49 protein-coding genes (1 of these 49 running past the window's edge) are annotated in these 57671 nt (G+C 63.9%); 24 read left to right on the top strand and 25 right to left on the bottom strand.

Features of this window, described 5'->3' with window-relative positions; genetic code table 11:
- Nucleotides 1-1376: the 3' portion of a polyribonucleotide nucleotidyltransferase gene (pnp, locus tag LMTR21_RS00825; RefSeq protein WP_065752506.1), read on the top strand. 781 nt of this gene lie to the left of the window's left edge; only the last 1376 of its 2157 coding nucleotides appear in the window; its start codon lies off the left edge, out of view; its stop codon occupies nucleotides 1374-1376.
- A 225-nt stretch (nucleotides 1377-1601) separates the two neighbouring features.
- Nucleotides 1602-2345, top strand: coding sequence for a superoxide dismutase (locus tag LMTR21_RS00820; RefSeq protein WP_065752505.1), 744 nt, complete (start codon nucleotides 1602-1604; stop codon nucleotides 2343-2345).
- 265 nt (nucleotides 2346-2610) lie between these two features.
- Here LMTR21_RS00820 and katG read toward each other — a convergent pair whose 3' ends face one another.
- On the bottom strand, nucleotides 2611-4764 hold the full coding sequence (gene katG / locus LMTR21_RS00815) for a catalase/peroxidase HPI (RefSeq protein ID WP_065752504.1): 2154 nt from the start codon (nucleotides 4762-4764) through the stop codon (nucleotides 2611-2613).
- Nucleotides 4765-4868: 104 nt separating this feature from the next.
- On the opposite strand from katG, the gene LMTR21_RS00810 reads away from it, so the two are divergent.
- A complete protein-coding gene (locus LMTR21_RS00810) occupies nucleotides 4869-5825 on the top strand; it encodes a LysR substrate-binding domain-containing protein (RefSeq protein ID WP_065752503.1) in 957 nt (318 codons plus the stop codon).
- Here LMTR21_RS00810 and LMTR21_RS00805 read toward each other — a convergent pair.
- The gene (locus LMTR21_RS00805; protein WP_065752502.1) at nucleotides 5809-7806 is read right to left on the bottom strand and encodes an autotransporter family protein; all 1998 of its coding nucleotides are present in this window, start codon (nucleotides 7804-7806) and stop codon (nucleotides 5809-5811) included. The genes LMTR21_RS00810 and LMTR21_RS00805 overlap by 17 nt on opposite strands.
- Nucleotides 7807-7979: 173 nt before the next feature.
- On the opposite strand from LMTR21_RS00805, the gene LMTR21_RS00800 reads away from it, so the two are divergent.
- From LMTR21_RS00800 to LMTR21_RS00790, 3 genes are all read left to right on the top strand, one after another.
- Entirely contained in the window at nucleotides 7980-8435 is a 456-nt protein-coding gene (locus tag LMTR21_RS00800; protein ID WP_065752501.1) for a GNAT family N-acetyltransferase, read from the top strand.
- A gap of 90 nt (nucleotides 8436-8525) precedes the next feature.
- Entirely contained in the window at nucleotides 8526-9368 is an 843-nt protein-coding gene (locus tag LMTR21_RS00795) for a hypothetical protein (RefSeq protein WP_065752500.1), read from the top strand.
- Between the two features lie 48 nt (nucleotides 9369-9416).
- Nucleotides 9417-10013, top strand: a complete 597-nt coding sequence (locus tag LMTR21_RS00790) for a glutathione S-transferase family protein (protein ID WP_065752499.1) — start codon at nucleotides 9417-9419, stop codon at nucleotides 10011-10013.
- A 168-nt stretch (nucleotides 10014-10181) separates the two neighbouring features.
- Here the strand turns inward: LMTR21_RS00790 and fabV are convergent, their stop codons facing one another.
- From fabV to fabA, 3 genes are all read right to left on the bottom strand, one after another.
- On the bottom strand, nucleotides 10182-11351 hold the full coding sequence (fabV, locus tag LMTR21_RS00785) for an enoyl-ACP reductase FabV (protein WP_065752498.1): 1170 nt from the start codon (nucleotides 11349-11351) through the stop codon (nucleotides 10182-10184).
- An 84-nt stretch (nucleotides 11352-11435) separates the two neighbouring features.
- Entirely contained in the window at nucleotides 11436-12659 is a 1224-nt protein-coding gene (fabB, locus tag LMTR21_RS00780; protein ID WP_065752497.1) for a beta-ketoacyl-ACP synthase I, read from the bottom strand.
- Nucleotides 12660-12721: 62 nt separating this feature from the next.
- Nucleotides 12722-13243 (bottom strand): 3-hydroxyacyl-[acyl-carrier-protein] dehydratase FabA, encoded by a 522-nt coding sequence (gene fabA / locus LMTR21_RS00775; protein ID WP_057837471.1) that lies wholly within the window; start codon nucleotides 13241-13243, stop codon nucleotides 12722-12724.
- Between the two features lie 340 nt (nucleotides 13244-13583).
- Here fabA and irrA point away from each other — a divergent pair, with 340 nt between their 5' ends.
- Nucleotides 13584-14075 (top strand): iron response transcriptional regulator IrrA, encoded by a 492-nt coding sequence (gene irrA, locus LMTR21_RS00770; RefSeq protein ID WP_065752496.1) that lies wholly within the window; start codon nucleotides 13584-13586, stop codon nucleotides 14073-14075.
- 134 nt (nucleotides 14076-14209) lie between these two features.
- Here the strand turns inward: irrA and LMTR21_RS00765 are convergent, their stop codons facing one another.
- A complete protein-coding gene (locus LMTR21_RS00765) occupies nucleotides 14210-14737 on the bottom strand; it encodes an SH3 domain-containing protein (RefSeq protein ID WP_065752495.1) in 528 nt (175 codons plus the stop codon).
- Nucleotides 14738-15075: 338 nt separating this feature from the next.
- Between LMTR21_RS00765 and LMTR21_RS00760 the strand changes: the two genes are divergently transcribed.
- Nucleotides 15076-16077: a 2-hydroxyacid dehydrogenase gene (locus tag LMTR21_RS00760; RefSeq protein ID WP_065752494.1), complete on the top strand. Its 1002-nt coding sequence runs from the start codon at nucleotides 15076-15078 to the stop codon at nucleotides 16075-16077.
- Nucleotides 16078-16218: 141 nt separating this feature from the next.
- On the opposite strand, the gene LMTR21_RS00755 is transcribed toward LMTR21_RS00760, so the two are convergent.
- A complete protein-coding gene (locus tag LMTR21_RS00755; protein WP_065752493.1) occupies nucleotides 16219-17139 on the bottom strand; it encodes a LysR family transcriptional regulator in 921 nt (306 codons plus the stop codon).
- Between the two features lie 120 nt (nucleotides 17140-17259).
- Between LMTR21_RS00755 and LMTR21_RS00750 the strand changes: the two genes are divergently transcribed.
- Complete coding sequence (locus LMTR21_RS00750) at nucleotides 17260-18255, top strand: aldo/keto reductase (RefSeq protein ID WP_065752492.1); 996 nt, start codon at nucleotides 17260-17262, stop codon at nucleotides 18253-18255.
- Nucleotides 18256-18268: 13 nt separating this feature from the next.
- On the opposite strand, the gene LMTR21_RS00745 is transcribed toward LMTR21_RS00750, so the two are convergent.
- A complete protein-coding gene (locus LMTR21_RS00745; RefSeq protein WP_065752491.1) occupies nucleotides 18269-19072 on the bottom strand; it encodes a HesA/MoeB/ThiF family protein in 804 nt (267 codons plus the stop codon).
- A 149-nt stretch (nucleotides 19073-19221) separates the two neighbouring features.
- Here LMTR21_RS00745 and LMTR21_RS00740 point away from each other — a divergent pair, with 149 nt between their 5' ends.
- A complete protein-coding gene (locus tag LMTR21_RS00740) occupies nucleotides 19222-20601 on the top strand; it encodes a serine protease (protein ID WP_065752490.1) in 1380 nt (459 codons plus the stop codon).
- A 129-nt stretch (nucleotides 20602-20730) separates the two neighbouring features.
- Here the strand turns inward: LMTR21_RS00740 and ggt are convergent, their stop codons facing one another.
- Complete coding sequence (ggt, locus tag LMTR21_RS00735) at nucleotides 20731-22410, bottom strand: gamma-glutamyltransferase (RefSeq protein ID WP_065752489.1); 1680 nt, start codon at nucleotides 22408-22410, stop codon at nucleotides 20731-20733.
- A 247-nt stretch (nucleotides 22411-22657) separates the two neighbouring features.
- Between ggt and LMTR21_RS00730 the strand changes: the two genes are divergently transcribed.
- Nucleotides 22658-23428: a ParA family protein gene (locus LMTR21_RS00730; protein WP_065752488.1), complete on the top strand. Its 771-nt coding sequence runs from the start codon at nucleotides 22658-22660 to the stop codon at nucleotides 23426-23428.
- 109 nt (nucleotides 23429-23537) lie between these two features.
- Here LMTR21_RS00730 and LMTR21_RS00725 read toward each other — a convergent pair whose 3' ends face one another.
- Nucleotides 23538-24095, bottom strand: coding sequence for a GNAT family N-acetyltransferase (locus tag LMTR21_RS00725; protein ID WP_065752487.1), 558 nt, complete (start codon nucleotides 24093-24095; stop codon nucleotides 23538-23540).
- Nucleotides 24092-24973, bottom strand: a complete 882-nt coding sequence (mutM, locus tag LMTR21_RS00720; RefSeq protein WP_065752486.1) for a bifunctional DNA-formamidopyrimidine glycosylase/DNA-(apurinic or apyrimidinic site) lyase — start codon at nucleotides 24971-24973, stop codon at nucleotides 24092-24094. The genes LMTR21_RS00725 and mutM overlap by 4 nt, the downstream gene beginning before the upstream one ends.
- 79 nt (nucleotides 24974-25052) lie before the next feature.
- Here mutM and ubiE point away from each other — a divergent pair, with 79 nt between their 5' ends.
- From ubiE to trxA, 11 genes are all read left to right on the top strand, one after another.
- Nucleotides 25053-25814 carry a bifunctional demethylmenaquinone methyltransferase/2-methoxy-6-polyprenyl-1,4-benzoquinol methylase UbiE gene (gene ubiE / locus LMTR21_RS00715; RefSeq protein ID WP_065752485.1) on the top strand — a complete coding sequence of 254 codons (762 nt, stop codon included), beginning with the start codon at nucleotides 25053-25055 and terminating at the stop codon, nucleotides 25812-25814.
- A complete protein-coding gene (gene ubiB / locus LMTR21_RS00710; RefSeq protein ID WP_065752484.1) occupies nucleotides 25811-27385 on the top strand; it encodes a 2-polyprenylphenol 6-hydroxylase in 1575 nt (524 codons plus the stop codon). The genes ubiE and ubiB overlap by 4 nt, the downstream gene beginning before the upstream one ends.
- A gap of 58 nt (nucleotides 27386-27443) precedes the next feature.
- Nucleotides 27444-28880 carry a bifunctional phosphopantothenoylcysteine decarboxylase/phosphopantothenate--cysteine ligase CoaBC gene (gene coaBC, locus LMTR21_RS00705; protein ID WP_065752483.1) on the top strand — a complete coding sequence of 479 codons (1437 nt, stop codon included), beginning with the start codon at nucleotides 27444-27446 and terminating at the stop codon, nucleotides 28878-28880.
- Nucleotides 28877-29335 carry a dUTP diphosphatase gene (gene dut / locus LMTR21_RS00700; protein ID WP_065752482.1) on the top strand — a complete coding sequence of 153 codons (459 nt, stop codon included), beginning with the start codon at nucleotides 28877-28879 and terminating at the stop codon, nucleotides 29333-29335. The genes coaBC and dut overlap by 4 nt, the downstream gene beginning before the upstream one ends.
- A gap of 174 nt (nucleotides 29336-29509) precedes the next feature.
- The gene (locus tag LMTR21_RS00695) at nucleotides 29510-32029 is read left to right on the top strand and encodes a PAS domain-containing sensor histidine kinase (RefSeq protein WP_065752481.1); all 2520 of its coding nucleotides are present in this window, start codon (nucleotides 29510-29512) and stop codon (nucleotides 32027-32029) included.
- Complete coding sequence (tsaE, locus tag LMTR21_RS00690; RefSeq protein ID WP_065752480.1) at nucleotides 32026-33546, top strand: tRNA (adenosine(37)-N6)-threonylcarbamoyltransferase complex ATPase subunit type 1 TsaE; 1521 nt, start codon at nucleotides 32026-32028, stop codon at nucleotides 33544-33546. The genes LMTR21_RS00695 and tsaE overlap by 4 nt, the downstream gene beginning before the upstream one ends.
- A gap of 92 nt (nucleotides 33547-33638) precedes the next feature.
- Entirely contained in the window at nucleotides 33639-33962 is a 324-nt protein-coding gene (locus LMTR21_RS00685; protein WP_065752479.1) for a PilZ domain-containing protein, read from the top strand.
- A 131-nt stretch (nucleotides 33963-34093) separates the two neighbouring features.
- Nucleotides 34094-34816: a nucleotidyltransferase family protein gene (locus LMTR21_RS00680; RefSeq protein WP_065752478.1), complete on the top strand. Its 723-nt coding sequence runs from the start codon at nucleotides 34094-34096 to the stop codon at nucleotides 34814-34816.
- Between the two features lie 269 nt (nucleotides 34817-35085).
- Entirely contained in the window at nucleotides 35086-38232 is a 3147-nt protein-coding gene (gene addB / locus LMTR21_RS00675; RefSeq protein WP_065752477.1) for a double-strand break repair protein AddB, read from the top strand.
- Entirely contained in the window at nucleotides 38226-41726 is a 3501-nt protein-coding gene (addA, locus tag LMTR21_RS00670) for a double-strand break repair helicase AddA (protein ID WP_065752476.1), read from the top strand. Before addB ends, addA begins: the two co-directional genes overlap by 7 nt.
- A gap of 104 nt (nucleotides 41727-41830) precedes the next feature.
- Nucleotides 41831-42151: a thioredoxin gene (gene trxA, locus LMTR21_RS00665; protein WP_065752475.1), complete on the top strand. Its 321-nt coding sequence runs from the start codon at nucleotides 41831-41833 to the stop codon at nucleotides 42149-42151.
- Nucleotides 42152-42317: 166 nt separating this feature from the next.
- Here trxA and LMTR21_RS00660 read toward each other — a convergent pair whose 3' ends face one another.
- The 10 genes from LMTR21_RS00660 to rpsA all read right to left on the bottom strand — a co-directional run bounded on the left by LMTR21_RS00660 (nucleotide 42318) and on the right by rpsA (nucleotide 52458).
- Complete coding sequence (locus LMTR21_RS00660) at nucleotides 42318-43058, bottom strand: metallophosphoesterase family protein (RefSeq protein WP_065752474.1); 741 nt, start codon at nucleotides 43056-43058, stop codon at nucleotides 42318-42320.
- Nucleotides 43059-43300: 242 nt separating this feature from the next.
- Nucleotides 43301-44545, bottom strand: a complete 1245-nt coding sequence (locus LMTR21_RS00655; protein ID WP_430642615.1) for a bifunctional folylpolyglutamate synthase/dihydrofolate synthase — start codon at nucleotides 44543-44545, stop codon at nucleotides 43301-43303.
- A 92-nt stretch (nucleotides 44546-44637) separates the two neighbouring features.
- Nucleotides 44638-45579: an acetyl-CoA carboxylase, carboxyltransferase subunit beta gene (accD, locus tag LMTR21_RS00650; RefSeq protein ID WP_065752472.1), complete on the bottom strand. Its 942-nt coding sequence runs from the start codon at nucleotides 45577-45579 to the stop codon at nucleotides 44638-44640.
- A gap of 155 nt (nucleotides 45580-45734) precedes the next feature.
- Nucleotides 45735-46571 (bottom strand): tryptophan synthase subunit alpha, encoded by an 837-nt coding sequence (gene trpA, locus LMTR21_RS00645; RefSeq protein ID WP_065752471.1) that lies wholly within the window; start codon nucleotides 46569-46571, stop codon nucleotides 45735-45737.
- On the bottom strand, nucleotides 46568-47785 hold the full coding sequence (gene trpB, locus LMTR21_RS00640; RefSeq protein ID WP_065752470.1) for a tryptophan synthase subunit beta: 1218 nt from the start codon (nucleotides 47783-47785) through the stop codon (nucleotides 46568-46570). The genes trpA and trpB overlap by 4 nt, the downstream gene beginning before the upstream one ends.
- Nucleotides 47782-48441, bottom strand: coding sequence for a phosphoribosylanthranilate isomerase (locus LMTR21_RS00635; RefSeq protein ID WP_065752469.1), 660 nt, complete (start codon nucleotides 48439-48441; stop codon nucleotides 47782-47784). The genes trpB and LMTR21_RS00635 overlap by 4 nt, the downstream gene beginning before the upstream one ends.
- A gap of 63 nt (nucleotides 48442-48504) precedes the next feature.
- Complete coding sequence (locus tag LMTR21_RS00630) at nucleotides 48505-48897, bottom strand: LapA family protein (protein WP_065752534.1); 393 nt, start codon at nucleotides 48895-48897, stop codon at nucleotides 48505-48507.
- An 80-nt stretch (nucleotides 48898-48977) separates the two neighbouring features.
- Complete coding sequence (locus LMTR21_RS00625) at nucleotides 48978-49283, bottom strand: integration host factor subunit beta (protein WP_065752468.1); 306 nt, start codon at nucleotides 49281-49283, stop codon at nucleotides 48978-48980.
- Between the two features lie 170 nt (nucleotides 49284-49453).
- On the bottom strand, nucleotides 49454-50434 hold the full coding sequence (sppA, locus tag LMTR21_RS00620; RefSeq protein WP_065752467.1) for a signal peptide peptidase SppA: 981 nt from the start codon (nucleotides 50432-50434) through the stop codon (nucleotides 49454-49456).
- Nucleotides 50435-50754: 320 nt separating this feature from the next.
- The gene (gene rpsA / locus LMTR21_RS00615; RefSeq protein WP_065752466.1) at nucleotides 50755-52458 is read right to left on the bottom strand and encodes a 30S ribosomal protein S1; all 1704 of its coding nucleotides are present in this window, start codon (nucleotides 52456-52458) and stop codon (nucleotides 50755-50757) included.
- 498 nt (nucleotides 52459-52956) lie between these two features.
- On the opposite strand from rpsA, the gene LMTR21_RS00610 reads away from it, so the two are divergent.
- Entirely contained in the window at nucleotides 52957-53139 is a 183-nt protein-coding gene (locus LMTR21_RS00610; protein ID WP_065752465.1) for a hypothetical protein, read from the top strand.
- Nucleotides 53140-53192: 53 nt separating this feature from the next.
- Here LMTR21_RS00610 and cmk read toward each other — a convergent pair whose 3' ends face one another.
- The gene (gene cmk / locus LMTR21_RS00605) at nucleotides 53193-53822 is read right to left on the bottom strand and encodes a (d)CMP kinase (protein WP_065752533.1); all 630 of its coding nucleotides are present in this window, start codon (nucleotides 53820-53822) and stop codon (nucleotides 53193-53195) included.
- A 232-nt stretch (nucleotides 53823-54054) separates the two neighbouring features.
- On the opposite strand from cmk, the gene LMTR21_RS00600 reads away from it, so the two are divergent.
- Complete coding sequence (locus LMTR21_RS00600) at nucleotides 54055-55044, top strand: Bug family tripartite tricarboxylate transporter substrate binding protein (RefSeq protein ID WP_065752464.1); 990 nt, start codon at nucleotides 54055-54057, stop codon at nucleotides 55042-55044.
- A gap of 150 nt (nucleotides 55045-55194) precedes the next feature.
- Here LMTR21_RS00600 and LMTR21_RS00595 read toward each other — a convergent pair whose 3' ends face one another.
- The 3 genes from LMTR21_RS00595 to aroA form a co-directional block, all read right to left on the bottom strand.
- Nucleotides 55195-55602, bottom strand: a complete 408-nt coding sequence (locus LMTR21_RS00595; protein WP_065752463.1) for a hypothetical protein — start codon at nucleotides 55600-55602, stop codon at nucleotides 55195-55197.
- Nucleotides 55580-55810 (bottom strand): hypothetical protein, encoded by a 231-nt coding sequence (locus LMTR21_RS40500; RefSeq protein ID WP_065752462.1) that lies wholly within the window; start codon nucleotides 55808-55810, stop codon nucleotides 55580-55582. The genes LMTR21_RS00595 and LMTR21_RS40500 overlap by 23 nt, the downstream gene beginning before the upstream one ends.
- 384 nt (nucleotides 55811-56194) lie before the next feature.
- Nucleotides 56195-57532, bottom strand: a complete 1338-nt coding sequence (aroA, locus tag LMTR21_RS00585; RefSeq protein ID WP_065752461.1) for a 3-phosphoshikimate 1-carboxyvinyltransferase — start codon at nucleotides 57530-57532, stop codon at nucleotides 56195-56197.
- Nucleotides 57533-57671: the final 139 nt, after the last annotated feature.

Below are 57671 nucleotides of genomic sequence, written 5' to 3'. Positions count from 1 at the left end.
TCAAGCAGGACCGCTACGCGGCGGTCGGCGCCGCCAAGGAAAAGGTGATCGCGCACTACTTCCCGGAAGGGCAGGAGCCGAAATACGACAAGCTGCGCATCGCCGGCGTGTTCAAGGAGCTCGAAGCCAAGATCGTTCGCTGGAACATCCTCGACACCGGCAAGCGTATCGACGGCCGCGACGTCAAGACGGTGCGCAACATCGTCGCTGAAGTCGGCGTCTTGCCCCGCGCCCACGGTTCGGCACTGTTCACCCGCGGTGAGACCCAGGCGATGGTCGTGACCACGCTCGGCACCGGCGAGGACGAGCAGTATATCGACGCGCTGTCGGGAACGTACAAAGAGACGTTCCTGCTGCACTACAACTTCCCGCCCTACTCGGTCGGCGAAACCGGACGCCTCGGCGGCACCAAGCGCCGCGAGGTCGGCCACGGCAAGCTCGCCTGGCGCGCCATCCACCCCGTACTGCCGCCGCACCACGAATTCCCCTACACGGTGCGCGTGGTCTCCGAGATCACCGAATCCAATGGCTCGTCGTCGATGGCCTCGGTGTGCGGCGCCTCGCTGGCGCTGATGGATGCGGGCGTACCGTTGAAGCGGCCGACCGCGGGCATCGCGATGGGCCTCATTCTGGAAGGTTCGCGCTTTGCGGTGCTGTCAGACATTCTCGGCGACGAGGATCATCTCGGCGACATGGACTTCAAGGTGGCCGGCACCGACCAGGGCATCACCTCGCTGCAGATGGACATCAAGATCGAGGGCATCACCGAGGAGATCATGAAGGTCGCCCTCGGCCAGGCCAGGGAAGGACGCATCCACATCCTCGGCGAAATGGCCAAGGCGCTCACCAACGCCCGCGCCGAACTCGGCGAATACGCGCCGCGCATCGAGACCTTCAAGATCGCGACCGACAAGATCCGTGAAGTGATCGGCACCGGCGGCAAGGTGATCCGCGAGATCGTCGAGAAGACCGGCGCCAAGGTCAACATCGAGGACGACGGCACCGTCAAGGTCGCCTCCAACGACGGCGAGGCGATGAAGGCTGCGATCAAGTGGATCAAGTCAATCGCCTCCGATCCGGAGATCGGCCAGATCTACGACGGCACCGTGGTCAAGGTGATGGAGTTCGGCGCGTTCGTGAACTTCTTCGGCGCCAAGGACGGTCTCGTCCACATCAGCCAGCTCGCTTCGGCACGCGTGCAGAAGACCTCCGACGTCGTCAAGGAAGGCGACAAGGTCAAGGTCAAGCTGCTCGGCTTCGACGACCGCGGCAAGACCAGGCTGTCGATGAAGGTGGTCGACCAGACCACCGGCGAGGACCTTGAGGCCAAGCAGAAGGCGGAAGCCCAGGCGCCGCGCGAAGCGGCCGGCGAGTAAGGCATCGCTGGAATGTGACAAAGGGCGGCTGAAAGGCCGCCCTTTTTTGTTGTCTGGCTGCGTTACATTGGGAGTATTGAGGAACCTGTGCGATTCCGCCGCAGGCTCGCGAGGCTAAAAACGAAACCCGATCCCGATGGCCGACCGTAACTTGCCGCGCAGCGGCGTACGGCCTCCCCGTTCAAAGGTACTCATCTCAGTCACCCATAGGTTAAGGAGAATTCGATGTCATTCATGTCCCGGCGCCAACTGATGTTTGCCGCAACCGGTGTTGCCGCCATGGCGGCGGCCCCGCGCATCGTTTTCGCGCAGGCCGCAGCGCCCGCCCCGGCAGCCCCGACCGGTCCCTTCACGCTGCCGCCGCTTACCTATCCGGCCAACGCGTTCGAACCGCACATCGACGCCAAGACGATGGAAATCCATCACGACCGCCACCACGCGGCCTATGTCACCAATATGAACAACGCCGCCAAGACCAATCCGCGGTTGGGAACGGCGAAGATCGAGGACGTACTCGGTAATTTGAATGCGCTGGACGACAGCATCAAGTTCACCGTCCGCAACAATCTCGGTGGCCATGCCAACCACACCATGTTCTGGCAGATCATGGGCCCGAACGGCGGCAAGCCGGAAGGCGAGGTGCTGGCGGCGATCGATCGCGATCTCGGCGGCATGGAAAAATTCCAGAACGATTTTAACGCCGCCGGCGGACGACAATTCGGCTCCGGCTGGGTGTTCGTGACCGTGAGCAAGGACGGCAAGCTCGCGATCGAGACCCGACCGAACCAGGACAGCCCGTTGATGGACGGCAAGCGCGCGCTGATGGGCAACGACGTCTGGGAGCACGCCTATTATCTGAACTACCAGAACCGCCGCGCCGATTATCTCAAGGCGTGGTGGAATACGGTGAACTGGGCCAAGATCGCCGAACGTTATGCCGCGGCGAAGGCAGGTACGCTCGGCGTGTAAGTGCGCATGAGATCGGGAAGCTGATAGTAACCTCGGACGAGATCGCAACCGAACATTCAGTTGTCATCGCCCGGCCTTGTGCGCAATTGCGCACTGGGACCGGGCGACCCAGTATTCCAGCGACAGAAGTGATTAAACCGAGAAGCCGCGGCGTACTGGATCCCGCATGCGCGGGGATGATGGTGGTGTGTTACGCCGCAATGACATATGAAAAGGGCGGCCTCTCGGCCGCCCTTTTGTTTTTTCCGGATCGCTCTCGACAGGATCAGGCGACCTCGAACCGATCGAGGTTCATCACCTTGGTCCACGCCGCCACGAAATCCTTGGCGAACTTCTCCTTCGCGTCAGCGGAGGCGTACACCTCCGCAAAGGCGCGGAGCTGCGCGTGCGAACCGAAGATCAGATCGACGCGGGTGCCGGTCCACTTGACCGCATTGGTCTTGCGATCGCGGCCTTCATAGGTGCCATCAGAGCCGGCAGGCTGCCACTGCGTGCTCATGTCGAGCAGGTTGACGAAGAAGTCGTTCGTCAGCGTGCCCGGCTTTTTGGTGAACACGCCATGCTTGGACCCGGCGGCATTGGCGCCGAGGACGCGCAGGCCACCGACCAGAGCCGTCAGTTCGGGACCCGTCAACTGCAGCAATTGCGCCCGGTCCACCAACGCCCCCTCGGGCGACATGAACTGATGCTTCTTGCTGTTGACATAGTTGCGGAAGCCGTCGGCACGCGGCTCGAGCGGCGCAAAGGACTCGACATCGGTCTGGTCCTGCGACGCATCCGCGCGACCCGGCGTGAAGGGCACCTTCACGTCCAGCCCGGCGTCCTTGGCGGCTTTCTCTACCGCCGCAACACCGCCGAGAACGATCAGGTCGGCAAGCGAGACCTTCTTGCCGAACTCCTTCTGGATCGCTTCGAGCTTCGAGAGCACCGTCTTGAGCTCGGCCGGCTGGTTTACCTCCCAGTCCTTCTGCGGGCTGAGGCGGATACGCGCGCCGTTGGCGCCGCCGCGCTTGTCGGAGCCACGGAACGTCGATGCCGACGCCCATGCGGCCGAGACAAGCTGGGACACCGACAGGCCGGAGCCGAGAATCTTCGTCTTCAGCGCGGCGATGTCCTGCTCGCCGATGACAGGATGATCCACGGCCGGGATCGGGTCCTGCCAGATCAGCGTTTCCTTCGGCACCAGCGGGCCGAGGTAGCGCGCGATCGGGCCCATGTCGCGGTGCGTGAGCTTGAACCAGGCCCGCGCGAACGCATCCGCAAACTGATCCGGATGCTCGTAGAAGCGCCGCGAGATCTTCTCATAGGCCGGGTCGAAGCGCAGCGACAGGTCGGTGGTCAGCATGGTCGGCACATGCTTCTTCGACTTGTCGTAGGCGTCCGGGATCGAGGCTTCGCCGCCTTTCGCCTTCCATTGCTGGGCGCCGGCCGGGCTCTTCGTCAGCTCCCATTCGTTTTCGAACAGGTTCTTGAAGAACAGATTGCTCCACTTCGTCGGCGTCTGCGTCCAGGTGACTTCCGGGCCGCCGGTGATGGCGTCGGCGCCGACGCCGGTGCCATACTTGCTCTTCCAGCCAAGGCCCTGGTCTTCGAGCGCACCGCTTTCCGGGTCCGCTCCCACCAGCGACGGATCGCCGGCGCCGTGGGTCTTGCCGAAGGAATGGCCGCCGGCGATGAGGGCAACGGTTTCTTCGTCGTTCATCGCCATGCGGAAGAAGGTTTCGCGGATGTCCTTGGCCGCCGCGAGCGGGTCCGGCTTGCCGTTCGGCCCTTCCGGATTGACGTAGATCAGGCCCATCTGCACGGCGCCGAGCGGCTCCGCGAGCTGGCGTTCGCCGCTATAGCGTTCGTCGCCGAGCCAGGTGCCCTCAGGACCCCAGAACAGCTCCTCCGGCTCCCAGACGTCGGCGCGGCCACCCGCAAAACCAAACGTCTTGAAGCCCATCGATTCCAGCGCGACGTTGCCGGCAAGAATCATCAAATCGGCCCATGAAATCTTCTGACCGTATTTCTGCTTGATCGGCCAGAGCAGCCGGCGCGCCTTGTCGAGGTTGGCGTTGTCAGGCCAGCTATTCAGCGGCGCAAACCGCTGCTGACCCGCGCCGGCGCCGCCGCGGCCGTCGGTGATGCGGTAGGTGCCCGCGCTGTGCCAGGCCATGCGGATCATCAGGCCGCCATAGTGACCGAAGTCGGCCGGCCACCATTCCTGCGAGTCCGTCATCAACGCGTGCAGGTCCTTGATCACGGCGTTGAGGTCGAGCGTCTTGAATTCCTTGGCGTAGTCGAATGCTTCCCCCATCGGATCGGACAGGGTCGAATTGCGGTGCAGGACCGATACGTCCAGCGCGTCCGGCCACCAGTCGCGGTTCGTGCGCGCGCGATTGCCGCCCGAGAACGGGCATTTGGTTTTGTCGTCCATGATTGTCTCCTGATGGTCCTTCCAGTCTGGAATTGGAAGCAATCTAAGCGCCGGCCTCCATCAGGTGAAGTTGATTTTAATGATCGAACTGATAAGATATTCTGATGATGCAGATGACGCTCAGACAGCTTCGCTATTTCGACGCGCTGGCCCGTCACGGCCATTTCGGGCGCGCGGCCGAGGCGTGTTCAATCTCGCAGCCGGCGCTGTCGATGCAGATCAAGGAAATGGAAGAAGTGCTGGGCGGCGTGCTGCTGGAGCGCAGCGCCCGGCAGGTCACGCTGACGAAATTCGGAGAGGAGATCGTCCAGCGCGTCCGCGATATCCTGCGTTCGGTCGATGAACTCGGTGACTTCGCGCGCGCCTCGCGCGACCGGCTGGCAGGACGGTTGCGCATCGGCATGATCCCGACCATCGCGCCCTATCTCTTGCCCAAGGTGATCGAGAACCTGGCGCGCATGCACCCCGAGCTCGACATTCACGTCCGCGAGACGCTGACCCCAAAGCTGATCAAGGAGGTTGTCGAAGGACGGCTCGACACGGCGATCGTCGCCTTGCCGGTATCCGAACCATCGCTGACCGAGGTCATCTGCTTTTCGGAGAATTTCCTTTTGGTGAGGCCGGGTGAGGATGAGGGAACGCCGGTGCCGAGCCATGAGACGCTGCGCGAGATGCGGCTGTTGCTGCTGGAAGAGGGACACTGCTTCCGCGACCAGGCGCTGTCGTTCTGCAACATGCAATCCTCGCCGCCACGGGAAGTGCTGGACGCAAGCTCGCTGTCGACGCTGGTGCAAATGGTCGGCGCCGGCATCGGCGTCACCCTGATCCCGGAAATGGCGGTCGGCGTGGAAACACGCTCGGCGTCAGTCTCCGTCGCCCGCTTCAGGAATCCGCAGCCGTCGCGGACCATCGGTATGGTCTGGCGCAAGACGAGCCCGCTCGCCGGGCAGCTTCAGCAGATTTCGGAAGTTGTTTGTCTCGCAGCCGACGCGCTGCGCGCACAGCGCGAGGCGAGATCACCATCGCAGAAGACGCCGAACGAGCCTAGAGCTTTATCCTGAGTGCGAACGATCCCGTCTGATTCAGAAACCCGGAAGGGCTGGTCTGCACGCTGTAGCGCACGCTGAGATCCAGTTTCTCGGTCCGCTGCGAGGCTAGCCCGATGCCGGCCGAATAGAGCCATGGCGACTGGCTGAACGCCGTGGCGACGAAGCTGTCGCCGCCGGCCGCGAATGCCGCCGATATCTGCAGCTGGTTGTTGAGCAGATTGTACCCGGCCGCGCCGTCGGCGGTGAGCCAAAGGCGGTCGGCGATCCGGTACGAGCCTTTCACGCTCGCACTCAGCATCAACTCGCGATAGAGCTGCGAACTGACGTTGAGGTTCAGTCCGCCCGCGCCGCTTTCGCTGTAGGCATCGGCACGCACCTGCGCGTAATCAAGCCGCAGCGAGGGCAGCAGCGAAAATCCCTCGTGGACCGGAATGAGCTGCTTGACCGCAAATCCAGCATGACCGGTGGTGCTGAGATAATCTGCTACAGCAGTGCTGCCCACGAAAGAAAGCGACCGGTTGACGCGGTTCTGATTGATGCCGCCATCGAGCAGGAAATCGATTTCGGTGCCGGGCCTCAGCGCGTAGGCGCCATAGAGCCCGAGCTGATAGCTATCCAGCCCAAGCCGGTTGGGCACGGTCGGATCGCTGCCCGCGATGTTCTGATGCCCATACGAAAACAATCCACCAAGCACCGCTCGCGATGACACCGGCGTATCGAGCCCGGCGACGAAGCCACCACCGTTCGCACGATATCCGGGCGCGCCATCGTTGCCTTCCTGGCTGGCGCTGCCGCCGAGCGGCTTGAGCCAGACATTTCGTTCTGCCGCCGTTCCGGCAGTGCGCAGGCCGTAGGCGTCATCAAGCCGGCCGTAGACGCTGTGCTGAAGCGCGCGCTGCGTGGCGTAGGTCGCCTGCGACGCCGCGCCGGCGAGCACGGGCAAGGTCTGGCTGATGGCATTCGAAAGCGCCGGCGCATCGAGGTTGTCGAGAATCGCAAATGTCGGCGCCATCGCGCCGGTCAATCCAAGTGGCGTTGACGCCATCCGGTCGAGCACAACAGCCGCGCCGAGGCCTGCGCGATTGTTCTGCTCCGCCAACACCTCGGCATAGGGCTGCACGAGGGAAATTGTGGCCCATCCTCCGGTCGGATTGCCGGAGAGACCGTAGGTGCTGACGAGCATTTGCGCGCCCGACGCGTCGCCGGAAGCGGAGCCATAGAGGCTGGTGAGGTTGCCGCGCGACAGCGTGTTGAAGAGCACCCGGCCCTCGGGCGTAATCGAGCTGAGCAGGGTGAAATTGCCGGCATTGCTGCCGGTGGGCGCAGCGCCGCTGCCCCAGAAATATCCGTTCTGATAATTGCTCACCACGAAGCGCCCCGGCGTCGTGGTGCCGAACATCGAAGGACTCGTGATGCGCCAGCGCGTACCCGAGGTCCACGCCCATTCCGGCACGGAATTGGCCATCATGGGTTGCGGCGCCGGCGGCACGAAGGTCAGCGGATCGTACGGGACCATATAGGCCCAATGCGTGATTAACAGATTGTCGCCTGTGATCATCTGCATTTCCATCTGCGTCACGCCGTTGACGAGGCGCATCTGGCCGAGGCCGACGGTGACGGCGCCGCCGCCGACCGGCGTAAACACCATGGTGATCTGCCCCGCCGTCGTGACAAAACCCTGGATCGTCGAATTCTCGGTATGCTGCGCCGGCCCGAGCGCGAGTTGCGCGCTGCTGATTCCGGTGAATGCGCCGTTGCTGGCGGTCCCCAGCGCCCACAGCGTCTGATCGCCGATCGGGATGGGGTTGGAGAAGCCGGTTCTTGGCGCGGCATAGGCGAGCAATTGCGGGGCCGGAACATACCAATGCGAATTGGAGAGTGCCGCATCCCAGATCGCGGATTGCGCGAAAGCCGGTCCGCCGATGCCCGCCATGATGAGGCCGGCCGCGCTTGTCAGCAGATGCGAGCGAATCCAGCGCGTCAGCAACGCCACGTTCCTCCGTGAAAGCCGTAGAAGCGGCCGCGCGGATGCCTTGCATGGAGGCATTGCGGACATGGCCGTTACGGCCGAAAGTGCACCGTGCGCAGCGGCATTGTCCTCCCATGTTCATGGGGGACGGGTCGCCTCGAACCCGACCGTCGCAACAAATGCCTGGAAGCATTGCCATGCCTGAGCCCGTGATCCGCCCTGCCCGCTCCGACGAATATGACGAGATCGCCCGGGTCTGGATGGAGAGTTGGGTTTCGACCGGGCTCGAGGACGCCAGTGATCCTCTGCTGGAAAAATTGCGCGCGCGCGTCCCGATGGAAGTAGAGAAGGGCTGGAGCCTTTACGTCGCCGACGACGATGGAAGGTTGGCAGCGATGCTGGCGATACATTTGCCCGACTGCTACCTCGACCAGCTGTTCGTCGCGCCCGAATATCAAAGTGGCGGCCTCGGGCGCCGCTTGCTCGCCTTCACACGAAACCATTTGCCGAATGAAATCTGGCTGCGCTGCGTGCGCGAGAACGAAAAGGCATGGCGCTGGTACGAACGCGAGGGCTTTGTGTTCGAGAAGGAGCAGGTCGAACCGATGATGGGCCGGACGATGAAATATTATCGATGGAAGAGCGCTGGCTGACGTGATGCGCCCGATGCACCTTGCGCGCGCCGTGGACACCCTCTAGTTTCAAAATCGTCCCGACACCTCCTCACCTGTCCAGAGTTCGTTATGGTTCGAGTCGTCTTCGCCGCGATCTTTCTGTCATCCCTCCCGATTTCGTCGTTCGCGCAAGGGCAATCCGCGCCGGGAACAACAACGCAGCCAGTGACGCCTGCTGCCGCCACATCGATCGTCAAGAAAGCCGCGCCAAAAACCAAAACCGGTGCCAAGCAGTCTGCACCGGCGGAGAGCGGGCCTTGCCAGATTGGTATCATCTCGGCGATTGGCGACAAGTTTGCGGTTCAGAAGGTCGGCCTTACCGTGTTCGGGAACGAGTTGACCGAGGTGCCCATCGACAGGTGGGGCCTTGACGATCTCGTCGTCGCTCGCGTTCGCGCGGCTTCTTCCGGGGTTCACGTGCGGAAGATCGCCTATGCCAAGGGCACGTTCGAGCCCTATTACCGTCCCCCGACAAGACTGTTTCGGAACGACGACGAAGAGCTGACGGCGGTCGTCAGGCAAATCACGACGAGTTCGAACTGCGCGCGCTATTTCGTTTTCACAACCTACGCAGCACAATTGCAGGGCACCAATCAATCGCTCCCGGGCATTGGCGTGCTTCACCACGGCTCGGGGCCCTTCAGCAACACGTCCCTGTTCGCCAATTTTGTGCTGAGGGTATTTGACGGCCAGAGTTTCGCCATCGCTAAAAGACCGTCTGCAGATCTGGGCGCCGTCCTTGCGGGGAGCTTTGGACGCCTGGGACAAGACCCGCTCACCAAGCTCGAAGCGGAGGACTTCCCCGCTTCCCCGGCGGACGCGGTCGCGAGTTCGACCCTGCGCGATCATACCCGCGCCTTACTTGCAGCCAGACTGGACAAAGCGGTCGCGGCTTACCTTAAGCAGGAGTGAGATCGCACCGACAGAACTCACCTTCGGTTGATCGAGAGGAGTTACAGAATGATAAAGCTCTATTGGTCGCCCCGCTCGCGCTCGATCTCGGCCATCTGGTTGCTCGAAGAAACCGGGCTGCCTTACGAGCGGGTGCTCACCGACATCACCACGGGCGCGCAGAAGGCGCCGGAATATCTCGCGATCAATCCGATGGGCAAGGTGCCGGGGCTGAAGGACGGCGACGCCGCGCTCGGCGAAGCGGCGGCGATCTGCGCCTACATCGCCGACCGCTATCCGGAAACCAACCTCGCGCCGACGGCAACCGATCCGCTGCGGGCGCGGTATCTGCAATGGTTGTTCTTTTCGCCTGCCTGCATCGAGCCGGCCTTGATCCAGCTTTTCACGAAGCTGGAGGTGCCGGCGAGCACGGCGGCATGGGGAAGCGCGACCCAGACGTTCGACGTGCTCGATGCCGCGCTGCAGAAGGGACCGTGGATTCTCGGCGAGAAGTTTTCGGCCGCCGACATCATGCTGGGCTCTGGCCTGAATTTCGCGGTGCGCCTGTTCAAGATGGTGCCGCCACGGCCCTCGTTCGACGCCTATATCGACCGCTGCGTGGCGCGTCCGGCGTTCCAGCGCGCGGAAAAGATCGCGGCAGGGTGACCAAATCGTAGGGTGGGCAAAGCGAAGCGTGCCCACCATTCCGGACGCAATCTGGCGATAGATGGTGGGCACGGCTGCGCCTTTGCCACCCTACACGACCTCGCCGCAGGCCCGGAGACAAAATCGCGAAAACAACCCCATGCAAAGTAGAGCGGTTTCCCGAATGGCTCACGCGACGACGCGGGGATCCACATCCTGCGTGTAATCGACGCCGTCGATGCCGAATCCGAACAGGCGAAGGAATTCTCTCCTGTACTCCGCAAGGTCTGCCAACTCACCGAGCGATTCCGTCGTGAGCAGAGGCCATCGGCGCGACACCTCCGTCTGAACTTCTGATGAAAGCTCCCAGTCGTCGACCCTGAGGCGCTGCGCCTCGTCAAGTTCAGCACCGGGACCAAGACGGGTCCGGAACAGGCGATCGATCTGCTCGATGCATCCTTCATGATTGCCGAGTTGCTTCATCACCTTGAACAGCACCGTCCCATAGAGCGGCACCACCGGAATGGCTGAGCTTGCCTGAGTGACGACAGCCTTCAGCGCCACCACGCGGGCCGCGTCCTGCCCGAGGCGGCCCCGGATCGCTTCCGCCTTGCGGTCGAGATCGACCTTGGCGCGACCCAGCGTGCCGTTCCAGTAGATAGGCCAGGTCAGTTCGCTGCCGATATAGGTGTAGTTGAGCGTCCGAAAGCCCGGCGCCAACACACCGGCATCCGCGAGCTGGTCGATCCAGCGCTTCCAGTCGTCGCCGCCCATCACCGCTACCGTTGCGGTCGCTTCGTCCTCACTCGCCGGCGCAATGGTCGTCTCATAGACTTCGCCGGTTTCAGTGTTGAGGGTCTTGATTTCGACGGGAGCACCGAGCGGCTTGATCGCCGAGCGCCAGGTCTTGCCGGTGACCGGATCGGTCCGGACCGGAGCCGCCATGCTGTAGACCAGCATGTCGAGCTGTCCGAACTTTTCGCGCACACGCTCGATGAAGGTTTTCTTCAGCTCGTCGGAGAAGGCATCGCCCTCCAGCGTCAGGGGCGACCGTCCGATCCTCTCGGCCTCGATCTCGAAGGCACGGTTGTTGTACCAACCGGCGCTGCCGGTTCTGGTGGCCGTGGGCTCGCGCTCCAGCGACACGCCGATGGTCTCGGCACCGCCTGCGAAGGTCGCAACGATACGGCTCGCGAGGCCGTACCCCGTCGAACACCCCAGCACGGCGACGCGCTTGGGGCATTCCGGAACAGCCCCCTGGCGGAGAACATAGGCGATCTGCTCGCGGACGTTTTTGGCGCAGCCGACAGGATGTGCCGTCGTGCAGATGAAGCCTCGCACGCGCGGTTCAATGATCATGCTTACCCCGTTTCGGATTGTAGCAGCGTCCCCGTCCGCCGCCTGCCGATCTCTCGGCGCAAGCGAGGAGAGGCAAAAACGAAATTACGCATCCATCCGCTTGAACACCAGCGTAGCGTTGGTGCCGCCGAAGCCGAAGGAGTTCGACAGCACGGTGCCGAGCTTGGCATTGTCGATGCGCTTGCGCACGATCGGCATGTCGGCGAAGACAGGATCGAGCTCGGTGATGTGGGCGCTTTCGCAGACGAAGCCGTTGTTCATCATCAGCAGCGAATAAATCGCTTCCTGCACGCCAGTGGCGCCGAGCGAGTGGCCGGTCAGCGCCTTGGTCGCCGAGATCGGCGGGCACTTGTCGCCGGTACCGAACACCTTTCGGATCGCCTCGATTTCCGGCGGATCGCCGGCGGGCGTCGAGGTCGCGTGCGGATTGATGTAGTCGATTGGCGTTTTCACCGTCGACAATGCCATGCGCATGCAGCGCTCGGCGCCTTCGCCGGAGGGAGCCACCATGTCGTAACCATCGGAGGTCGCGCCATAGCCGACCACCTCGGCATAGATTCGCGCGCCGCGCGCCTTGGCATGCTCGAGTTCTTCCAGCACCACGACGCCGGCGCCGCCGGCGATGACGAATCCGTCGCGGCTGATGTCGTAGGGACGCGAGGCGGTGGCGGGCGTGTCGTTGTATTTCGAGGACATCGCGCCCATGGCGTCGAACAAGACCGACAGCGACCAGTCGAGCTCCTCGCAGCCGCCGGCGAAGATCACGTCCTGCTTGCCGATCTGGATCGTCTCATAGGCATTGCCGATGCAATGGTTCGAGGTCGCGCAGGCCGACGAGATCGAATAGTTGACGCCCTTGATCTTGAACCAGGTCGCAAGCGTCGCAGACGCCGTCGATGACATCGCCTTCGGCACTGCAAACGGCCCGACGCGCTTCGGACCCTTGGTGCGGGTGATGTCGGCGGATTCGACGATGGTGCGCGCGGACGGCCCGCCCGAGCCCATGATGATGCCAGTGCGGACGTCGGACACTTCCGCGGGCGTCAGGCCGGAATCCTGGATCGCCTGCTCCATCGCGATGTGATTCCACGCCGCGCCCTCGCCGAGGAAGCGCATCGCGCGCCGGTCGATGACGTCAGCCGGATTGATGGTCGGCGCGCCCTGCACCTGCGAACGAAAACCCATCTCGGCGTATTTCTCCGCGCGCTTGATGCCGGATTTCGCGTCGTGAAGGCTCGCAAGCACTTCCTGGGTGTTGTTTCCGATGGACGAGACAATGCCCATCCCCGTAATGACAACCCGCTTCATGACCGCCTCGCCCTACCGTTTCGTTCGTGTGTGAAAATATGTTCGTTGTGCAATCGCGCCGTTCAGCCTGGCGCAGTGCCCTGCTTGAACAGCCCGACCTTCAGATCCTTGGCGCGATAGATAATCTCGCCATCCATGGAAAGCCAGCCATCGCCGACGCCAAGCACCAGCTTTGAACGCATCACGCGCTTCATGTCGATGTTGTACACAACCTTGCGGGCGTTCGGCAGCACCTGGCCGGAGAACTTCAATTCTCCGAGCCCCAGCGCGCGGCCGCGTCCCTCGCCGCCGATCCAGCCGAGGTAGAATCCGACCATCTGCCACATCGCGTCCAGGCCGAGACAGCCCGGCATGACAGGATCATTCTTGAAATGGCAGCCGAAAAACCAGAGGTCCGGCGTCACATCGAGCTCGGCGCGGATCAGGCCCTTGCCGAATTCGCCGCCCTTGTCGGTAATCTCGGTGATGCGGTCGAACATCAGCATCGGCGGCAGCGGCAATTGGGCATTGCCTGGGCCGAACATCTCGCCGCGGCCACAGGCCAGCAAGTCCTCGTATTCGTAACCGCTGCGGCGATCCAGCATCGTATTCAGCCTTTACCTTAGATGATGTCCCGATGGAGCGCTTTTTGAGCGAACCGGACCCGTTTTCCCGACGGAAACGTTTGTTTCCGCAATTTGGCGCTACTTAGGGTGCTATCGGCATTAGCCTCTGCCGAAATCGCATATGTGGTCCGCGCGCTCTGTAACATAGGCATTAGGGCCCGGGAAAGCACCGGAACGGGCTAAAACGCCGCGTTGGGCGCGCTTGTTCCGCCTCTACATTGGGCCAGTTCTAGTTGCGAAAAACTTGCATCTACCTGATTTCCTTTTATATTGGGCAAGAATATTGCCCAAGTTAGCGCGTGTGGTACCCGAAGTGGACATGAACGACCAAGCCTCGCCCCTGAACGACGATGGTATCGATCCGGCCGCCCGTGCCGCCGGACATCAGCCGGCGTTGACCGGTTGTCCCTGGCACGACGTCAACGAAATGTTGCAAGCCGCGGGTCTCAGACCCACCCGCCAGCGCATGGCTTTGGGCTGGCTGTTGTTCGGCAAGGGCGCACGCCATCTGACGGCGGAAATGCTGTACGAGGAAGCGACGCTGGCCAAGGTCCCGGTCTCGCTCGCCACCGTCTACAACACGCTCAACCAGCTCACCGATGCCGGCCTGCTGCGCCAGGTCTCGGTCGACGGCACCAAGACCTATTTCGACACCAACGTCACCGCGCACCACCACTTCTATCTCGAGAACAACCACGAGCTGGTCGACATTCCCGACCCGCATCTGGTGCTGTCGAAGATGCCCGACGTGCCCGAGGGCTATGAGATTTCCCGCGTCGACATGGTCGTGCGGCTGCGCAAGAAGCGCTAGCCGTTTTCGTCGTCCCTGCGAACGCAGGGACCCATAACCACAGATCTTTGTTGTTGCGGAAGGCGTCTAACTGCGCGCCTCATTGAGAGGCCGCGGCGTATGGGTCCCTGCGTTCGCAGGGACGACCAAGAAGCTCAATCCACCTTCTCGTCGGCGTAAACGCCCCACAGACGCTGCTGCTCGATCCAGCCGTCAAAGCCGTTGCCGATCACGCGGCACCAGCCATTGGTGCATTTCTTGACCTGGGCGACGACGCCGGCCTGCAGGCGGGCCGCAATCGCGCTGGTCCGGTCGGGACGATCATAGAGCGATGCCAGCTCGTCCTTGGTCTTCATGGTCACCACGGCGGTGCGGCGGCCGGACAAGAGCGAATGATAGACCCAGCCCTCGGACCCTTCCGAATCGCGCACGCGGCGCCAGTTCTCGAACTCGGCGGTGATTTCGACCGGCAGGCCCGAGCGGGTATAGATCCAGGCGACATCATTGTCCTTGGTCGGACCGGCCCGCACATTCACATGATCAGACTTGAGGCTGACATAGCGCGGCACCGGCAGGCCGCTCGTGGTGGTGGCCGAATCCTTGGCCGAAAATCCTGTGCTGACGGAAGCGACAAGCCAGCACCCCACCAGCACCGCCACCGAACAGAAACGCCTCAACGCCATCAACCCGTCTCCTGCCGAGCCAACTCGAATTCTTCGAGTTGAAACCGCCCGCTACGCCCGAAAAACCCCAGACCCCTGTGCCCCGCTTTGGCCGCATCCGGCTTGCGACATCCGAGGGGTTCTTGTCTTGGCCCGGCCTTCTGATAGAGAGGACGGAACGCCTAGAACCAGAACGCCATGGATTTTCCGCCGAAAATCCGAGGAAGTATTGGGAACCCAAGGGACTTGCCTCAGCAAACAGCCGGATACCGGGACCGCGTGGCCATCGCAGTGTCGAACAACCGGGTTAATGAGGCCTGAACGGCGCGCTGCAGCGCACCCCCTCATGAGAGCAGGACATGTCGGTTAAGAAAAAACCTCTCGTCGTCGTCACCCGCAAGCTGCCGGACTCGATCGAGACCCGGATGCGCGAGCTGTTCGACGCGACGTTGAATCTCGACGACACGCCGATGACGCCGCAGCAGATTGCCGAAGCCAGCCGCACGGCCGACGTGCTGGTGCCGACCGTCACCGACACGATCGACGAGGGGATGCTCAAGCACCCCGACTGCAAGCTGCGCATGATCGCCAATTTCGGCAACGGCGTCGACAATATCGACGTCACGGCGGCGCATGCGCGCGGCATCACGGTGACCAACACGCCGAAGGTGCTGACCGAAGACACCGCCGACATGACCATGGCGCTGATTCTCGCCGTGCCGCGGCGGCTGATCGAAGGCGCAACCATCCTGCCCGACGGCAAGAGCTGGCCGGGCTGGTCGCCGACCTGGATGCTCGGCCATCGCATCGGCGGCAAGCGGCTCGGCATCCTCGGCATGGGCCGCATCGGCCAGGCCGTCGCCCGCCGCGCGCGCGCCTTCGGCCTGCAGATCCACTATCACAACCGCCGTCCCGTGGCGCCTGTTATCGCCGAGGAGTTAGGGGCGACCTATTGGGAAAGCCTCGACCAGATGCTGGCGCGGATGGACATCATCTCGGTGAACTGTCCGCATACGCCAGCGACCTATCACCTGTTGTCAGCGCGACGGCTCAAGCTGATCCGCAAAGAAGCCTATATCGTCAATACCGCACGCGGCGGGGTGATCGACGAGGACATGCTGATCAAGCTGCTGGAAGCCGGCGAGATCGGCGGCGCCGCGCTCGACGTCTACGAGCACGAGCCCGCGGTCAATCCAAAACTGGTGCGGCTCGCCAAGGCCGGCAAGGTAACGCTGCTGCCGCATATGGGCTCGGCCACGATCGAGGGCCGCGTCGAGATGGGCGAGAAGGTGATCATCAATATCCGCACCTTCCTCGACAACCACAAGCCGCCGGATCGCGTGCTGCCCAGCATGCTGTAGGTGGTCGTCCCGGCGAACGCCGGGACCCATACGCCGCGGCGGTTGTTGGTTAAAGAGGGTATCTGACGCCTGTGCCAAACCGAGGAGCCGCGGCGTATGGGTCCCGGCTCAAGGCCGGGACGACGACGAGTTCTTGGCCGGCTAAGCCGTCTTCGTCTTCCGCCTTTCCCGCTTGCGCCATTCGGCGACGAACGCCACGAACGCGGCAAGCGCCGGCGGCGGCTGACGCCGGCTCGGATAATACAAGAACGGCCCCGGAAACGGCGCGCACCAATCGTCGAGCACGCTGACCAGCGCGCCGGACTTGATGCCGTAGCGCACGTAACCCTCGAACGTCATCCAGAAGCCTGTGCCGTCATGGACGGCACGCAACGCAAGGCCGAGATAGGTCGCGATCAGCTTGGCCGGCGGCGAGACCTTCACCACGCGTCCGGCTTTCTCGAATTCCCAATCCAGCATCGCGCCGCTGCCGAAGCGGGTGCGAATGCAGGCATGGTCGAGCAGATCCTTCGGCGCCTGTGGCCGGCCGTGCCGCGCCACATATTCCTTCGACGCCACGACCGCGTAACGCTGCGGCGAACCCAGCGAGACCGCTATCATGTCCTGCGCCAGATGTTCGCCATAGCGCACGCCGGCGTCGAAACCGGCGGCGACGATATCGACAAACGAACTCTCGCCGACGATCTCCAGATCGATTTTCGGATGCTTCTGAAGAAACGGCGCGACCATCGGCGCCAGCACTAGGTCGATCGCCGGCGGCGGCGCGTTGATACGCAGACGCCCCGAGGGTACGCCACGCAAGCCGCGCACCTGGTCAATCGCCTCGCCGACATCCGATATCGCAGGCACAACGCGGGCCAGCAGCAGCTCGCCCGCTTCGGTGAGCGCGACGCTGCGCGTGGTGCGGTTCATCAGGCGGACGCCGAGCCGCTCCTCCATGTCGCGCAGCCGCTGACTGAGGCTCGAGACGGAGACGCCCTGCTCGGTCGCGGCGCGGCGGAAATTCCGCGTACGCGCGATGGCGACGAAAGCGCTGAGGTCCCGGAGGTCGAAATCCTTCATTGTTCGATATATTGAACAACCTATTATGAATTGTCCAGCTTATCGCTGCAGCCGCGAGGGTTCATATCAGCCTCGTCACGACGGCGCGAAACGGCCGCCGGCAATTCGAGGAGAACCATCATGGAACAGCGCAAACTCGGCTCTACCGGTCCCCAAGTCTCCGCCATCGGCCTCGGCTGCATGGGCATGTCTGACTTTTACGGCCCGGCCGACCGCAACGAGAGCATCGCCACCATCCACGCCGCGCTCGATGCCGGCATCACCCTGCTCGACACCGGCGATTTCTACGGCATGGGCCACAATGAAATGCTGATCCGCGAAGCGCTCGCCGGTCACGGTCGCAACAATCTGCAGATCAGCGTGAAGTTCGGCGCGCTGCGCGATCCCAACAAGAGCTTTCTCGGCTATGACAGCCGCCCGGCCGCGATCAGGAATTTCGTCGCCTACTCGCTGCAGCGGCTTGGCGTCGACACCATCGACATCTATCGGCCCGCGCGGCTCGATCCGGATGTGCCGATCGAGGAAACCATCGGCGCGATGGCCGACATGATCAAAGCCGGTTGGATCAGGCACATCGGCCTTTCCGAGGTTGGTTCCGAAACTATTCGCCGGGCGCACGCCGTGCATCCGATTGTCGATCTGCAGATCGAGTATTCGTTGCTCGCACGCGGCATCGAGAGCGACATCCTGAAAACTTGCCGGGAACTCGGCATTGGCATCACTGCCTATGGCGTATTGGCGCGCGGCCTGATCAGCGGCCACTGGACCAAGGATCGTTCCGGTGGGCAGGATTTCCGTGCCATGAGCCCGCGCTTTCAGGGATCGAATCTCGATGCGAACCTGATGCTGGCTGACTCGTTGCGGCGAATTGCCGACGACGTCGGCGCTTCGCCAGCCCAAGTCGCCATTGCCTGGGTCGCCGCGCAGGGCAGCGATATCGTGCCGCTGGTCGGCGCCCGTCGCCGCGATCGTCTCGCTGAGGCGCTCGGTGCACTCGATGTAAAGCTGACGCCGACTCATCTGGCCGCATTGGCCGAAGCGTTTCCACCCGGCGCCGCCGCCGGCGCGCGCTATCCCGAAGCCCAGCTCGCGCATATGGACAGCGAGAAGCGATGAGCGGCAGGGAATGTTAGGCCGCGTGCCCGCTCAGATCGACGATGACGGGCGTATCGCCGTTGAGCGGGTTCTGCGGATCGCGCTGATAGCGCAGGGTTTCGAAGCGCATCGCGCGCGCGTCCACCATCACCAACCGCCCGACCAGGCTCTCGCCGAAGCCGACGATTTCGCGGATCGCCTCCAGCGCCATCATCGAGCCGAGCATGCCCGCCAGCGCGCCCATCACGCCGGCCTCGGCGCAGGCCGGCACGGTGCCTGGCGGCGGCGGTTCGGGAAACAGGCAGCGATAGGTCGGGTTGAAGCGGCCGTCGGCATCCCGTTCATGAGCGCGGATCGTGGTCAGCGATCCGTCGAACTGACCCAGCGCCGCCGTGATCAGCGGCTTGCCGGCGAAGAAACAAGCGTCGGAAATCAGATAGCGGGTTTCGAAATTATCGGAGCCGTCGAGCACGAGATCGTAGTCGTCGATCAGCGCCATCACATTCCCCGCATTGAGGCGCACCGCATGCGGCTCGAACTGGACATGGGGATTGAGCGCGCGAACTGTTTCCGCGGCACTGTCGACCTTGAGCCGGCCGATGTCAGGCGTGGTGTGGATGATCTGTCGCTGCAGATTGGACAGCGAAACGATGTCGTCATCGACAGCGCCGAGCCTGCCGACACCGGCGGCGGCCAGATACATCAACACCGGCGCGCCGAGGCCGCCGGCGCCGATCACCAGCGCCGAGGCCTGCTTCAGCGCGGCCTGCCCGGGGCCGCCGACGTCGCGCAGCACGATGTGGCGGGCATAGCGTTCGAGTTCGTCGGCCGTCAGCATGATCGCACTACTTCCTTTTCCCGCATCCCGACTATCAGACCTGAACCGGAGATTCCCTGAACCGGGGCGCAGTTGTTGCCGACTAAGCAGATGTGCTTAATTGGCCAGACGTCAATGATCGCACTCTCCCTCTTCCGCCGGGATTTGTCATGAGATTGGTGCCTTCAGCAACATTGGTGATCGCGGCCTCGGTTTTTGTGGTCGTCGGGACCACCGCGCAGGCGCAAATGACGCCGCCTTCCACGGCTGGCACCAAGCCCAAGCCGGTCGCGACGGAGCCGGTCCGCCCCGCGCTGCAGAAGCCGGAGGACACCGCCAAGGCGCTGGGACAGGCCGAGCGGCTGACGCTGCAGTCGGACCTCGCCTGGGTCGGACAGTATAACGGCGCCATCACCGGCGACGTCAGCGAGCGCATGGTCAATGCGATCAAGGAATTCCAGAAGTCGCGCGGGGGCAAGCCGACCGGCGTGCTCAACCCGCAGGAGCGCGGTGCGCTGGCCGATACCGCCAGGAAAAAGCAGGAAAGCGTCGGCTGGAAGATCGCCACCGATCCCGGCACCGGCGCGCGGCTGGGAATTCCCACCAAGCTGGTGCCGGCGCAGGCCAGCGACGCCAACGGCACCAAATGGACCTCGCCGACCGGCACGATCCAGATTCAACTGGCGCGGCGCAAGGAGGCCAATCCGACCACGGCCAAGCTTGCCGAGCGCGAGAAGAAGGAGCCGGGCCGCAATATCGATTACACCGTGGTCAAGCCTGATTTCTTCGTGCTGTCCGGCCTGCAGGGCCTGAAGAAGTTTTACATGCGGGGCACCTTCAGGGGTGACGAGGTCCGCATCCTCACCATCATGTACGATCAGGCAACCGAGAACACCGTGGAGCCGGTCGTGATCGCGATGTCGAGTGCGTTCAACGCGTTTCCGGCGGCTGCGCAAACCGCAGGGCCTCCGCCGCGCAAAACCGTCGAATACGGCACCGGTGTCGTCGTCGGCGACGATGGCGCGATCATCGCCGATCGCCAGATCACCGACGGTTGCCTCACGGTGGCGATCGCGGGCTTCGGCAATGCCGACCGCGTCGCCGAGGACAAGGAGCACGATCTCGCGCTGCTGCGCATCTATGGCGCACGCGGGTTGAAGGCGCTGAATCTTGCCAACTCCGCGACAAAAACCGCGCTCGATCTCACCGGCATCGCCGATCCGCAGAACCAGGGCGGCGGTGCCGCGGTCACCAGCGCCAAGGCTTCGGTGGCCCAACTTGGCGGCGGCGCCGACATAGCGCTGACTCCCGCACCCGCGCTCGGCTTTTCCGGTGCGCCCGCGCAGGATGGCGACGGCAGGTTTGCCGGCATCGCGCTGTTGAAGCCGGTTCAGGTCGCAGGGACCACCAATGGCGCGCCCACGGGCCAGGCGGTGCTGGTGACCAGCGATACGCTGCGCGATTTTCTGAAGGCCAATGGGGTTAATCCGGCAGGTGGATCGGCGGACGCCAAGGCGTCAGTGGTTCGCGTGATCTGCGTCAGGAAGTAAGCTGTCGTCACCTGCGAATGCAGGTGACCCAGTATCCAGAGACGTTTGTGACAGAGCCGATAGGCTGCGGCGTACTGGATACCCGCATTCGCGGGTATGACATTCTTTAGCGCGGCAGGAGCAAAGGTCTCACCTCAACCCGAATCTCACGCCAGCGCGCGCCAGGCCGCCGGCAATACCGATCGGCGTTCCGTCCGCACGCCAGCACGCCGCGCCCGACATCGTGCCGTCTTCGTGGAACTGGATCGCGTTCATGCCGCCGGCAACCGTCGGCATCGGCTGCACCTGGTGACCCATCGCGGCAAGTTTGGCGCGAACATGATCAGGCACCGCCAGTTCGACTTCGAGCGCATTGCCCTCGGTCCAGACCCGCGGCGCTTCGACCGCCTCCTGCAGGCTCATGCCGTGGTCGATCAGGTTGATCAGTGCCTGCATCGCACTTGGGAAGATGCGCTTTCCGCCGGGCAGGCCGAGCGCGTAAACGAGCTTGCCATCGCGCAACGCCATCATCGGCGACATCGACGTCGTCACGCGCTTGCCCGGCGCCAGCGACAGCGCATGGCCGGGACGGGGATCGTAGAGATTCATGTAATTGTTCGGGATGGCGCCGAGGCCGGGTATCAGGATTTTCGCGCCGAACAAATTGTTGATGGTCTGCGTGGTCGCGACCACGTTGCCGAACGCATCCGCCGCGGTCATGTGCGTGGTGTGGGCGCTTTCGAGCTGCGCCACACCCGCGCCCCACGCCTGCGCGCGGTTCGGATCGATCGCGCGGCGACGCTCGTCGGCATAGGCCTTCGAGGTCAGCCGCTCGACCGGCACGTTGATGAAATCAGGATCACCGCTGGCGGCGGCGCGGTCGGCGAAGGCGATCTTGAGCACTTCGGCGAGATAATGGATGGTTTCCGCCGAGCCGAAGCCGAGCTTTGCGATCTCATAGCCTTCGAGAATGTTGAGCATCTGTGCGATGTGCACGCCGGAGGCCGCGGGCGGCGGCGGGCCCAGAATTTGCCAGCCGCGATAATCCGCGCGGATCGGCTGGCGCTCGACCGTCTTGTAGCCCGTGAGATCCTCGCGGGCGATGAAGCCGCCGTTCTTCTTCATGTAATCGACAAGAATGTCGCCGAGCGGCCCCTGATACAGCGCCGCCTCGCCATGCTGCGAGATGAAGCGCAGCGTCTCCGCATATTCCGACTGCACCACGCGCTCGCCGACTTTCAGCGGCGTCCCGTTGGGTAGGTAGATCGCCGAAATCGCCTTGTCCTTGGACATCTCGGCCGCGCTGTCGGTGATGCATTCGTGCAGATAAGGCGTCGCCGCATAACCGCGGGAGGCATACTTGATGGCAGGCTGCATGACGTCGGCAAGGCTCATGGTGCCGAACCGCTGCAGCGTCTCGCACCAGGCCTTCAGCGAGCCCGGCACCGCGACGGCCTTCGGTCCGGTCAGATTTTCATCGCCGACGGTGTCGAACACGTCATGCGCCGAGCCGGGCTTCGAGGTGTAGGTATCGGGCCTCACCGCCAGCGGCACCGTGCTCTGGCCGTCGATGAAGCGGTGGCTGCCATCGGCGAGCCTGATGTGGGCCATGCCGCCGCCGATGATGCCGACCATCATCGGCTCGACCACCGTCAGCGCAAACAGGGTCGCGATCGCGGCATCGATGGCGTTGCCGCCGGCCGCCAGCATTTCCGCGCCCGCGCTCGATGCCAGCGGATGATTGCTGACCACCATGCCGTGGCTTCCGGCCGCAGGCTGCTTCTGGCATTGAAAAGTGGTGGCTGCGCGATCCCGCCAATGACCCGTCATGCTGTTTTCCCGTTTCTTGTTGTGGTTTCACCGGGCACAAAATGCACCACGCGGCAGTATTTGCCCGGATGACCACCATTCCAGAATCGGGCATCATTGCAAGCTGACTGATTCGGACTACCGCGATCCCCTGACCTTTGGATCGGGCTGGGCACGTCTGAGAGAGCGCGTAACTTGGCGTCGCAGAATGCGGCGCAGCTCGTGTGCCGGAACCCAAAATGCCAGAAAGCCATCCAGAGGACGTGAAATGCAGACGATCGTATTGGCCACCCAGAAGGGCGGCGCGGGGAAAAGCACGCTCGCCATCAGCCTAGCGCTTGCCGCCATCCGGGCCGGGCACAATGTCCGCCTGATCGAGACCGATACACAGGGCACCGTTTCGAACTGGAAGCGCCGCCGCCCCTATGCCGCGCCGATCGTCGAGCCGATCTACGCCGTCAGGGAGGTCGAACAGCGCCTGCAATCGCTCGGTCGTGAGGGCGTGACGGTGACGATCGTCGATACCGCGGGCGGGATCAGCGCCGCGACCAATTCCGCGATTCGTTATGCCGACTTCTGCCTGATTCCGGCGCGTCCGAGCATCGCTGACATCGAGGCGACGGCAGCGACGCTCAGCGTCGTCAGGGCCTGGCGCAAGCCGTTCGCCTACGTCCTGAACCAGACCCCGATCCGGAGCGCGGCGCGCCTCGCCTGCGCAGAAAATGCGCTGGGCGATGAGGCCGCGCTCGACAGCGCCGATATTGTTGCGAGACCAGTCATCGTGATGCGCAACGATCACCAGGACGCGCTGAGCGCCGGCCTCGCGGTCTGCGAACATGCACCAGGCGGCAAATCCGCCGAGGAAATCCAGGCCCTCTGGCAGTGGGTCGACGCGAGGTTGGGCAATGCGGCGACCGCCCGCGACGAGCCGATCGTCAAGGAGCTGGTGGAAAGGCCCGCGATTCTTCCCGCAATGGCGGCGCTCCCATCCATTGCGAACGACAGCGCTCGCTTCCTGAGAATCTTGGCTCGGACCTGATAGCCCCCTCCCGCGGTGTCATCGCGGGAAGCGAGCGACGACTTGTCGGCCGAAGCTCAACGAGCGAAAGCAAAAGCAATCCAGCCAGCAGCCCCGCTGGATTGCTTCGCTATCGATTTCGGCGCAGCCAGTTTTCCCGCGTCACGCGCCATTTCTCGGCGAGCGTCTGACCGTCGTGATGGGCAAGCTCGACATAGCCGAGGAATTCGGCGCCGGTCTTCTGCTTGACCCGGCGCGACGCCGCGTTGGTGGCCGCATTGCAGGCATAGAAGCTCTCGATCCCGAGCGTGCGGAAGGCAAAATCATTCACCGCCGAAACGGCTTCGCTCATCAAGCCCTGATTCCAATAACGCTCCGCGAGCCAGAAACCCCGGTTGCCCTTCACATTGTCCGACCGCGGGCGAAAGCGAATATTCCCGATCGCCTCGCCATCGCCGCCGCGCAGCACCAGCATCCAATTATAGATCTCTTCGCCCGCAGCGACCCTTTCCAGTTCCCGCGTGATGAAGGTCACCGCGCCGTCTTCCGGATACGGCCAGGGAACGACCTGCGCGAGATGCTGGATGATGTTCCAGTTGTTGAAATGGCGCTGGATCGCCGGCGCATCCGACATCGCGAGCGGCCGCAAGATCAAGCGCTTGGTTTCGAGCGTCGGCGTAACGGTCATTTCTGGCATTTCGGGCACCAAAAGGTAGAGCGGCCATTCTGCACGAAGCGCCGCACAATGCCGCCGCAGGCCTTGGTCTGGCACTTCTCGTCCTCGCGATCATATACCCCGAACGAGTGCTGGAAGTAGCCAAGTTCGCCCGAGGTCAGGCGATGATCGCTGATCGAGGAGCCGCCGGCCTTGATCGCCTGATTCAGCACCGCGTGAATCGCATTCACCAGCCGCCCGGCATGGTCGGTTGGCTCGCCCTTCTTGGTCGCCAGCGTTGCCGCCAACCGGCGTGGCGACAGGTGTGACCGGTACAGCGCCTCGCAAACATAGATATTGCCGAGGCCGGCGACCACGCGCTGGTCGAGTAGCGCGGCCTTCAGGCTGGTCTTCTTGTTGGCACAGGATGCCGCCAGCATCGCAGCATCGAATTCGTTGCCGAGCGGCTCGGGCCCGAGATCCTTCAACAGCGGTTCGTCCTCCAGCGCGTTACGGGCGATGATCTTCATGTAGCCGAAGCGGCGCGGATCGTTGAACACGATAGCGGCACCCGATGACATGTGGAACACCACGTGGTCATGCGCGCGGTCCTCGCTGCGCGGATGGTGGAATTGGCCGGGCGCGCTGTCGTTGACGCCGTCGAGTACCCGGAACGAGCCGGACATGCCCAGATGCATCAGCAGGACATCGCCGGAGCCGAGATCCGCCATCAGGTATTTGGCGCGGCGGCCGAGGCCGGTCACGGTCTGGCCCTCCAGCCGTGCAATAAAATCTTTTTGAAAGGGAAACCGCAGATCCTTGCGGCGGGCTTCCGCCTTGAGGATTTTCGACCCCTCCATGGCGGGCTGCAGGCCGCGGCGGACGGTCTCAACTTCAGGCAATTCGGGCATACAGGCATTCACCTTATGGAGGTGACGTGATAGCGCCATTGCGGCCGGCGCGCTATGGTTGGCCTACGGAGTAAAGTTGATGGATCGGCCGGATCAAACCACCCATTTTGGCTTCAGGGACGTGCCCTTGGGGGACAAGCAGACGCTGGTGAACGACGTTTTTCACAGCGTGGCACGGCGTTACGACCTGATGAACGATCTGATGTCGGCGGGCCTGCACCGGGTCTGGAAAGACATCATGATTATGGCGCTCAACCCGCCGAAAAACGACGCGCCGTTTGCGCTGCTCGACGTCGCCGGCGGCACCGGCGATATCGCCTTCCGCGCGGCGGCGGCGGCAGGCCTGGGCTTCCACGCCACCGTCTGCGACATCAATACCGACATGCTCGAGGTCGGCCGCAACCGCGCGCTGGCGCGCCATCTCGACCATCAGGTCGCCTTTGTCGAGGGCAATGCCGAGACGCTGGCGTTTCCGGATCGCACCTTCGACGCCTACACCATCGCCTTCGGCATCCGTAACGTGCCGCGGATCGACGCCGCCTTGCGCGAGGCCTATCGCGTGCTGCGGCCGGGCAGCCGATTCCTGTGCCTGGAATTCTCCACCGTCGACGTTCCCGGACTCGACTGGCTGTACGACCAGTTCTCGTTCAAGGTGATCCCGCCGCTCGGCCGCGCCGTGACGGGCGATGCGGAATCTTATCAATATCTCGTCGAATCGATCCGGAAATTTCCGCGCCCGAATCAATTTGCCGAGATGATCCGCGCCGCAGGCTTTGCGCGGGTGAAGTGGGAAAGCCTCTCAGGCGGTATCGTGGCTTTGCATTCGGGCTGGCGTTTGTGATTTCTGCGGCGCCCCACATCGCGCGGCTCGTCCGCGCCGCTTACGTGTTCGCGCGCGAAGGCGTGTTCGGCGTGGTCGACCCGAGCCTGGTGCCGCCGCCCGGACAACTCGCATTGCGTCTGGCGCGGCTGATCGAACGGCCCGGCGTCAAGGTCGGTCCGCGGCTGTCGCGCGCCCTGACGCGGCTCGGCCCGGCCTATCTCAAGCTCGGACAGTTTCTGGCGACGCGGCCCGACGTGGTCGGCGTCGCGATGGCGCGCGATCTGGAGAGCCTGCAGGACCGGCTGCCGCCGTTTGCGCAAGTTGAAGCCGAGGCCGTGATCGCCGCATCGCTGGAACGCCCTGTATCACAGGCTTTTATCAGCCTCGGACCCGCGGTCGCCGCCGCCTCGATCGCCCAGGTGCATCGCGGCGAAGTCGAGCGCGATGGCGTACGCCAGCCGGTCGCGGTCAAGGTCCTTCGCCCCAATGTCGCCTCGCGTTTTCGCCGCGACCTCGCCGATTTCTTCTTCGTCGCGCGCAATGCGGAAGCGCACTCGGCTGAAGCACGGCGGCTGCGGCTGATCGAAGTCATCAACACGATGTCGCGTTCGGTCGCGATGGAGATGGACCTGCGGCTGGAGGCAGCCGCGCTGTCCGAGATGGCGGAGAACACGCGCGACGATCCGGATTTCCGCGTGCCGGTCGTCGACTGGGATCGCACCACCCATAACGTGCTGACGATGGAGTGGATCGACGGCATCGCGCTGAACGACCACGCGCGCCTTGAAGCCGCGCAGGTCGATTTGCCCGATCTTGGCCGCAAGGTGATCCAGAGTTTTCTGCGCCACGCGCTGCGCGACGGCTTCTTTCATGCCGACATGCATCCCGGCAATCTGTTTCTCGACGATTCCGGCCGGCTGGTCGCGGTCGATTTCGGCATCATGGGCCGGCTCGGGATGAAGGAGCGGCGCTTCCTCGCCGAGATCCTGCTCGGCTTCATCACGCGCGACTATCGCCGCGTCGCGGAAGTGCATTTCGAGGCCGGCTACGTGCCGGGCCATCACTCGGTGGAGAATTTCGCGCAGGCCATCCGTGCCATCGGCGAACCGATCCATAATCGCACCGCCGAAGAAATCTCGATGGCGAAGCTGTTGACGCTTCTGCTCGAAGTCACCGGCCTGTTCGACATGCAGACCCGGCCCGAACTGATCCTGTTGCAAAAGACCATGGTGGTGGTCGAAGGGGTCGCGCGCGGCTTCGATCCCAAACTCGATATCTGGAAGGTCGCCGATCCCGTGGTGCGCGAATGGATCGAGCGCAACCTCGGCCCCTTGGGGCGGGTTCAGGGCGCGATGTCGGGCGCGGGCGAACTCGGCCGCGTCATGACGGGGCTGCCCGCAATCGCCTCGCGGGCGGTTGCTGTGATCGAGAACATGGAGAAGATGACCCGCGAGGGCATGACGCTGTCGCCAGAGACGATCGCCGCCCTGGGCCGCGCCGAGGGCCGCAAGAGCCGCTGGCGAACGGTAGCGCTCTGGATCATCGCGGCGACCTTTATCGGGATTTTGGTCGCCATCCGGCAGTTGTGATTGCAATGCAAGCATGGTGTGCTAGCATTGACTGCACATCCCTGCCGGAGGCCTGCTCATGGCCAGCCTGACCATTCGAAAACTCGACGAGAACGTCAAAACCTATCTGCGGCTCCGATCGGCAACGAACGGCCGCTCCGTCGAAGAGGAGGTTCGGGTCATCCTGGGAGAACTCATCCAGGGGCGCCCCGAACTACCAGGCGCCTCCGTTTCCTCCGCCGAAGCCCCCGCACAGGCCCCGCGCCCGGTCAGCGCCTCCAGCGCGCGAAATGTCACCCTGATCATCGGCGGCGGCATCGCCGCCTTTAAATCGCTGGAGCTGATCCGGCGGCTGAAGGAGCGGCACATCGACGTCCGTTGCGTGCTGACCAAAGCCGCGCAGCAATTCGTCACGCCGCTTTCGGCGAGCGCGCTGTCGCATGAGCGCGTCTATACCGACCTGTTCGACCCCGGCAGCGAATTCGACGCCGGTCATATCCGCCTGGCGCGCGAATGCGATCTGATCATTGTGGCGCCGGCGACCGCAGACCTGATGGCGAAGATGGCGCAGGGCCATGCCGACGATCTCGCCAGCGCGATCCTGCTCGCGGCCGACCGGCCGATCCTGCTGGCGCCCGCGATGAATCCGCTGATGTGGAACAACGCCGCCACCCGTCGCAACGTGCTGCAGCTTCGCCGCGACGGCGTCCAGATGATCGGCCCCAATGCCGGCGAGATGGCTGAGTCCAATGAAGCCGGCGTCGGGCGAATGTCGGAGGCCGTCGAAATCGCCGCCGCCGCCGTCGACATCCTGCGCCCGCCGCAGCCGCGTCCGCTCGCGGGCAAGCGCGTGCTGATCACCGCGGGGCCGACGCATGAGCCGATCGATCCCGTGCGCTACATCGCCAACCGCTCCTCCGGCAAGCAGGGCTTTGCCATCGCCGCAGCGGCGCAAGCCGCTGGCGCCGACGTCACGCTGGTCTCCGGCCCGGTCGAATTGCGCGATCCCGCCGGCGTCACCGTGATCCGCGTGGAATCGGCGCGCGACATGCTGCACCGGGTGCAGGCTGCGTTGCCGGCGGACATTGCGATTTTCGCCGCCGCCGTCGCCGACTGGCGCGTCGCCAACGAAGGCGAGCAGAAACTGAAGAAGACCTCTGCCGGCATGCCGCCGCTGCAACTGGTGGAAAATCCCGACATTCTCGCGACGATCTCGAAGCTGACGGACAAGCGTCCGCCGCTGGTGATCGGCTTCGCCGCCGAGACCGAGCATCTGATCGACAACGCCAAGGCCAAGATCGCGCGCAAGGGCTGCGACTGGATCGTCGCCAATGACGTTTCGCCCGCAACCGGCGTGATGGGCGGCGATCGCAACACCGTCCATCTGCTGACGCGCGACGGCAAGGATATCGGCGTTGACAACATCAACGTGGAGTCCTGGCCTGTCATGACCAAGGAACAGGTCGCGGCCGAACTGGTGACGAAGATTGCCAAGAGCATGGAGAAGAATTCGTGAGCGCGACGGTGAAGGTCGACATCCGCCAATTGCCGCACGGCGAAGGTCTCGCCCTTCCGGCCTATCAGAGCGCCGATGCCGCGGGGCTCGACCTGCTCGCGGCGGTGCCGGCGGACGCGCCACTGATTCTTTCGCCGGGGAAATTCGCGATGGTGCCGACCGCGCTGACGATCGCGTTGCCGTCAGGCTATGAGGCGCAGGTGCGGCCACGTTCCGGGCTGGCCGCCAAGCACGGCGTCACGGTGCTGAATTCGCCTGGTACTGTGGATGCGGATTATCGCGGCGAGATCAACGTGCTTCTGATCAACCATGGCGACGTGCCGTTCCCGATCAAGCGCGGCGAGCGCATTGCACAGATGGTGATCGCGCCGGTGGTGCAGGCGGAACTGGTTCCCGTGGCGTCGCTCTCCACGACCGATCGCGGCAGTGGCGGTTTCGGGTCGACCGGGCGCTGAAATTGCGTCGCTGAACACGGCTGAAATTGGCGATCCTCTGATTTCTTCACAGCCGAATTCACGTTCACGGTCTGGACTCTTACCCCTTGAGTCGCGTTTGGGGGATACTCTCACTTGATTCGTGCACGGCGGGGGTAGCGCCGGGCCTGCAGTCGTGCGTTTTTGGGGCAAATAATGTCGGGCGTAGTCGCGGCGATGCGTCGAACCCTGCTGTCGTGCACCTCACTGGCGCGCCACGGCACGTTCGCGCTTGCCATCGCTCTCCCCGCGTTGTCTAAACCCGCATTCGCCGCCGATTTGACTATCACACAGGCAATTTCCGCCTTGTTCGACCTCAATCACCAGGAATTCGCGGCGCTGACGACGGCGCTGTCGCTGCTCGGCTTCACCGTGGTGGCGGCGGTCCTCTTGATGCGCACCCGCATTAGGGCCACCCGAACGGAACTCAGCCTGCGCTCCGACATCGCCGACCTGCAGGTGCAGGCCGACCGGCTGCGCGCGCTCCTGTTCGCCGAGCCGCAGGTTCTCATCTCGTGGGCGGCGGGCGACAACCGGCCCCAGATCAGCGGCGACACCTCGCTTTTGATCTCGCAGGACGCGCTGTCGAACTCGCCGCAACGCATCCTCGCCTTCGGAACGTGGCTGCCGCCGGAACCAGCGTTGCAGATGGACCATGCGGTCGATTTGCTATGCGAAGCCGGCGAAGGTTTTCTGCTCAACCTTTCCACCTCGAACGGCCGCGCCATCGAAGCGATGGGCCGCGCCATCGGCGGTCAAGCCATTGTGCGGATTCGCGAACTCGGCGGGCTGCGTCGTGACTTGGCCGAAGCCAATCTGCGCTACAGAGCGCTGCTGGAGGAGACCGATCTATTGCGCGACTTCGCCGCCGCGGCGCCCTGGCCGATCTGGGCCAAGAGCGCCGAGGGCAATCTGCGTTACGCCAATACGGCCTATGTGCGCGCCACCGAGGGCGCGAACCTCGCAGACGCGATCCACCGCAACCTCGAACTGCTGGAGAACGACCAGCGCGTCGAGATGGGCAAGGTGCTCAACGACAATTCCACTTTCAGCGCGCGGCTGCCGATCGTGGTCGGCGGCGAGCGGCGCATCTATGACGTTCAGGCACTCAGGCTCAGCGGCGGCAGCGCCGGCATCGCCATCGACGCCAGCGAAGCGACCGCGTTGCACGACGCCATGGAGCGGATGGCGGAAGCGCATCGTCGCACCCTCGATCAGTTGTCGTCAGGCGTTGCCGTGTTCGACGGCCACCGGCGGCTGGCCTTCTACAACGAATCCTACCGGCGGCTGTGGAGCCTGGATCAGGCTTTCCTCGATTCCAACCCCGACGATTCCAGCGTGCTCGACCGCTTGCGCGCGACGCGTAAACTGCCCGAACAGCCCGACTTCCGCGCCTGGAAGGCCAAGCTGCACGAGGCCTATCGCGCCGTTGAGCCGGCGACCTACAGCTGGTTCCTGCCGGACGGCCGGGCGCTGAGCGTCGTCACCACGCCAAATCTCGAAGGCGGCGTCACCTATCTGTTCGACAATGTCACCGAAAGCCTCGATCTCGCACGCCGCTACGACCGGCTGACGCGGGTCCAGCATGAAACGCTCGACAATCTTGCCGAGGCGGTTGCGGTGTTCGGCAGCAACGGCCGCGTCGAGCTGTTCAATCCTGCCTTCGTGAAAATGTGGAAGCTGTCGGCGGATTCGCTGAAAGAGCAACCCCACATCGAGACCGTGGAAGCCTGGTGCAAGCCGCTGTTCGACGACGCCCTGACCTGGCGGGCGCTGCGCGAGGCGATCACGGGAATCGAGAACCGGGCGCAGGTGGCGCTGAAGCTCGAGCGCAAGGACGGCAGCGTGCTTGATTGCATGACCATGCCGCTGCCCGATGGCGCGACGCTGTTGACCTTCCAGGACATTACCGACACCGAAAATGTCGAGCGCGCGCTGCGCGAACGCAACGAGGCGCTGGAAGCCGCCGACCAGATGAAGGTCGATTTCGTCCACCACGTGTCCTATGAGCTGCGTGCGCCGCTGACCACCATCATCGGCTTCGCGCATTTCCTCAGTGATCCCTCGACCGGCCCGCTGACGCCGAAGCAGGCGGAGTATCTCGACTACGTCACCAAATCGACCAACGCGCTGCTGGCGCTGACCAACAACATCCTCGATCTCGCCACCATCGATGCCGGCGCGATGAAGCTCGAACTCGGCCCGGTCAATATCGAAAAGGCCATCCAGGCCGCCGCCGAAGGCATTCAGGACCGGCTAGCGACCGACCGCATCGAACTCAAGGTCGACATCGATCCCAATATCGGCAACTTCACCGGCGACGAGCGGCGCGTGGTGCAGGTGCTCTATAATCTGCTCGCCAACGCCGTCGGATTCTCGCCGCACGATGCCGCTGTTATCATCAGCGCGCGGCGGACCGAGCATCGCGTGATCTTCACGGTCAGCGACTCCGGCCCCGGCATTCCGGCCGATGTGAAGGACAAAGTGTTCGACTGGTTCGAGAGCCACTCGCACGGCTCGCGCCACCGCGGCGCCGGGCTCGGCCTGTCGCTGGTGCGCTCCTTTGTCGAACTGCATGGCGGCAAGGTGCGCGTCGATTCGGTGGTCGGCAAGGGCACGACGGTCACCTGCGACTTCCCGGTCGACCAGAACGCGCACCGCAACGCCGCCGAATGACCGCCCCGACAACATTCACGGCGGCGCTGGCAAACGAGGCCGCGACGGCGCATCTGATGGCCGACCTCGCGCTGCTGGTCGGCCCGGGCGACGTCATCACGCTATCGGGCGATCTCGGCGCGGGGAAGACGGCCGCGGCGCGCGCCATGATCCGCTATCTCGCCGACGATGCCGCGCTGGAAGTGCCAAGTCCGACATTCACGCTGGCGCAAACCTACGACCTGCCATATCCGATCGTGCACGCCGATCTCTACCGCATCAACGATGCGAGCGAGCTGGAGGAAATCGGATTGTCGCCGTTGCCGGAGGGCACGCTGGCGCTGATCGAATGGCCGGCGCGCGCGCCCGATGCGCTGCCCGAAGACCGTATCGATATCGCTTTCAGCCATCGCCCGGCGCTTGGCTCCGCCGCGCGCGCCGCCGAGATCACCGGCCATGGCAAGGCGGCGGCGCAGGTGGCGCGGCTGAAAGCCTTGCGAGAATTTCTCGAAGACGCCGGCTTTCTCAATGCCGCGCGCGAGCGCATGCCCGGCGATGCCTCGACGCGCTCCTATGCGCGCCTGATCGACAAAGACGGCACGTCGATCCTGATGAATTCGCCGCGCCGCCCGGATGGCCCGGCGATCTATGGCGGAAAGTCCTACAGCGCGGCCGTTCATCTCGCCGAGGATGTTAAACCGTTCGTCGCCATCGACAATGGCCTGCGTGCGCATGGCTTCTCGGCGCCCGCGATCCGCCATGCCGATCTCGAATCCGGTTTCCTGATCACCGAGGATTTCGGCAGCGCCGGCATCATCGAAGGCGATCCGCCACGGCCGATCACCGAGCGCTATGAAGCTGCGACCGACATGTTGGCGGAGTTGCATCGCAAACCCCTGCCCGAAGCGACGCCGCTGGCGCCGCAGGTTTCCTACGACATTCCGCGCTACGATATCGAAGCGTGGCTGGTCGAAATCGGCTTGATGCTCGAATGGTATCTGCCGGATCGCGGCGCTGACGTGAGCCAGGAACGACGCGACCAGTTCGTCGCGATGTGGCGAACGCTGCTGGAAAAGCCGGCGGCTGCGCCGCGAACCTGGGTGATGCGGGATTTTCATTCGCCCAACATCATCTGGCTCGGCGAGCGCACCGGGATTTTGCGCGTCGGCATCATCGACTTTCAGGATGCCGTGCTCGGCCCCGCCGCCTACGATCTGGTGTCGCTGTTGCAGGACGCGCGGCTCGACGTTCCCGAGCAGCTCGAACTGTCGCTCCTGACCCGCTACATCAAGGCGCGGCGCGCGACGGACAGCCAGTTCGATCCGGCCAGCTTCGCCGAGCTTTACGCCATCATGTCGGCGCAGCGGAATACGCGGCTGCTCGGCACCTTCGCCCGCCTCAACCGGCGCGACGGCAAGCCGCAATATCTGCGCCACCAGCCGCGGATCTGGACCTATTTGAACCGTTCGCTGGCGCATCCGGCATTGGCGGCGTTTCGCGAATGGTATGCCGCCAACGTGCCGCCGCCGCTCTCCTGATTTACCTCCTGTTAGCCAACCCGCCTTTAATCTGGAACCCGCCATGCTGTGCAGACATGGCGTAAGCCGGTTTTTGAAACAGGAAGACAGCCATGGCGGGGGCGGAGCGGCGCCGGGGAGATCGGGTCGTATTCGAGCGCGGCTTTGCGGCGCACATGATGGGAATCGACGGCACCTGGCGGCGTGACTGCACCATGGAAGATGTCTCCGAGACCGGCGCCAAGCTGACGGTCGAAGGTTCGGTCGAGGGCCTGCACCTGAAAGAATTTTTCCTGCTGCTGTCGTCCACCGGACTGGCCTATCGGCGCTGCGAACTGGCCTGGGTCAATGGCGACCAGATCGGCGTCAATTTCCTGAAGCAGGGCGACAAGAAAAAGAAGGCGGCCAAGCGCGGGACCGAGGACGCTGAAGCCTGAGTCCGGATAGCGCCAGCGGCCGTCGTACGGTCGTCATGAGCGGCCACTAAGGCCTCATGGTTGCTGGGTTCAAGCGAATCGCCGTGGTATGATCCGCGGCGCGATTTTGAATGGTTCGAGAAATTCCACAGATGTCCGTTACGCCCACCAAAGCCATGGTCCTTGCCGCCGGTCTCGGCCTGCGCATGCGCCCGCTGACCGACCACATGCCGAAACCGCTGGTGAGCGTGGCCGGCCAGCCGCTGCTCGATCACGTGCTGGACAAGCTCGCCGGTGCCGGCGTCGCCGAGGCCGTGGTCAACGTGCACTACCTGCCCGACCAGATCATCCAGCACACCGCAAGCCGCAAGCGGCCCCACATCATCATTTCCGACGAACGCGACCAGGTGCTCGGCACCGGCGGCGCGGTGGTGAAGGCGCTGCCGCTGCTCGGCACGGAGCCGTTCTTTCACCTCAACGCCGACACGATGTGGATCGATGGCGTGCGGCCCAATCTGGAGCGGCTCGCCGAGACTTTCGATCCCGATCGCATGGACATCCTGCTGTTGATGGCGCCGACCACCAGTAGCATCGGTTATGGCGGCCGTGGCGACTACGCCATGCTGCCGGACGGTGCGCTGCGCAAGCGGCGCGAGCATCAGGTGGTGCCGTTCGTCTATGCCGGCGCTGCGATCATGTCGCCGTCGCTGTTTGCCGACGCGCCCAAAGGTGAATTTTCGCTGACCAGGATGTTCGACCGCGCCAACGAGCAGGAGCGGCTGTTCGGGCTGCGGCTCGACGGCGTCTGGATGCACGTCGGAACCCCCGACGCGGTGCAGGCCGCGGAAGAGGCGTTTCTGGAAAGCGTGGCGTAATTCCTCGACCCGTAGGGTGGGCAAAGGCGCTTCGCGCCGTGCCCACCATGCATCCCCGAATCCCGACGAGAATGGTGGGCACGCTTCGCTTTGCCCACCCTACGCACCGGCTCCGCCGCGCTCAGACAAAAAATCTCGAAAACAACCCCATGCAAAGTAGAGTGGGGCCCGGACTGCTTTGGCAGTGAGTAGCGGGGACGCCGCCCTCGCCCGCATGACCTCTCCCTCATCGATCCCTATATTACGCCTGACCTCGAATCAGGCAGCCCATGCGCGTTTTCAGCGTTCCCGTCTCCGTACCTCTCCTGCGCACCGTCATCGCGGCGCTGGTTGACGGCCGGCTGGTCGAGGGATTCGAGGCGCGCAGGGATCCGCTCAATCTCGCGCGCGCGACGCTTTATCTGCCGACCCGGCGCGCCCTGCGGCTGGCGCGCGAAATCTTTCTCGATGAGCTGAAGACCGATGCCGCGATCCTGCCGCGCATCGTGGCGCTGGGCGACATCGACGAGGACGAGCTGGCGTTTGCGGAAGGCTCCGAACAGTTCAGCGGCGTGACACCGCTCGACATTCCGCCACGGCTCGGCGAATTGGAGCGCCGCCTGACGCTGGCGCATCTGGTGGCGGCCTGGGCGAAGAGCCCGGTGTCGGCGCCGCTCGTGGTCGGCGGCCCGGCCTCGACGCTGGCACTGGCCGGCGATCTGGCGCGGCTGATGGACGACATGGTGACGCGCGGCGTCGCCTGGGAAGCGCTCGACAAACTGGTGCCCGACCAGTTCGACAAATACTGGCAGCACTCGCTGGAGTTCCTGCGCATCGCGCGCCAGGCGTGGCCAGAGCATTTGAAGGAAATCGGCCGGATCGAACCCGCCGAACGGCGCGACCGCCTGATCGAGGCGGAAGCCGCGCGCCTGACCGCACATCATGAGGGGCCGGTGGTTGCGGCAGGTTCGACCGGTTCGATGCCGGCAACCGCAAAATTCCTCAACGCCGTCGCCCACCTGAAACAGGGCGCGGTGGTGCTGCCCGGGCTCGACACCGATTTGGACGAGGAAGCCTGGCAAACGATCGGCGGCATCAGGGACGCGCAAGGCAAGTTCACCACCCAGCCTTCCTCGAACCATCCGCAATTCGCGATGCAGGGATTGCTGGATCGCTTCGGCATCAAGCGTAGCGACGTTGAAATCCTCGGCACGCCGGCACCGCAGGGCCGCGAGGTCCTGATGTCGGAGACGATGCGCCCCTCCACGGCGACCGAGCAATGGCATGACCGACTGGCGCAGCCGGATGTTGCCGCGAAGATCGCCGCCGGCATGACGAAGCTCGCGGTGGTCGAAGCGCCAAGCTCGGAAATGGAGGCGCTGGCGATTGCGGTGGCGATGCGCGAGGCGCGGCACCTGAATAAATCAGCGGCGCTGGTGACACCGGATCGCGCACTGGCGCGGCGGGTGATGGCGGCGCTGCGGCGCTGGAATCTCGCATTCGACGATTCCGGCGGCGACGCGCTGATGGACACGCCGAGCGGCATTTTTGCTCGCCTTGCTGCGGAAGCCGCCGCCACGGGCCTGGAGCCGCCGACGCTGCTCGCGCTGTTGAAGCATCCGCTGTTCCGGCTCGGCGGCGCATCCGGTGCGTTCAAGCACGCCATCGAAACCCTCGAACTGGCGCTGCTGCGCGGCACCCGTCCGCAGGCGGGAACGAGCGGCCTTGTGCGCGACTTCGAGCGTTTCCGTGTCGAACTCGGGAAGCTCCGGAGCAAGGAGACCTCCTCGCTTCACGCCGCCGAGTTGCGCGCGAAACTGCGGGATGACGAACTCGATCAGGCGCAAACGCTGATCGCGGCGCTACAGAAGGCGCTGGCGCCGTTGGAAATCATGGGCTCGTCCAAGCCGTACGATTTCGCCGAACTGGCGGTGCGCCATCGCGAGATCCTGATTGCATTGTCTTCGGATCAACACGGCGTCGCCGTTGCCTTCGAGGAAGCCCAGGGATCGGCACTGTCAGCGGCGTTCGACGACCTGCTCGCGGAGCAGAAGTCGAGCGGCCTGATGGTCCAGCTCGGCGATTACCCCGAGGTGTTCCAGACCGCCTATGCCGACCGCATGGTGCGACGGCCGGAATCGGCGAATGCGCAGTTGCAGATTTACGGCCAACTCGAAGCGCGGCTCACCGAATCCGACCGCGTCATTCTCGGCGGCCTGGTCGAAGGCGTATGGCCGCCGGCGCCGCGGGTCGATCCGTGGCTGAGCCGGCCGATGCGCCACGAACTCGGCCTCGACCTGCCGGAGCGGCGCATCGGCCTCTCCGCACATGACTTTGCGCAATCGTTGGGAACGGATGATGTGATCCTGACCCATTCGGCCAAGGTCGGCGGCGCGCCGGCGGTTGCCTCGCGTTTCCTGCATCGGCTGGAGGCGGTGGCCGGCGAAGCGCGCTGGCATGAGGCGAAAAGCGCCGGGGAAAACTACGTCCGCTTCGCCGCGGAGCTGGATCAGCCCGACGCGGTCGAACCGATCGCACAGCCCGCGCCGAAGCCGCCGGTCGAGACGCGGCCGACAAAACTGTCGGTCACGGCGATCGAGGACTGGTTGCGCGATCCCTATACGATCTACGCGAGACATATCCTGCGGCTCGATCCGCTCGACCCCGTCGACATGCCGTTGTCGGCGGCCGATCGCGGCTCGGCGATCCATGACGCGCTCGGCGAGTTCACGCAGAAATTTGCCGACGCGCTGCCCCCGCAGCCGGCGCTGGTGCTGCGCGGCATCGGCGAGAAATTTTTCGCACCATTGATGGAGCGTCCCGAGGCACGGGCGCTGTGGTGGCCACGGTTTCAGCGCATCGCCAACTGGTTTGCGGATTGGGAAGAGGCGCGGCGCGACGACATCGAGAAAATTGCCGCCGAGATCAAAGGCGAGATCAAGATTCCGCTCGATAACGAACGCATCTTCACGCTGTCGGCGCGCGCCGACCGGATCGAGCAGCGCCATGACGGCAGCTTTGCGATCCTCGATTACAAGACCGGCCAGCCTCCGACCGGCAAGCAGGTGCGGATGGGCCTGTCGCCGCAACTGACGCTGGAGGCCGCAATCCTGCGCGAGGGCGGTTTTGAGAACATCCACGCCGGCTCGTCCGTCGGCGAACTCGTGTATGTCCGCCTCAGCGGCAATAATCCGCCCGGCGAACAGCGCTCGCTGGAACTGAAGATCAGAAGCAACGACACGCCGCAGCCGCCGGACAAGGCGGCCGATTACGCCCGCGAGCAGCTTGAAGCGCTGATCCGCAAATTCGAGAACGTGGAGACGGCCTACACCTCGCTGAACCTGTCGATGTGGTCGAACCGCTACGGCGCCTATGACGATCTCGCCCGCATCAAGGAATGGTCGGCGGCCGGCGGCCTGGGGATCGAGGAATGGTGAAGGCTCGGCGCACCATTCCCGACGCGGTTCGCGCCACCCAGGCGCGCGCGTCCGATCCGGCGGCCTCCGCTTTCGTTTCGGCGAATGCCGGCTCGGGCAAGACGCACGTGCTGGTGCAGCGGGTGATCCGGCTGCTGCTCGACGGCGTCGCGCCGGAAAAGATCCTCTGCATCACCTTTACCAAAGCTGCCGCCGCCAACATGGCCGAGCGCGTGTTCACCACGCTCGGCCATTGGGTGACGCTCGATGACGACGCACTGGATGCGGCGATCCGCGAGGCCGGCATCGCCCATCCCGGCGCACGCCTGCGCAAATCGGCGCGCAAACTGTTCGCCTGTGCGCTGGAGACGCCGGGCGGACTGAAGGTGCAGACCATCCACGCGCTGTGCACGCGGCTGCTGCAGCAGTTCCCGTTCGAAGCCAACGTGCCCGCGCGGTTCGCCGTACTCGACGACCGCGACCAGAACGAGATGATGGAGCGTGCCAATCTCGCCGTTTTTCTCGAAGCGTCGCGCAATCCCGACAGCGCCACCGGGCGCGCGCTGATGACGGCGATGGCGAGCGCCGCCGATGTCACCTTCAAGGACGTGGTGCGCGAGGCCTGTCTCAGCCGCGATCATTTCATGGCCTGGACGGATGCCGCCGGCAGCGCGCAAGCCGCCGCTGCGCAAATTTCGGCAGCGCTCGGTGTCGATCCCGGTGATCGCATCGAGGACGTCGAGCGCGAGATATTGGACGGGCCAAACCTGCCGCGATCGCTCTGGCCGGAAATCGCGTCCGCTCTGGATAGCGGGAGCAAAACCGACCAGGGCCAGGCCGCACAGCTTCGCGCGGCGTTGATGTTTTCCGGCGCTGCCCAGGTGGAGGAGTATCTTTGCGTATTCCTCACCGACGCCGATCGTGCGCCACGCAAATCCGTGGTGACGAAGAATTTTGCGCGGGACAATCCAGCTGTTGGACGTCTGTTCGAATCCGAAGCCCGTCGTCTCGGCCCGCTGATCGAACGCCGCCGCGCGGTGGTGGCGCGCGACCGCACCGAAGCCCTGCTCTATATCGCGACCGCGGCTGCGGCGAACTATCGCCGCGAGAAGCAGGAGCGTGGCCTGCTCGACTATGACGATTTGATCGACAGGACGCTGGCCATGCTCGATCGCGTCGCCTCGGGCTGGGTGCATTACAAGCTCGACCGCGGCGTCGATCATGTGCTGATCGACGAGGCACAGGATACCAGCCCGCGGCAATGGGACATCGTCGCGCACATCATCTCCGAATTCACTTCCGGAGCGGGCGCGCGCGACGGCATCGTGCGAACGGTGTTCGCCGTCGGCGACGAGAAGCAGTCGATCTTTTCGTTTCAGGGCGCGGCCCCGCGCGAATTCGACCTGCGCCGCCGCGCATTGCAGCGGAAGTTCGAGGGCGCCGGGCTGAAGTTCGATCCGGTGTCCTTTACCTATTCGTTCCGTTCGGGACCGGCGATCCTGCATGCGGTGGACCAGGTGTTTCGCGAGCAGGAGATATTTCGCAGCATTCACGCGGTCGATATCGGCAATCCGATCCATCATGCGCTGGCCGATGCAGGGCCGAGCCAGATCGATCTTTGGGAGCTCGCGGAAGCCGATGACCGGCAGGACATCGAAGGCTGGCGTGCGCCATTCGATGGCGTCGCCGCGACCAGCCCCGAGGTGAAGCTCGCCCGGCGCATTCAGGCCGAGATCAAGGCGCTGGTGGCGAGCCGCGCCATGACCGGCAGCAAAGGCGACCGCCGGCCGCTGCGCTATGGCGACATGCTGGTGCTGGTGCGCCGACGCGGCAACGCGTTCGATGCCGTGATCCAGGCGCTGAAGCATGCCGGGATTCCGGTCGCCGGCGCCGACCGTCTCAAGCTGACCGAGCACATCGCCATCATCGACCTGATGAACCTCGCCGACGCGCTCTTGCTGCCGCAGGACGATCTGGCGCTGGCGGTGGCATTGAAGAGTCCGCTGTTCGGACTCGACGACGACGACCTGTTCAAGATTGCCTTCGATCGCAAAGGCTCCTCTTTGCGCGCCGCATTGAGCGCACGCGCCGCGGCCGACGGCCGCCTGAGAGACGCGCTGTGGCGGCTCGAGCAATGCGAACGCCGCTTCGCCAGCGAAACGCCGTTTGCGTTCTATGCCTGGCTGCTCGGCGGCGACGGCGGCCGCGCGCGCATCCTGCGGCGGCTCGGGCACGAGGCCAACGACGCACTCGACGAGTTCCTGGAACTGGCGCTGAATTACGAACGCAAGGCGCCGGCCTCTCTGCAGGGTTTTATGGCCTGGTTGCGCACGGCGGACCTCGAAGTGAAACGCGACATGGAAATTTCGCGCGACGAGGTCCGCGTCATGACGGTGCATGGCGCCAAGGGCCTGGAAGCTTCCGTCGTCTTCCTGGTTGATACCACGACCTCGCCCTCGGATACGCAGCGCCTGAAGCTCATCAACCTGCCGGTCGGCAATGCCGATCCGCATGCCCCCGGTGTCGTGGTCTGGGCCGGCCGCAAGGCCGAGGATCCGCCCGCTGTCGTCGCCGCCCGCGCGGCGATGATCGGCGATACCGAGGATGAGTACCGCCGCCTGCTCTATGTCGCGATGACGCGTGCGGCGGACCGGCTGGTCGTCGGCGGCTGCATGCCCGGCAACATGAAGAGCGTCCGGCCACAGTCCTGGTACGATCTGATCACCAAGGGGCTCGACGGTTCCGGATTGCAGCTTCAGGAGATCGAAACGCCCGCAGGCCGGGTGAAGCGCTATGCGCGGATGGAGGAGACTGCGCCATCGGTCGCTCCGGCGGCCGCGCCGTCCTCAGCAGCGCCGATCGTTCTGCCGAGCTGGCTGCTGACCCCGGCACAGCCCGAAATCTCGCCGGAAAGCCTGCTGCGCCCCTCCGACCCCGCGGACAGCGGGCATCAGCCGGTACGGACGGCCGAATCGCTCATCCAGCGCGCCCGCGCCCTGCAGCGCGGCACGCTGGTGCACCGGCTGCTGCAGTCGCTGCCCGAAATCGCCGCCGAGCGCCGCCGCGAAGCCGCGCTGGCCCATCTGGCCCGCAATGCCGATGGCTGGGCCGAAGACGAGCGGCAGCGGCTCGCCGAAACCACGCTTGCCCTGATCGCGGACGCGCGCTTTGCGCCCGTGTTTGCCCCTGGCAGCCGGGCCGAGGTCTCGATCGTCGGGCGGCTGGAGCGACCGGGCGGACGCCCGGCCCTGGTGTCCGGACAGATCGATCGCCTCGTGGTCACGGACAGCGAGGTCCTGATCGTCGATTTCAAGACCAACCACACCCCGCCAAGCCGGCCCGAGGAGGCCCCGCGCGGCTATGTCCGCCAGCTCGCGCTGTACCGGGCGGTGCTCGGCAAGCTTTATCCCCGGCTCCCGGTCCGGGCCGCGCTGCTCTGGACCGAAACCTCTGAATTAATGGAGATTTCGGCCCCCGCGCTGGAGGCCGAGCTGGCATCCATCATCTCGGCGTGACCCGAGCTTGACCCGGCAGGATCGCGTTCATAGGTTTGCCACATCATCCCAGGGCGCGATTCTTGACCGCGCCCCTTAATTTCTAACCGAACGAGGTAATTCCAATGGCCGTTGGCAAGGTTTCTGACGCCGATTTCGAAGCCGAAGTGCTTAAAGCGCAAGGGCCAGTGGTCGTCGACTTCTGGGCCGAATGGTGCGGCCCCTGCCGCATGATCGCGCCCGCGCTCGACGAGATTTCCGGCGCCATGGGCGACAAGGTCAAGATCGTCAAGCTGAACGTCGACGAGAGCCCGAAGACGGCCTCGAAATATGGCGTGATGTCGATCCCGACCCTGATGATCTTCAAGGGCGGCGAAATGGCCTCCCGCCAGGTCGGCGCCGCGCCGAAGGCGAAGCTGCAGCAGTGGATCACCGCGGCGGTCTGATCGGCTCTTTTAGAATTTTTCCGACAACGGCCGGCGAATAGCCGGCCGTTTTGTTTTCGTGGCGAATGATCTCGTAGCCCGCGTGGAGCGAAGCGCAACCCGGGACTCTCTGTTTGCGGCACGATCCTCCCCGATTACGCTTCGCTCCATTCGGGCTACGAATTGTTCACCGAACCCATCCCGTCGCCAGCGCGGAGGCAAATTCAGGATCGCCATTGCGGCGAGCCAATGCCGCCATGGCATCGCTATCGTATGGCACATGACGGAAGGTCACGCGCCAGCTTCCCGATGCCAGTTCGAGAACTGCGTAGCGGGCGTCGGGCGTCCCCGCCTCCATCAGGTGCGGAAACGGCACATTGTAGGAAAAGCCGGGACTACCGACGCTGCCGGGATTGACCACCAGGCGTCCGTCGCCGAGCCGCACCGCGCGCGCGATGTGGGTATGCGCGCACAGAATCAACGACTGCGAGATTCCCTCCGCTTCTTTTTCGATGGCCTCCAACGAAGACATCCTGACCGAGCCGTCAGGCGTCACGGTCTCAAGCCAGTAAACATTATCGTCGGCAGGCGTCGCGTGGCAGAGAAACACCTGCTCGCGAAATACCTGCGTTGATGGCACCTTGCGCAACCAATCGAGATGCTCGATGCCGAGTTGCGCATAAGCGGGCCGGTCCCACGATCCCATCTTCTCCGGCGGCCGATCGATCAGCCAGCGATCGTGATTGCCGAGCACGTGAACGGCATCGAGCGCCATCAGCGCATCCATGGTGCGCCGCGCGTCGAGCGGGCCGCTCGCCATGTCGCCGAGATTGACGATCTCCTCGATGCCCTGCGCCCGGATGTCGGCAAGGACCGCTTCCAGCGCGAGATAGTTTCCATGGACGTCGGCAATCGCGGCAAAACGCATGTTGATTACGGCTCCCCCAGTCGTGTCTCACGGTGCAAGAACGATGCTGCAGCCTCTACCTCATTTGGGTGAAACCAGCCTGCAACATTATCCTTGTTTCCTATTGCGGAACCAGGGTTCCCGCTCGCAGCATCCAGACGCCTTGGCTACTCTTTGCAAAGACCGGGGCTGGCGAATTCATAAACAATCAATTATTTTTTCCCGGCCGACCGCTGGAAGCAATTCCAGCGGTCATTTAATTTCTAACCCGGCGGCGTGCCGTTGATCGCGAGCACATGGCCGGCGAGATAAAGCGAGCCGGTAATCAAAATCCGCGGCGGCACTTCATAAGCGAGACGCGACAATGCGTGCAGCGCCGCTTCAACGCTTGCAGCATTTTCCACGCGCATGCCGAGCGCGCGCGCCGCGTCCGCCAGCCGGTCCGGCGGCATCGCGTTGTCGCGGCCGGGAATCGGCACCGCCACGATGTGGCGCGTGAGGCCTGCGAAATTGGCGAGGAACGCGCCGGCATCCTTGTTCGCCATCATGCCCGCGATCACCACCAGCGGCCGCGACACCCGCTCTTCGAGATCGCCGAGCGCCGCCGCAGCAACACGACCACCCTCGGCATTGTGTCCGCCGTCGAGCCAGATCTCGCAGCCCTTCGGCCCCTGATCGACCAGCGCGCCGGCGACCAGCCGCTGCATGCGCGCCGGCCATTCGGCCCCAACGATGCCAGCCTCGAATGCCGGCATGCCGATCCTGAACGCCTCGATTGCGCGCAAGGTTGCGATCGCAAGCCCGGCATTATCGAACTGATGCCGCCCGAACAGCTTTGGCGCCGCCAGATCCATCAGGCCGCGCTCGTCCTGATAGACCAGCCGTCCGCGTTCGACGCCGACATGCCACTGCTGGCCCGCCGCATGCAGCGGCGCGCGCATGCGATTGGCCTGCGCCTCGATCACCGCCATCGCCTCCGCCGCCTGCTCCGCGCAGATCACCGGCGCACCGCGCTTGACGATGGCGGCCTTCTCGCCGGCGATCGCGGTAAGCGAACTGCCGAGAAATTCGGTATGGTCCATGCTGACCGGCGTGATGACGGTGGCGATCGGTCGGTCGATGACGTTGGTGGCGTCCAGCCGCCCGCCAAGACCGGTTTCCAGCAGCACGACATCGGCATCATGTTCCGCGAACAGGCAAAACGCCGCCGCGGTTTCCATCTCGAAAATCGTGACCGGCTCGCCGGCATTGACCTGTTCGCAATGCTCCAGCACACGGCGCAACTCGGCATCATCAGCCAGCCGTCCACCGCCGCTCTCGCCGATGCGATAGCATTCGTTGATCCGCACAAGATAGGGCGAGGTGTAGACGTGGACGTGGAGTCCTGCAGCTTCGAGGATCGCGCGCAGGTAAGCGATGGTGGAGCCCTTGCCATTGGTGCCGGCGATATGGATCACCGGCGGCAGCGTCCGCTCCGGATGATCGAGCCGCGCCAGCAGGCGGTGCATGCGATCGAGGCTGAGATCGATACGCTTCGGATGCAAGGCAGACAGCCGCGCGATCAATTCACCGAGCGGCTGCGGATTGGCGCCCGACAGGTTCACGCGTGGGGCGCGGCCGGCACGGCTTCCGGCGCCGAGACGATCTGGGCGGGGTCCGTGACCTGCGGCGAAGGCTTGGAGACTGTTTCGAGCGGCGGCGATTTGGTCAGGATCCGGCACAGTCGCGCCAGCGTCGGGCGCATCTCGTGGCGATGCACGACCATGTCGACCATGCCGTGGTCGAGCAGATATTCGGCGCGCTGGAATCCTTCCGGCAGCTTCTCGCGGATGGTCTGCTCGATCACGCGCGCACCGGCGAAGCCGATCAGCGCACCCGGCTCGGCAATATGAACGTCTCCCAACATGGCATAGGACGCGGTAACGCCGCCGGTGGTCGGATTGGTCAGCACCACGATGTAGGGCAGCTTCGCTTCGCGCAGCATCTGCACGCCGACAGTGGTGCGCGGCATCTGCATCAGCGACAGGATGCCTTCCTGCATGCGCGCGCCGCCGGAGGCGGCAAACATGATGAAGGGCGACTTCTTTTCGAGCGCGAGCTCCAGCCCGCGCACGATCGCTTCGCCCGCGGCCATGCCGAGCGAGCCGCCCATGAAATCGAAATCCTGCACCGCGATGACGACGCCGGCGCCTTCCAGCTTGCCGAAGCCGACCTTGATGGCGTCGTTCAGCCCGGTCTTGGCGCGGGCATCCTTGATACGGTCGACATATTTGCGCTCATCGCGAAACTTCAGCGGATCGGCCGTCACTTCGGGCAACGCGATGTCGTACCAGGTCTCGTTGTCGAAGATCGACTTCAGCCGCGCCACCGCGCCCATGCGCATGTGGTAGTTCGAGCCGGGGATGACGAACTGGTTGGCCTCGACGTCCTTGTAGAATACGAGCTGCCCGGAATCCGGGCACTTGATCCACAGATTCTCCGGCGTCTCGCGGCGCAGGATGTTGCGGATTTTTGGCCTGACGACGTTGGTGAGCCAATTCATGTTTCGCTCCGAATGCGGTTAACGCATTGCCTCGCATATATGGCGGCCCGAACCAAACCCAACAAGCCGCCACCTCTCAGTTTGGGCATGATCTTTTCGGAAAACCGGCCTCCACTTTTCCGGATCATGCCCGCCTAATTCCACTCAATTGTGGCTTATTCCGCAGCCTGCTTCGCGCCCCGGACGCCCTGCGCCAGCGACGCCACCAGGTCGGCCACTGCGGCCACCGTCTTGGTGGTCGCCTGCCCTTTTGTGTCGAGGCTGTCGCGCAGCGCATCGACCAGGGCGGTACCGACCACGGCGCCATTGGCCTTTTCAGCGATCGCGCGCGCCGCCTGCGGGGTGCGGATGCCGAAGCCGACACAGACCGGAAGCTTGGTGTGGCGCTTGATACGGGCGACCGCATCGCCGACGGCCTTCGAATCGGCCGCGGCGGCGCCGGTGATACCGGTGATCGAGACGTAGTAGACGAAGCCGGAGGTATTCGCGAGCACGGCGGGCAGACGTTTGTCGTCGGTCGTCGGCGTCGCGAGCCGGATGAAGTTGAGCCCGGCCTTCAGCGCGGGGATGCAGAGCTCGTCGTCCTCCTCCGGCGGCAGGTCGACGATGATGAGGCCGTCGACGCCGGCGACCTTGGCGTCGGCGAGAAACTTGTCGACCCCGTAGATGTAGATCGGATTGTAATAGCCCATCAGCACCAGCGGCGTGGTGTCGTCCTCCTTGCGGAAGCCGCGCACCATCTCGAGCGTCTTCCGCAGGGTCATGCCGCCCTTGAGTGCGCGCAGGCCCGCGGCCTGGATCGACGGACCGTCCGCCATCGGATCGGTGAAGGGCATGCCGATCTCGATGATATCGGCGCCGGCCTTGGGCAGCGCCTTGATGATGTCGAGCGATGTCTTCGGATCGGGATCGCCGGCCATCAGGAAGGTGACGAAAGCCGAGCGGCCTTGTTTTGCGAGTTCGGCAAAGCGTGCGTCGATACGGGTAGTCACTGCTTCTTGCCTTTCAATATCTCCGTGATCTGCGGAATGTCCTTGTCGCCACGGCCGGAAAGATTGACCACCATCAGATGGTCCTTCGGCCGCTTCGGCGCGAGCTCGGTCACCTTGGCGATTGCGTGCGCCGACTCCAGCGCGGGCGGAATGCCTTCCAGCCGCGACAGCAGCATGAAGGCGGCAAGCGCTTCGTCGTCGGTCGCGGAAAGATAGGTGACGCGGCCGGTCTCGTGCAGCCAGGAATGCTCGGGGCCGATGCCGGGATAGTCGAGGCCCGCCGAGATCGAATGCGCATCCTGGATCTGGCCGTCATCGTCCATCAGCAGATAGGTGCGGTTGCCATGCAACACGCCGGCCCGACCGCCCGCGATCGAGGCGGCATGGAGTTGCGTCAGCCCATGGCCCGCCGCTTCGACGCCAAAAATTTCGACCGATGGATCGTCGAGGAACGGATGAAACAGGCCCATCGCGTTGGAGCCGCCGCCGATGCAGGCGACCAGCGAATCCGGCAATCGGCCCTCAGCCTCCTGCATCTGCTTGCGGGTTTCCTCGCCGATCACCGACTGGAAGTCGCGTACCATCATCGGATAGGGATGCGGCCCCGCCACCGTGCCGATACAGTAGAAGGTGTTGTGCACGTTGGTGACCCAGTCGCGCAGCGCCTCGTTCATGGCGTCCTTCAGCGTGCGCGTGCCTGACTGCACCGGCACGACCTTGGCACCCAGCATCTCCATGCGGAACACGTTCGGCGCCTGACGGGCGACATCCACTGCGCCCATATAGACCACGCATTCCAGGCCAAAGCGCGCGCACAGCGTCGCGGTGGCAACGCCATGCTGGCCGGCGCCGGTCTCGGCGATGATGCGCTTCTTGCCCATGCGCCGCGCGACCATGATCTGGCCGAGCACATTGTTCACCTTGTGCGAGCCGGTATGGTTCAGCTCTTCGCGCTTCAGATAGATCTTGGCGCCGCCGAGATGCTCGGTGAGCCGCTCGGCGAAATAGAGCGGCGACGGCCGGCCGACATAGTCCTTGAGATAGCCGTTCATCTCGGTCTGGAACGACGGATCGGCCTTGGCCGCCGCATAGGCTTTTTCCAGATCGAGGATCAGCGGCATCAGCGTTTCCGCGACGAAGCGGCCGCCGAAATTGCCGAAATGCCCGCGTTCGTCGGGACCGGTGCGGAATGAATTGGGCAGGTTGGGATTCATCGGACCATCAGTTCTTCGGTGGCGCGCGCGGCGCGAATGAAATTGCGGATCAGCTCGGGATCCTTGACGCCGGGCGAACTTTCAACGCCGGAGGATACATCGACGCCGCCGGCGCGGGTGACGCGAATGGCCTCCGCCACGTTGTCGACGGTAAGGCCGCCCGAGACCATGAACGGCAGTTGGAGATCGAGCTTTTCCAGCACGTGCCAGTCGAACACGGCGCCCAGCCCGCCGGGGCGAGTAGCGCCCTTCGGCGCGCGGGCGTCGAACAGGATGCGATCGGCAACGCTGGCGTAGCCCGGTAACGCGGCGAGATCGGCTGACGTTTCGACTGCGATCACCTTCATCACCGGAAGGGAAAACTTCGCCTTGATGTCGCGCACCCGCGCGATGGTTTCCTTGCCGTGCAGTTGCAGGAGATCCGGCCGCAGCGTCTCGACGATGTTTTCCAGCGTCGCATCGTCGGCATCGACCGTCAGCGCCACCTTGGTCGCGCGGCCCTTGGCCTGCTTACCGAGTTCGCGCGCGACCTCGAGGCTGAGATGGCGCGGCGACGGCGGAAAGAACACGAAGCCCGCCATGTCGGCGCCCGCCGAGAGCGCTACCTCGAGCGTCTCGCGCGTGGACAGGCCGCAAATTTTGACGAGCAGGGACATGGTCTCTCAGGCGCATAGTTCGAGCCCCGTAACCGGCTGGAACCGGGGCGGACGGGGCGGGTTCTACAACGTCGCGCCCTGCTTGTCTCGCCCGGCGGCCCCATAGAATCCGTAACCGGAGGGCGCCGGAAGCCGCTGCTGATCGGCCCGGGACACCGCCGCCGCGGCGCGCAAATCGGCTGCTTCCGACCTGGCACGGCGGGCATCCGCTTCATGGTGGCGCGCCGCCCGGCGCCAGTGGCGCTGGCGGAACCAGGTCGCCATGCCGCCAGCCACGACGCCCAGAATGGCCACCGTAATGATCACGGCGAACAGCGGCATGCTCACCGCAATCGCCGGATCGGCCGCATTGAAGGGATCGAACGACACCGTCACGAAATGGCGGTTGGCGACCGCAAAGACGATGAAGATCAGCCCTAACGGAATGACGACCAGCGCCGTGAAGAACTTTCGCATGACCATCTCTCGGTGTGATGGAGAAAGGCGGGTACGAGCCCCGCAACACGGCTACATCGCGTCAAAGTCCGAAAAAAGCCTTACGCGCCGGCCTCGGGCGAGCTGTCTTCGCGGTTCAGCCGCTCGCGCATTTCCTTGCCCGTTTTGAAGAACGGGACGCTCTTCTGGTCGACCGGCACATGCGCGCCGGTGCGTGGATTGCGGCCTGCACGCGCCGGGCGATGCTTGACCGAGAAGGCGCCGAAGCCGCGCAGCTCGACACGGTCGCCGCGTGCCAAGGCAGCCACGATCTCATCGAGGATCGCGTTCACAATGTTCTCCACATCCCGCTGATAGAGGTGCGGGTTGTGCTCGGCGATGCGCTGAACAAGTTCGGATTTGATCATCGAAGTTGGGATCCGGGTCGTGCGGATATCCATTTCCGTGAAAATACCTTGAACTGTCAAGACGCTAAATCACTTTTGGGCAACGCGAAATGACGGGACAGGCGACCCGGAAGGGGTTTGTGACGACACCCGCAGTGCGGGAACAGTGGATCCAAAGCAGCCAGTGCGGTTCAGTTGGAGGCAGCAGGACGCCACAACGCCAGCATGCCGTCGAGCGCGAACTGGTCGACCGCCTGCGCGACGCCGGCCTGCTCGATCTGGCGCGCGATGGAACTCAAGCCAAGCGCATCGAACGTGATGGAAGCAGCCGCGCGCAGGAAAGTCAGGTCGCCGAACTGCGGGGTGAGCTTGAAGTCGCGCACCGGCAGGTCGCTTTTGATCTTCTTTTCGGCCACCAGCCACGCAATGGCTGATTTTTCATCGCCGAGCTGATCGACCAGCTTCAATTCGACCGCCTGGCGGCCGGTGAAGACGCGTCCGTCCGCAACCTTTTCGAGCAGCGCCTCATCCATGCCGCGGCGATCCTTCACCAGGCCGCGGAACCAGGCATAGGAATCCTTCACCAACGCATCCAGCGCGGCGCGCGCCTCCGGGCTGGTCGGCTCATAACCGTTGGGCGCAGCCTTCAACGGCGAGGATTTCACCTCCTCGACCTTGACGCCTACGGTCTTCAGAAGCTCTGTAAAATTCGGAAACTGGAACAGCACGCCGATCGAGCCGACCAGTGAGCTCTGGCGGGCGACGATATGATCGGCGGCGAGCGCCGTGATGTAACCGCCCGATGCGGCCAGCCCTTCGACCACCACGACCAGCGGCTTCTTGGCCTTCAGCCGCACCAGGGAATCATAGAGCTGTTCGGAACCGGCCGTAGTGCCGCCCGGCGAGTTGATATGCACGACGACAGCGGCGTGGCTCGATTTCTCCAGCCGCTCCAGCGCCTCGACGCGCTGCTGGTCGCTACGGATCAGTCCCTCGATATTGACGCGCGCGATCGATCCCGACGCCGTCAGCGCGGCCGGCCCGCTCCTGGTCGCGAGCACGCCGACGATGACGATCGCGACAATCGCAACCAGACTGGCCACGACGCGCCAGAAAGTCAGCTTCCGGCGGATCCTGCGGCGATCGACGATCACGTCCGAATCGAGCGACATCGAATTTCTCCTGAAACCATCCGCGCGTTTTGCATCCGCAGCGTGAGCCAAGCGTTACCTGATTACATCAATTGCGGTGCAATATGAAGAAAACAAGACCCCTGCTTCTTCCCTTCTCCCCTTGTGGGAGAAGGTGGATCGACGGCGCGAAGCGGCGGCGAGCCGGATGAGGGGTCTGTCTCCGCGGAGAGAACCCCTCATCCGCCTTCGTTTCGCGAAGGTACCTTCTCCCACAAGGGGAGAAGGATGATACCGCCTCCTGAACGAAAATGGCCCCGGTCGAAACCGGGGCCTGATGTCGCAGACAAATGGGCGAGCGCTTACTTCTCGCGGTTCTTCAGCGCGGTGCCAAGGATGTCGCCCAGCGTGGCGCCCGAATCGGAGGAGCCGTACTGCGCGATGGCTTCCTTCTCTTCGGCCACTTCCAGCGCCTTGATAGAGACCTGCACCTTGCGGGCCTTCTTGTCGAACTGGATCACGCGGGCATCGACCTTCTCGCCGACGGCAAAGCGTTCGGCGCGCTGATCGTTGCGGTCACGGGCAAGCTCTGAGCGCTTGATGAAGGTGGTGAAGTCGGTGCCCGAGATCTTCACCTCGATGCCGGCTTCCTTCACTTCGAGCACTTCGCAGGTCACGACCGCGCCCTTCTTGACGTCGCCAGGCTCTGCGAAGGGGTCGCCTTCGAGCTGCTTGACGCCGAGCGAGATGCGCTCCTTTTCGACATCGACATCGAGCACCACGGCCTTGACCATGTCGCCCTTCTTGAAGTTGTCGATGACCTGCTCGCCCGGAAGCTTCCAGTCGAGGTCGGACAGATGGACCATGCCGTCGACGTCGCCGTCGAGACCCAGGAACAGACCGAACTCGGTCTTGTTCTTGACCTCGCCTTCGACGGTCGAGCCGACCGGGAACTTCTCGACGAAGACTTCCCAGGGGTTACGCATGGTCTGCTTGAGACCGAGCGAGATGCGGCGCTTGACCGAATCGACTTCGAGAACCTGCACTTCGACTTCCTGCGAGGTCGAAACGATCTTGCCGGGGTGCATGTTCTTCTTGGTCCACGACATTTCCGAGACGTGAATCAGGCCTTCGATGCCCGGCTCCAGTTCGACGAACGCGCCGTAGTCGGTGATGTTGGTAACGCGGCCGGTGAAGCGCGCGTTCAGCGGGTACTTGGCCTCGATGCCCTGCCACGGATCGTCCAGCAACTGCTTCATGCCGAGCGAAATGCGGTGGGTCTCGTGGTTGATCTTGATGATCTTGACCTTCACCGTCTGACCGATGGTGAGCACCTCGGTCGGGTGATTGACCCGGCGCCATGCGATATCGGTGACGTGGAGCAGGCCGTCGATGCCGCCGAGATCAACGAACGCACCGTAATCGGTGATGTTCTTGACCACGCCGTCGATCACCTGACCCTCTTCGAGGTTCTGCACCAGCTCCTGGCGCTGCTCGGCGCGGGTCTCTTCGAGAACCGTGCGGCGCGACACCACGATGTTGCCGCGGCGGCGATCCATCTTGAGGATCTGGAACGGCTGCGAGTTGTTCATCAGCGGCGCAACGTCGCGGATCGGACGGATATCGACCTGCGAGCGCGGCAGGAAGGCAACGGCACCGTCGAGGTCGACCGTGAAGCCGCCCTTGACCTGGTTGAAGATGACACCGTGGACCTTCTCGTTGTTGTTGAAGGCCTTCTCGAGCTTGCCCCAGCTTTCCTCGCGGCGCGCCTTGTCGCGCGACAGCACGGCTTCGCCGAGCGCATTCTCGATCCGGTCGAGGAACACCTCGACCTCGTCGCCAACCTTGAGATCGCTTTCGCGGCCGGGGCCGGCGAATTCGCGCAGCGCCACACGGCCTTCGGTCTTCAGGCCGACGTCAATGACGGCCATGTCCTTTTCAATTGCAACTACCTTGCCCTTGATGACGGAGCTTTCCTGCAGATTGCCGCCGGCAAAGGATTCATCAAGCATCGCGGCGAAATCGTCGCGGGTAGGATTATAGGAAGCAGCAGTATTCGAAGCCATTTGTTCTCCAACGCGGGATATTGCCGGCCATTCGGGTTAAAGGGCGCATCGCGCGTGAAGTGTCAGGGGTCCGCAATCCCTGACGACCGCTTTTTGCGGGTTGCGCAAAAGCGGGCCGGCAGCTTGCCTGCACGTTCGATACGTTGATTGTCTATCCGGAGCCTGAAACGAATGTGTCGACTTCAGGAGCCTGGAGCGGACTTTCCTCCAATGACGGCAGGGACTGAACTCTCCTGCCGGCCCGCTCGGACAGCCCTGATCTTATCGACGGCGGCCCGGATGGCGCTGATATAGCCCCCGTGGGCCTTCCGGGCAAGCCGGAAAATGCCCGATTTACGGGCCCTTAACGCTGACGGAGGCTAACCATGGGCCCGCGCATTCAACGCTCTGTTGACCGCATAACGCAAAAGGCCCGTAGGCCCAAACGCGGTGGAACCCGCCCTTAAGCGCCCGCCCCACACGATGGCATGGGTCCAAAGAACAGGGAGAGCTCCACCCATGAAGAGCCTGATCGCTCTGACCGCCTTCGCCGTCTTTACCGTCGCCACCGCCGTTGCCGGCAAACCGGCCGCTTTTGCGACCGACAAGGCGATTGCCGCCGCCAAGTCGAATGCCAAGTCGAAGCCCGTCATGATGGCCGAACAGCAATTGCCGTTCGACCGCAAGCGCGCGAAGAACTGACAAAATCCAGGCCCAATCGAGCAAGCCCAATCGAGGGGGCTTACCGAAAAACGTCACCGCTTGGCGCGGACGGCCTCGACGATCGCAATGGCGGCGCTCACGCTCGCCTCGATATCGAGATTCGAGTTATCGAGGATATGGGCGTCCGCCGCGGCCTTCAGCGGTGCGGCCGCGCGGTTCTTGTCCCGTTCGTCGCGCTTGAGAATGTCGGCCAGCACCGCTGCCTCGTCGGCGGCTTCGCCCCGCGCCAGCGCTTCCAGCGTCCGACGGCGGGCCCGCACCTGCGGGTCGGCGACGACAAAGATCTTCACATCGGCATTCGGGCAGATCACCGTGCCGATGTCGCGCCCGTCGAGCACAGCGCCTGGCGGGTCGGCCGCGAACTGACGCTGAAAATTGACCAAGGCCTCACGTACTTTGGGGATGGCGGACACAACCGAAGCGGCATCGCCGATACGCTGCGACTTCAGCTCGGGATGGCCGAAATTTTCGGGATCGAGTTCCATCGCCACCGTGACTGCGCGCGCCTCATCGGTGAGGTCAAAACCCTGATCCAGCAGCGCCTTTGCCACCGCGCGATAAATCACGCCGGTGTCGAGATGGCGATAGCCGTAATGGTGAGCGAGCCGCTTGCCGAGCGTGCCCTTGCCGGATGCCGCCGGCCCGTCGATAGCGATGATCATGCGTGCCATGTGCACAGAGCGGCGATGATGGTCAAGGCCGCCGCCAAAGGTTGTTGAAGGCAGGATGGGGGAGTCCGCACCGGAACGGTCGCATCTCCCGAATTCCGCAGAGCGAACGGATGCGTCCCAGATGCGTCCAAATGTTCCTCGCCCAGGCCATTATCCGTCTCTAGTCTGAACCGGGGAAATCCAATCAAGGATCTGCAGAAATAGCACCGGTGGGAGGGATGCAATGAACGCGATTTCACGACGTCGCTTTATCGGCAGTGCAGCCGCCGCCTCGGCCATCCCGCTGATCGGGACTTCGGCCGAGGCGCAGGCCGACTGGCCGAGCAAGCCGATCAAGATCATCGCGGGCTATCCCGCCGGCGGGCAGACCGATTTGTTCGCGCGTACCTATGGCGAATACATCCGGGCCGAGACCGGTCAGAACGTGACGGTGGAAAACAAGGCCGGCGCCTCCGGATCGGTCGCAGCCGTCGAAGCCAAGCGCGCCGGGCCCGACGGTTACACGCTGATGTTCACGATCTCGACGACGATGATCATGAACCGGGTTCTGATCAAGGACATCGCTTACGACGCCGACAAGGATTTCATCCTCGTCTCGATCATGCCGGCGGGCAGCCTGCCCTTCGTCGCCAGCGAGAAGACCGGCGCCAAGACGCTCGATGAATTCGTCGCCTATGCGAAGAAAGCCGAGAAGGTCAACATCGGCACCTATGGCGCAGGCTCATACGCGCATATGGCCGTCGCCGAAATGAACAAGCAGTACGGCCTCAAGATGGAAGCGGTTCACTATCGCGGCGAGGCGCCGATGTGGACCGATCTTGCCGGCGGATTTATCGACGGCGCCCACGGCAGCTATTCCGCGGCATTGTCCGTTCTGCAAAGCGGCCGCGGCCACGCCGTCGCCGTTTCGCGCAAGCGCATGTCCACCTTGCCGGATGTGCCGTCTTTCAAGGAGCAAGGCGCGACATCGCGCATCTTCCAATTGACCGGCTTCCAGTGCTGCGCCGCGCCCGCGGGCACGCCGGCGGACGTCATTCAGAAACTGTCAAAACTCCTCGTCGCCGGCGGCAAGACCGAAAAGGTGCTGAAGGTCATGAAATCGTTCGGCGTCGACGACACCGCGATGACCTTCGAGGAGACACAGAAACTCTTCAAGGAAGAATCGCCAGTCTGGCTCGAAGCCGTGACGAGCCTTGGGCTTGCGCCGTCCTGAACCGCACGAGCGAACGCATCATTGGGATGAAATCGGGTACGCTGGTGGCGGTGCCGCGGGCGAGTGCTTCCAGTGCCCGGCGGCGAGCCGACACCTGCGCGCGCTCTTGCCGGCTGCCGCCGACCTGTCGATGCCGATCACCGCGCTGCCCTATGGCTTTGTTGGATTCGGGCCCCGCGCCCGACGCAGCGGCCGTTCTTCGGTGAAAATGTTGCGCGAAGCAAATTCGGCCGGGCTGCTGAAGGTGAGGTATTCGCGCATGGCGTCCGACGGGTTTGTCACCGTAAACCAGCGGTGATTCAGGCGGCGCGCAGGATCGCAGACCCAATGAGGAACACGCCCCAGCCGGCGCTGCTTGGCCAAATATTCGGCGATCGCGCCAATCAGAGCGTCAAGTTGGTCGTCGCCCGTCAGCTTCGGCTCGCGTTCGATCGACGCATAGCGATCCTGATCGGTTTTCGCCAGGTCGAATCTGTCCACAAATTCAGCCAGGACGACGTCGCGTGCCGAACCGGCCTGAATGCATTCAACAGCCTCAGCCAAGGTATTTGGGCGCATCAGCCGCTCCCACGCGCTCCATGTTCTTTAACAGGAATTGCTGTTTCTCAGAAGAAGCAGCGCTTAGTGGAAAATATCGACCCAGCAAAGCGATGGCATCCTCCACGGTGGAAATACCGACGACGCGCATCAAATTCAGGATATCCAGCCGCTCGGTTTCGCCGCGAAGCGGGTCTAGCACACGAAATGCCTTCAGCTTAAGCGCCAACAAATATTCTGCCGAAGGGACCGAAACGACAAGGCCTGCGGCTTCGCCATCACGCGGAAATGTACCGAACTCGAGATGATCGGCGGCGCTATCGGCTAGTGGACTGAGATGAAACGCAACCCGTCATTGAACCAGTCTTCTTGCCAGTTGTTTTGTTGCGCGATTTCGCGGACGACAGTAGCCAGCCAATGAGGCAGCGGATCTTCGAGTTTTGACACATCGACGTCTTCGGTAGCGAACCGAAAATTGCTTGCCAACATCAACGCGGAACCACCCTAAACGGCTATCTGCAACCTCGTTCCAGCCAGTGCCGCCGCCCGGCCAATCCTGTCGAAAGCGTCGAGGAGCGCGTCACGGTCAAAGGCTGTACCCATCGCGCCTACCTCACGAAAACTCCGCGCCCAGCGAACGCATCATCGGGATGAAATCCGGAAAGCTGGTGGCGATGAAGGCGGTGTCGTCGACCTTGACCGGCTTGTCGGCGGCCAGTCCCATTGCCAGCGCCGACATCGCGATGCGATGATCCATGTGGGTGGCGACGAGACCGCCGCCCGGCACGTGGCCGCGGCCCTCGACGATCAGGTCGTCGCCCGTGATCTCGACCTTGACGCCGTTGACGCGCAGCATGGCGGCGGTCGCCTCCAGCCGGTCGGATTCCTTGACACGCAATTCCTGCAGCCCGCGCATGATCGTGGTGCCTTCCGCGAAGGAAGCTGCGACCGCGAGCACCAGGTATTCATCGATCATCGAGGGCGCGCGCTCCGGCGGCACCTCGACGCCGCGCAGTTTGGACGCGCGCACGCGCAAGGTGGCCATCGGCTCGCCGGCGTCGCCGCGCACGTCGCTCTCCCCGATGGAGGCGCCCATCTCGCGCAGCGTCGTGAACAGGCCGGTACGCAGCGGATTGGTCATGACGTCGGAGAAGGTCACGTCCGAGCCCTCGACGACCAGCGCCGCCACGATTGGAAATGCCGCTGACGACGGATCGGCCGGCACCACGACCTCGGCGCCATGCAATTCGGGCTGGCCGGTGAGCGCGATTCTGCGACCGTGGCTGCCTTCCCTGGCCGAGACGATCTCGGCGCCGAAATGTTTCAGCATCAGCTCGGTGTGGTCGCGGCTGGCTTCCTGCTCGATGACGGTGGTGACGCCAGGCGCGGCAAGCCCCGCCAGCAGCACCGCCGACTTGATCTGGGCCGAAGCCACCGGGGTGCGATAAAGGATCGGCACGGGATCGCGCGCGCCGTGCAGCGTCAGCGGCAGACGGCCGCCTTCCCTGGTCTCGCCGGCCTTGGCGCCCATCAATTCGAGGGGATCGAGGATCCGGCGCATCGGACGCGAGCGCAGCGAGGCGTCGCCGTCAAATACCGCCGTGATCGGGCAACCGGCCACCGCCCCCATCACCAGCCGGCATCCGGTACCGGAATTGCCGAAATCGAGCGGAGCAGCCGGTTGGGCGAATCCAGCCACGCCGACGCCTGCGAGCTTCCAGGCGAACGGCCCGGTCCGCTCGACCTTGGCGCCCAGTGCCTGCATGGATTTGGCTGTATTGAGGACATCTTCGCCCTCGAGCAGGCCTGAAATGCGGGTTTCGCCGACCGAAAGCGCCCCCAGGATGAGGGCGCGGTGCGAAATCGACTTGTCGCCGGGAACACGGACTTTCCCGGTCAGGGGGCCACTGGAACGGGATTCCAGCGGGGTTTGGGCGGTTGAATGGGTCAAGATGGGGTCCTCTGCGGGGGCCGCAGTATCACATGGACCCCCCGGCGTCACGCCGCCGTCAAATGCGTCAAACCGCTATTGACAGCGGCCCCTCAACTAGCCAAGTGAAGCACCGTTTTTCGAAAAATTCCCAGGATCC

The sequence above is a fragment of the Bradyrhizobium paxllaeri genome, from assembly GCF_001693515.2.
Classification (GTDB): Bacteria; Pseudomonadota; Alphaproteobacteria; order Rhizobiales; family Xanthobacteraceae; genus Bradyrhizobium; species Bradyrhizobium paxllaeri.
Note: the sequence above shows the minus strand (reverse complement) of the source record. Positions and strands in the feature narration are given on the sequence as shown.

What these genes read in the sequence shown, in the direction of transcription:
- LMTR21_RS00820 (WP_065752505.1), top strand. Translation starts at nt 1,602, where the DNA reads ATGTCATTCATGTCCCGGCGCCAACTGATGTTTGCCGCAACCGGTGTT.
- katG (WP_065752504.1), bottom strand. Translation starts at nt 4,764, where the DNA reads ATGGACGACAAAACCAAATGCCCGTTCTCGGGCGGCAATCGCGCGCGC.
- LMTR21_RS00810 (WP_065752503.1), top strand. Translation starts at nt 4,869, where the DNA reads ATGATGCAGATGACGCTCAGACAGCTTCGCTATTTCGACGCGCTGGCC.
- LMTR21_RS00800 (WP_065752501.1), top strand. Translation starts at nt 7,980, where the DNA reads ATGCCTGAGCCCGTGATCCGCCCTGCCCGCTCCGACGAATATGACGAG.
- LMTR21_RS00795 (WP_065752500.1), top strand. Translation starts at nt 8,526, where the DNA reads ATGGTTCGAGTCGTCTTCGCCGCGATCTTTCTGTCATCCCTCCCGATT.
- LMTR21_RS00790 (WP_065752499.1), top strand. Translation starts at nt 9,417, where the DNA reads ATGATAAAGCTCTATTGGTCGCCCCGCTCGCGCTCGATCTCGGCCATC.
- fabV (WP_065752498.1), bottom strand. Translation starts at nt 11,351, where the DNA reads ATGATCATTGAACCGCGCGTGCGAGGCTTCATCTGCACGACGGCACAT.
- fabB (WP_065752497.1), bottom strand. Translation starts at nt 12,659, where the DNA reads ATGAAGCGGGTTGTCATTACGGGGATGGGCATTGTCTCGTCCATCGGA.
- fabA (WP_057837471.1), bottom strand. Translation starts at nt 13,243, where the DNA reads ATGCTGGATCGCCGCAGCGGTTACGAATACGAGGACTTGCTGGCCTGT.
- irrA (WP_065752496.1), top strand. Translation starts at nt 13,584, where the DNA reads ATGAACGACCAAGCCTCGCCCCTGAACGACGATGGTATCGATCCGGCC.
- LMTR21_RS00765 (WP_065752495.1), bottom strand. Translation starts at nt 14,737, where the DNA reads ATGGCGTTGAGGCGTTTCTGTTCGGTGGCGGTGCTGGTGGGGTGCTGG.
- LMTR21_RS00760 (WP_065752494.1), top strand. Translation starts at nt 15,076, where the DNA reads ATGTCGGTTAAGAAAAAACCTCTCGTCGTCGTCACCCGCAAGCTGCCG.
- LMTR21_RS00755 (WP_065752493.1), bottom strand. Translation starts at nt 17,139, where the DNA reads ATGAAGGATTTCGACCTCCGGGACCTCAGCGCTTTCGTCGCCATCGCG.
- LMTR21_RS00750 (WP_065752492.1), top strand. Translation starts at nt 17,260, where the DNA reads ATGGAACAGCGCAAACTCGGCTCTACCGGTCCCCAAGTCTCCGCCATC.
- LMTR21_RS00745 (WP_065752491.1), bottom strand. Translation starts at nt 19,072, where the DNA reads ATGCTGACGGCCGACGAACTCGAACGCTATGCCCGCCACATCGTGCTG.
- LMTR21_RS00740 (WP_065752490.1), top strand. Translation starts at nt 19,222, where the DNA reads ATGAGATTGGTGCCTTCAGCAACATTGGTGATCGCGGCCTCGGTTTTT.
- ggt (WP_065752489.1), bottom strand. Translation starts at nt 22,410, where the DNA reads ATGACGGGTCATTGGCGGGATCGCGCAGCCACCACTTTTCAATGCCAG.
- LMTR21_RS00730 (WP_065752488.1), top strand. Translation starts at nt 22,658, where the DNA reads ATGCAGACGATCGTATTGGCCACCCAGAAGGGCGGCGCGGGGAAAAGC.
- LMTR21_RS00725 (WP_065752487.1), bottom strand. Translation starts at nt 24,095, where the DNA reads ATGACCGTTACGCCGACGCTCGAAACCAAGCGCTTGATCTTGCGGCCG.
- mutM (WP_065752486.1), bottom strand. Translation starts at nt 24,973, where the DNA reads ATGCCCGAATTGCCTGAAGTTGAGACCGTCCGCCGCGGCCTGCAGCCC.
- ubiE (WP_065752485.1), top strand. Translation starts at nt 25,053, where the DNA reads ATGGATCGGCCGGATCAAACCACCCATTTTGGCTTCAGGGACGTGCCC.
- coaBC (WP_065752483.1), top strand. Translation starts at nt 27,444, where the DNA reads ATGGCCAGCCTGACCATTCGAAAACTCGACGAGAACGTCAAAACCTAT.
- LMTR21_RS00695 (WP_065752481.1), top strand. Translation starts at nt 29,510, where the DNA reads ATGTCGGGCGTAGTCGCGGCGATGCGTCGAACCCTGCTGTCGTGCACC.
- tsaE (WP_065752480.1), top strand. Translation starts at nt 32,026, where the DNA reads ATGACCGCCCCGACAACATTCACGGCGGCGCTGGCAAACGAGGCCGCG.
- LMTR21_RS00685 (WP_065752479.1), top strand. Translation starts at nt 33,639, where the DNA reads ATGGCGGGGGCGGAGCGGCGCCGGGGAGATCGGGTCGTATTCGAGCGC.
- LMTR21_RS00680 (WP_065752478.1), top strand. Translation starts at nt 34,094, where the DNA reads ATGTCCGTTACGCCCACCAAAGCCATGGTCCTTGCCGCCGGTCTCGGC.
- addB (WP_065752477.1), top strand. Translation starts at nt 35,086, where the DNA reads ATGCGCGTTTTCAGCGTTCCCGTCTCCGTACCTCTCCTGCGCACCGTC.
- addA (WP_065752476.1), top strand. Translation starts at nt 38,226, where the DNA reads ATGGTGAAGGCTCGGCGCACCATTCCCGACGCGGTTCGCGCCACCCAG.
- trxA (WP_065752475.1), top strand. Translation starts at nt 41,831, where the DNA reads ATGGCCGTTGGCAAGGTTTCTGACGCCGATTTCGAAGCCGAAGTGCTT.
- LMTR21_RS00660 (WP_065752474.1), bottom strand. Translation starts at nt 43,058, where the DNA reads ATGCGTTTTGCCGCGATTGCCGACGTCCATGGAAACTATCTCGCGCTG.
- LMTR21_RS00655 (WP_430642615.1), bottom strand. Translation starts at nt 44,545, where the DNA reads ATGCACCGCCTGCTGGCGCGGCTCGATCATCCGGAGCGGACGCTGCCG.
- accD (WP_065752472.1), bottom strand. Translation starts at nt 45,579, where the DNA reads ATGAATTGGCTCACCAACGTCGTCAGGCCAAAAATCCGCAACATCCTG.
- trpB (WP_065752470.1), bottom strand. Translation starts at nt 47,785, where the DNA reads ATGAATCCCAACCTGCCCAATTCATTCCGCACCGGTCCCGACGAACGC.
- LMTR21_RS00635 (WP_065752469.1), bottom strand. Translation starts at nt 48,441, where the DNA reads ATGTCCCTGCTCGTCAAAATTTGCGGCCTGTCCACGCGCGAGACGCTC.
- LMTR21_RS00630 (WP_065752534.1), bottom strand. Translation starts at nt 48,897, where the DNA reads ATGCGAAAGTTCTTCACGGCGCTGGTCGTCATTCCGTTAGGGCTGATC.
- LMTR21_RS00625 (WP_065752468.1), bottom strand. Translation starts at nt 49,283, where the DNA reads ATGATCAAATCCGAACTTGTTCAGCGCATCGCCGAGCACAACCCGCAC.
- sppA (WP_065752467.1), bottom strand. Translation starts at nt 50,434, where the DNA reads ATGTCGCTCGATTCGGACGTGATCGTCGATCGCCGCAGGATCCGCCGG.
- rpsA (WP_065752466.1), bottom strand. Translation starts at nt 52,458, where the DNA reads ATGGCTTCGAATACTGCTGCTTCCTATAATCCTACCCGCGACGATTTC.
- LMTR21_RS00610 (WP_065752465.1), top strand. Translation starts at nt 52,957, where the DNA reads ATGAAGAGCCTGATCGCTCTGACCGCCTTCGCCGTCTTTACCGTCGCC.
- cmk (WP_065752533.1), bottom strand. Translation starts at nt 53,822, where the DNA reads ATGATCATCGCTATCGACGGGCCGGCGGCATCCGGCAAGGGCACGCTC.
- LMTR21_RS00600 (WP_065752464.1), top strand. Translation starts at nt 54,055, where the DNA reads ATGAACGCGATTTCACGACGTCGCTTTATCGGCAGTGCAGCCGCCGCC.
- LMTR21_RS00595 (WP_065752463.1), bottom strand. Translation starts at nt 55,602, where the DNA reads ATGCGCCCAAATACCTTGGCTGAGGCTGTTGAATGCATTCAGGCCGGT.